This window comes from Brevibacterium album DSM 18261, from assembly GCF_000426445.1.
GTDB classification, from domain to species: Bacteria; Actinomycetota; Actinomycetes; order Actinomycetales; family Brevibacteriaceae; genus Brevibacterium; species Brevibacterium album.
This window is the reverse complement of record NZ_AUFJ01000014.1, coordinates 171,501-223,379: the sequence shown is the minus strand read 5'-3', so window position 1 is coordinate 223,379 and position 51,879 is coordinate 171,501. Positions and strand designations below refer to the sequence as shown.

Here is a 51,879-nt window from a genome sequence, read left to right as displayed (position 1 = left end):
GACCGCTGTGGCCGCCCGTGTCCGTGAGGGGGCGGAGGTGGCCGGTTGTGTGGTGCATTCGGATCGCGGAGGGCAGTTCAGGTCGAAGAAGTTCCTGCGTGCTCTGGAGTATCACGGACTACAAGGATCGATGGGCAGAGTCGGGGCTGCCGGGGATAACGCGGCGATGGAGTCGTTCTTCTCCTTGCTGCAGAACAACGTCCTCGATACCGGGCCATGGCGGACGCGGCAACAGCTGCGGGCGCGGATCGTGTCCTGGATCGAAGGCACCTATCACCGTAGGAGGAAGCAGAAGAGCCTCGGCCGACTGACACCCGTCGTGTTCGAAGAAGTGCTGCAGAGCCAGGCTGTGGCTCTGGCGGCCTGAACCAGGAAACCAAGACTGTCACCTGAATTTGCATCAGCCCCCATCGTGGGAGTCGTGCCCATCGCCGCCCTGGCCCTCGCCCTAACCGGGTGCGGCGGCGGTGGCCAGGCGGAGAGTGACGGAGGCTCGACCGCCGAGGAGGTCGGGCCGCAGGAGTACGCCCTGTCTGTCGCCGCCTTCTCGCCGTTCGTGGAGAAGTGGACCGTCGACGGAGAGTCCGTGACCTTCGAGAAGGTCAACTGCCTCGGCCAGGCCGAGGAGACGGCGGGCACCTGGGAGGACGACATCATCACCTGGGAGGGCGAGAACCCCATGTTGGGTGCGGGGATGGGGCTGACGACGCTGATGGAGCCGCTCACCGACGAGGAGCTGTGGCCGGTCGGTGCCCGTGAGGTCGCGGTGCCGAACGTCGACGGGCAGATGGAGGCACACGTCGACAAGTGCCGCGAGGCCGGCGAGACCGTCGGTGAGATCCTCCTCGGTTGAGGGCAGAGCAGAACCCCGGCCGTGTGGTCGGCCCTCCGAGGAGAGCTGCAGGGACGATTCCGGGGTGTTGACCCACGATGCTACAGGGCCGAGCCTCCAGGACCAGTGCCAGCGAACCGTCAGTAAGGGTCTACCCCGATGGACGCACGGCACGAGACCCCCGAACCTGTCGCTTGAGGTCGGATCGGGGGTTCTCCGCGCCCGCGGATCGGAGGCGACTCGGGGACAATGGGGCCGTGGCCGATTTCGACTTCTTCAGCGCCGGGTTCACCACCGTCCCGAAGGCACCGCCGAAGGTGTCGTCGCGGGCGTTCCGGACCGCGATCGAGGAGGCGCTCATCCACACCTACACGAGGCAGGACCTCGAGACGGTGCTCGGCGAGGAACTCAAGCTGCCCTGGCCGGTGGCGGACAGCGAGCCGTCCGAGAGCGAGTACACCAAGCGCGACGTCATCAAGGGCTACACGAAGGGCTGGGACCTCCCGAAGCTCGCCGCCCTCGTCCGGAGGATGGTCGCCGAGCTCGATCTCAACGAGGCGCTCCTCGCCGACCTGCACGCGCTCCTGGCAGCTCATGACCGGGGCGGCGGCGTCGGCACGCCGCCGAAGAACCTCATCTTCGCGGCGAACGGGCCGAAGCCCGAGCTGGTGCTCCGCGACGCCGTCAACAACGACATCGAGATCACGCGCAACGGCGAGTACTGCCTCGTCTTCGACCGGCCGATCCCGGCCGACGGCCTGACGTACCAGAACCTGATCGAGTGGTGGCGGAAGCGGCAGGGGTTCGCGGACGCAGTGCCGGACAGGGAGGTCGGCGTGGATCTCCACGCGCGGCTGCGGGAGTCGCTCGGCGACAACCCCGTCGAGGCCCTCGTCTTCGACACCTACGCAGCGCGGTATCGGAACAACCGGTTCGACGTGCCGGCGCTGATCCCGCAGGTCTACCTCCACTTCGACCCCGCCACGCAGCTGGCGCGGCGGGCGGCGGGACAGAGCGGCAGCCCGCTGGCGCGGCAGCGGATGGACTTCCTCATCCTCTTCTCGAGCAGGCACCGGGTCGTGCTCGAGGTCGACGGTAAGCAGCACTACGCGGACGGCGACGTCGCGAGCCCGAGGCTCTACAGCGAGATGGTCGCCGAGGACCGCCGGCTGAGGCTCGCCGGGTACGAGGTGTACAGGTTTGGCGGGGCCGAGCTCATGGCCGACGGGGCCGCCCGGATGCTCACCGACTTCTTCGACCAACTGGCGGAGCGCATGCGCTGAGCCGCATTTCAGCGTCCTGCAATCGATCAGCCAACGACCATACGGTGCCGCTCGACCCCGCGCGGCGTCACGACGTTGCCGGTTCAGCAGGCACTCGATGAGGATTGAGCGCATGGGCACCCGCTGGCCACCGCTGAATCCCATCCAGTTGAAGGCACTGGAATGGGTCGCGCGCGGATGCCCGGAGGGCGTGTGGCACGACTCCAGCTACAAGGTCTCGGTCTATGCGCTGGCGACACGCGGCCTCGTGAAAGTGGATCGGAGACGCGGCTCATGGTCGGCCGCGATGACCGACGACGGCCGCTTCTACCTCGACCACGGCCACTACCGGATCAACGAAGAGCCGCCGAGCGATAAGCACTCGGGTCCACGTGGTCGTACGACCCAGAAGGCATCGTTCAGTGTCACCGCCGAGGCGCTCATCGCTGACCTCCTCGCCCACGACGGGACGCTCACCGTTGCTGATCCCCCGCCAGAGGTACGAGCGGCGTACCGACGCGCGATGAGCATGGCCATCGCCGACGGCCTGGTGCCCGCCGGCTCCGCACTGCGTCACACCGGACGCGACCGAGGCGATCTGGTGGTCCGCCTGATCCCGAAGGACGACGCTCCGCAGCGTCCGGAACTCGCGCCCATTCCCGTGCCGGACGATCTCAGTCGCCTCCATGACGCCGTGCGGGAGCTGCGGGACAGTCGAGCCGAGCGACTCGATGTGACTCCCTCCGAGCAGCGCCGCGCCCTGCTGATCCTGCAGGCCATCGCCGACGAGTGCGAACGGCGCGGACACGAGTTCGGCCTGCCCTCAGACGACGACTCGGGGACGTTCCGGCTCACCGTCGACGGGGTGCCGACTGACTTCGACATGCTCGAGGAGCGCGTGCGCAGACCCGTCCCGAACGCGGACGAGCTCGCTGAGGCGAGGTACGAATGGCAGCGAGTGCGCTCGACTGTGCAGAAAGTCCCCTCCGGCAAGCTCTTGGTTCAGTCCGGTCCCTCCTACTCGCGCACGTCGTGGGCCGATCGCAAGCGGTGGACCCTCGACAGCCGGCTGCCGCACCTCTTCGCCTACGCCGAGAGCCAGGCCGCGGAGACCCTCGAACGCCGTGCTCGCGACGAACGGGAACGGGCCGAGCGCCAGCGCGCCTGGGAGCAGGCGAAGACCGAAGCGCGGCAGCGCTACATCGAGGATCTGAATCGTCGACGCCTGGGAGAACAGCTTGAGAGTCATCGCCGTGCCGACGAACTCCTCCGCTACGCCGAGGCCCTCGAGAAGAAGGCAGCCGCTCTCGATGATCAGGGCGAGGCGCACCAGGTCCGGGCCTGGACGGAATGGGCCCGATCCGAGGCGGAGCGAATCGACCCGCTGCTGAGCCCGGCAGATCTGCAGTACGTCGAGCCTGACGAGGTGGCCGACGCAGACCTCGACCCGTTCATGCCGCGGGGCATGACGGCACGACGCCCACCGGATGACGCACGCCGCCCCTGGAGCCGCTAGTCGGGCAGCTCGGCGCGGAGCATCTCCACCGGCGTGCCGAGCTCCCGCTCGATCTGCGCAGCCACGGCGTCGTGCCCGTGGGCTCGCAGCGCGGCGATCGCGCGCTCGGCCACCTCTCCGACCCGCTTGATCTCCTTGCGCAGCTCGACCAGCTCGTCGAACCGCTCGACGTTGTCGGCCCCGCACCATGCACGGAGCACGTCCCGGATCGGCTTGCCGTGGTCGCGATCGACTTTCGCCGAGATCTCAGGATCGATGAAGTGGCGTCCGCGACCGGAGAGGTACTCGCCGTGGATCGCGGCATGCTGCGCCTTCCGCTCCTCGGACTCGACCCGCTGGAGCACCGCCTCCGCGTTCATCTGCGCGGCGGCCCGGGCGACCAGCTCGGTCACTGGCCAGGGTGCGATGAGCTTGCCGTCCTCCCGGAAGGCCTCCGGGTATTCCGTCAGCTGCTCGATGCGAAGGCCGAGAGAGTCTGCGAGCTCGTCGGGGCGACTGATCGTGATCGAGCAGCCGTCGCTGTCGTTCATCCCGGCGAGATCGCGGTCGATGAACTCGTCGAGGATCTCGCTCGCCGCACAGTCCCTGGGGTCGTCGCGATCGGGGCCCAGGGCGCTGACACGGTCCCAGCGTTCCTCCCGTGCCCGGAACGACTCGACGTCGTCCCACCTCACCTTCAAGCGCGCGGGCGGGACCGACTCCTCCCGCCCCTCGAACTCGTCGGCCACGAAGTGCACCAGGACGCGCGCCGGCTTCTGTGACCCCTCTCGCACGAGGCGCACCTCGACGAGCGGGTCGATGCCACGCGCGCGGTACGCCCACGACTCCCCTGGCTCCATGCCTCGATTATCCCGCGCGGCTCTGGAGGTGAAAACGCGGTCGGCCCGCGTTCAGAAAACGGTCGTCTGACTGAACGCTCGGAAGCCTCGCCCGAAGGACGCTGCCCGAGTCGAACATCGTTCAGAAACCCGTTCAAGAACTGGCATCCTCGTAGTCAGAAGATGAACACGTTTGCTGAACTCGAGGAGGGGTCGTGGCGCTGGTCGGGCTGGTGCGGGTGAGCACCGCGAAGCAGGAAACGCAGAGGCAGCACGACGCTCTCGACCCGATCTGCGAGCGCGTGTTCGAGGAGAAGGTGAGCGGCAAGCTCGCCGTCGACCATCGGCCTGGGCTCAGGGCCGCGCTCAACTTCATGCGTACCGGCGATCTGCTCGCCGTCCAGGAGGTCGACCGCCTCGGCCGCAATCTCCTCGAGGGTCTCATCGTCCTCAACGACTTGTTCGAGCACGGCTACGCGGTAAAGGTGCTGGAGGGCATCGCAGCCGGAGAGCACATCGAGCGCAGCTTCGTCCTCGACATGGCGCTGGCACTGGCCGAGGACCGACGCCGCGACATCTCCCGGAAGACGAAGAACGGCCTCGAGGCGGCCCGGAGGCGCGGCCGTGTCGGCGGTCGGCCCCGGGTGATCGACGACGACAAGCGCGCGATCATCCTCGCCCGCAGCGAGAAGGGCGAGTCGATCCGGGTCATCGCGCGCGTCCTCGGCGTCTCGGTCGCACCGTCCACGGCGTGCTGGCCGAGGAGAAGGCAGGGGCGTCGTCGTGAGCACCACCGGCGCGGTCGGCCATGTCCATTGAGGTGCACCTGGGTCACGCCTCCGTCCCGATCGACGAAGTCGTGTTCACGACGCTGCTCGACCACTCGGTGGCGGGCACCTACAAGGGGTACGAGCGGGCGCTCGAAGGGGGAAGGATCAAGTTCACCGACCTGGTCAGCCTCGAACCGAGGTCGTATCCCAGATCACTCACAACGCCTTCTTCATTCCGTCGTGCTGCTCATTGCGGTCATCGACGATGACGTCGTGGGCCATGAGCGAGTGCGCCTCGAAGATCCTGTGCCTCGCGCTGCCGGGCTCCACCTCCAGAGTGTCGGGACCCCACGCGGTCGCGACCCGACCGGCGAGGACTACGAGGGTCACTTGCGTGGGGCATGGGACTCCTTAGGACCGTCTGACGGCCAGCAGGGCTACCCCGCTGGCCGTCAGACATGAGTTGCGAAAGGGGGAAGCGTTACGCGACAGCGGTGCCTTCGAGCTCGACCATCTGGCCGGGGATCGCCAGACGGGTGACGCCGAGCATCGTGGTGGTCGGGGCGACCCCTGCCACCCCGAGCTTCCCGGCGAGCACGCCGTAGTGCGGGAACAGCTCGTCCACGTCGGTGGTGTATACGTTGAGGCGGACCAGGTTCGCCAGCGACATGCCGGCCTCGGCGAGCACGGCCTCGAGGTTCGCCACGGCCAGCGCGAGCTGGGCCTCGACGTCCCCGTCGTGCTCGGGCCGACCATCTTTGCTCATCGCTGTCTGTCCCGAGATGTACAGGGTCCGCGCCTCGCCCGAGACGACCTCGCCTTGGTTGAAGCCCATCTCCTGCGACCAGGTCACCGGGTTCACTGCCGTGCGTTCCATTGCTGCTCCGTTCGTTCGTTCCGCAGCACCCGGCCGCCCTCTGGCCGCCGTCCTCGACGCTGCACTACCAGCCTCACTACGAATCACGACACCTTGTGGCGTGATTTCTGATAATGATGGACGCATGCGAGCAGACCGACTGGTCTCGCTGGTGCTGCTTCTGCGTCAGCGAGGCCGAATGACCGCCGACCAGCTGGCCGGTGAGCTCGAAGTTTCCACGCGCACCGTGCTGCGCGACATCGACGCGCTCTCGACCGCGGGCGTCCCCGTCTACGCCGACCGGGGCCGCCACGGCGGCTACTCGCTCCTTCCCGGCTTCCGCACCGAACTGACCGGGCTGAACCATGACGAGGCGCTCGCGCTGCTCACCGCCGGATCGGACCGCGGCGAGAAGGTCTTCGGCCTCAGCGCACCGCTGGCCTCGGCGATGCGCAAGGTCGTCGACGCGCTGCCCGAGGGGCACCAGACGAGTCTCGGCGATGCGGCCAAACGGTTCCTCGTGGAGCCGGAGACCGACCTACTCTCTCGCCGTGCCCCCACCGAAGACCTGGCCGACGGCGTCATCAGCGAGGTCCGAGCCGCGGTGCTCACAGGCCGCCGGCTGCGATTCAACTACGCGGCACCCGGACAGGCACCAAGTCCTCGAACTGTCGATCCGATCGGACTGGTCACCGTCCGCGGGCACACCTACCTGCTGGCGACGAGGTCCGGAGACGATCGGACTTACCGCCTATCCCGGATGACCAGCGCCGAAGCGCTCCCCGAACCGGCGCAACGCCCCGCGCAGGTCGATCTCGACCGCATCTGGGCCGAGCGCACCGCACAGTTCCTCTCCGAGAGCCACCTCCCCGTCGTGGTCCGCATCAAGAGGTCACGTCGTGAGGAACTGCTGGAGAATGCTCGAGCTGTCCGAGCCGAGGAACCGGAGCCGGACGATTGGGTCCGCCTGGATGTGACCTTCGAAGACCTGCGCCATGCGGTGTGGGCGGTGTGGCGGCTTGATACGGACGCCGAAGTACTAGCGCCAGAATCCGTCCGCGATGCGATGTACGCGCGCGCCGAAGCATTAACGACCCGCTATCGATCCTGACTACCGGTCCCAATCAACGTGCCCGGTCAGTACCTCTAGACATCACGAGCAGACGGTCAGCGGCAGCAGAGATTCGCGGGCCTTCAATGGCTCGATGCGTCGATCAGGCCTCGGAGGGCGTCACGGGTGCTGGTCAGCTCGGCGATACGCCCGTCGTAGACCTGGCGATGGTGATCGCGATGCTAGCCATGATCCTCGTTCCCAGCGCACTGCTGTTCAGCGACGCCATGCCCGCGTCAGGCCGGGACTGGCTGCTGCTGTCGGCGGCATCATCCTGCGCATGCGCACCACCCTGCCCATCGGGATCGCCACCGGCTCGATCGTCCACACCCCGCAGAAGGTGACGATGCTGGGCATCACTCCCGTGATCGCGCTGACGGCCGTCTCCGGACTGCAGCTCCCCTTCCAGCAGCTCTAGGGCGGGGTGCAGGTCCTCGCGCAGACCTTCCCCTATTTACTGGATCGGCCACCTCATGCGGTCAACCCTCCTCCCCTACGAGTTCTCGTCCGTCGAGGTCACCGAGTCCTGGCGCTTGTGGGAGTCGTTCGCCGTGCTCGGTGCCTGGACGGTCGTCGTCGGCGTGCTCATCGTGCCACCACTGCTGCGCAGGGTCTCGCGACGCCAGTCCGGAGCCAGACTCGCCGACGCCAGAGAATCCGCCGCCCAGACCGCCGTGAAGTAGACACCTGCAACGGACTCCGCCCTGCGGATCGACTGCCCGACAGACCATTCCGCGGGGCGGCAGCCCGCCACGCGGCTTCACCCGACTCGGAGCGCCTTCAGGCCGGCGATGTAGACATCGACCATCCATGCGCCCTGGTCGGGCAGGAGTGCGACCGTCAGCTCGGGGAGAGGCCGGGAGAGGACGACGATCCCCGCGATGAAGCGGTAGGGGTCGAGGTCGGCGGGCGCGAGACCGTGGCGCGCGGCCTTCTCCAGGAGCTGCTCGATGGGGCCCAGATCCCGTTCGCGCATCTGCTGCAAGAAATCCTCCATGCACCCCTCGGCCAAGGCGAACTCCGATCCGCTCGTCGCCAGCGGCGCGATGCCGGTCGCGACGAGTCGGTGGATGACGCTCCGCCATGTCACCTCGGGATCGGCGTCCCACTGTGCGAGATGCTCTTCGACGATGGCGAGGTTCTCACGGTGGAGGCGGTCGACGACGGTCGTGATCAGAGACTCGCGATCCGGAAATCGGCGGTGCAGGGTCGCCACACCGACACCGGCGTGCGCAGCGATCGACCGCATCGACACCTCGAAGTCGCCCCGGGCCCGGAACATCTCAAGCGCTGCCTCGACGATGTCGTCGCGATTGGCCCTCGCATCCGCCCTCATGTTCCCGCCTTTCCCCGATGGTGCTTACCGACCTCCATGTGGAACACTATACTCCACTTACAAATGGATCACAGTGCTCCACTTCTGAGGAGAGGAAGCCATGAAGGACACGACGCCCACAGACGAGAAGCAGACCGGTAGGGCCTGGCTCACCACGATCGCGCTGACGCTGGGGCTGCCGGTCGTCATCGCACTCATGCTCTTCGCCTTCCTCGCCCCCAGCATCAATTCGGGACCGAAGGACCTGCCTCTGGCCGTGGCGGGACCTGCCGCCGAGGTCGTCGCATTGGAGCAAGCGCTCCGCTCCGAGTCGCCCGAGGGGTTCGCGTTCGAGCGGCACCTCGACGCCGCAGGTGTGCGCGAGGCGGTCGAGAACCGGGAAGCTATCGGCGGGATCGTCGTCGAGGGCCCGGGGGACGCGACCTACTACACTGCTTCAGGCAATGGGGCCCCCTATGCCGAGCTGCTGGGCACGATCTCGGCGGGAATGCAGGCGCAGGGCCAGAGTGCGAAGGTGGTCGAACTCGCGCCGCTGACTGAGGACGATCCGGGCGGTACCGGCCTGGCCATGCTCGGCCTACCGCTAGCCTTCGGAGGCATGGCCTCCGCCGCACTGGTGATCGTGCTGCTGCGCGGAAGGACGGCGCAGTCCTTGGCCGGACTGACTCTGATCAGTGCCGTGGCAGGACTCGTGGTCGCGGCGATTCTGCAGTACGGCTACGACTCCTTCGACACCGACTACCTCGTCGCCTCCCTTGTCATCGCCGCCGGCATAGCAGCCACCTCGTTCTTCGTCGCGGGCCTCGGCGCGTTCATCGGCATCCGGGCCATCGGCATCGGCGCGATCCTCACGATCTTCATCGCCAACCCGCTTTCAGGGTTGACGACCGGGTGGTGGTGGTTGCCCGAGCCCTGGGGCGCGATCGGCCAGGGCATGCCGATCGGAGCCGCCGGGCACCTGCTGCGTTCCGAGGCCTACTTCGACGGGGAAGGCGCGGGCGGATCCTGGACCACGCTGGCGATCTGGATCTTCATGGGCGCCGCGCTGATCGTCGGCGCGGCGCTGCGCAAGCGCGGAGGGAACGAGCCCGCTCCCGAGGAGCCGACGCTCGAGGACGGAGACCAGGACGCAGGTGAGGAAACGTCGACCCGCCGAAGGCTCGCCCACACCGGTAGCGCGGAAGGCCGCGGTCGATGACGTTCCAGGGCCACACGATCGTCGTCACGGGCGGAGGGGGCGGTATCGGCCGCCACATGACCCTCGGTCTACTGGCGCGCGGTGCGCGGGTCGCCATCCTCGACGTCCGCCAGGAGGGCCTCGACGAGACGGTCGGCCTCGCCGGGGCCGGAGGCCGCCTGTCCAGCCACCTCGTCGACGTGAGTGATCGGAGCGGCGTCCTCGGGGCAGCGGATCAGGTGCTCGCCGAGCACGGCTCGATCGACGGGGTCATCCACAACGCCGGTGTCATCCAGCCGTTCGCGCGATTCCTCGACCTCGACGACGCCGCGATCGACAAGGTCGTCGCCGTCAACCTGTTCGGGACGATCCACATGGCCAGCGCGTTCCTGCCCCACCTCGTGACGAGGCCCGAGGCCCGCTTCGCCGCCGTGTCCAGCGCGGCGTCCTTCCTGCCGCTGGCCGGTCAGAGCGTCTACGGCGCAACGAAGGCCGCGGTCAAGCTGCTCATGGAAGGGCTCGCCACCGAGCTCGCGGAGACAGGGGTGCGCGTGTCGGTCGTACTCCCGGGGTCGGTGGCCACCGACATCGCGGCCAACTCCGGCGTCGACATGGGCTCGCGGTTCGAGTCCGACAGCAGCCGTTCCACGGCGATCACCGCCCAGGACGCCGCGCGGATCGCTTTGGACGGCATCGAGGCCCGACGGCCTCTGGTGCTCATCGGCCGCGACGCCCGGTTCCTCAGCGTGGCCAGCCGCGTAGCGCCCGGACTCGTCACGCGCGTCGTCTCCAAGCGGCTCACGGACATGCTGCCCTGACCCGCGGCCGACGCTACTTATGCGGGCGCGATTCAACAGAGGGCTTCGGTCGCTCAGAGCGCGGTTCTCGCCGTCACGAACGTCTCGATATCAGCCAGGAGCCGCGGATCAGCTTCCAGGTGGGGCAGGTGGGCGACGGCGGGCAGCTCAAGCAGCCGCGCCAACGGAGCCGCGGACGCTATCGGCTACGGGATCATGCAGTTTCGGCTTCCAACGCGTTGATCTGTTTCGCGACCAGGGAACGCGCATCCTCGCCGCTGATGCGTCCGAGCATCGCGGCGATGGCCAGTCCGTCAGAGGTCGCCGCGAGCAGTTTGGCCATCTCGGCTGCCGTGAGCGAGCGGCGGTCGTCGTCGATATCGAGCAGGGCGACGATGTTGTCGTGGCGGTCGCGCCAGGCGGCGGCGACCAGGTCGGCGATCGTGTCGTCCTTCGTTCCGGCGGTGACGAACTCGTACCAGACCGCGGTGCCGATCCGCTCGTCGGCGGAGCCGGGGATCCCCATCGTGAGGAGAGCCTCGAGCCGTTCCTGACGGGGCAGGTTCCCCGACTCGACGTGCTGCGCCGTCGCGCGTTGGATGAACAGCTTGCAGGCGTTCTGGATCAGCTCGACCTTGCTGCTGAAGTAGTGCTGCACCCGCCCCATCGAGACTCCGGCGGCTTGGGCCACGCTCCGCAAGCTCACGGCCGCGAAGCCCTGCTCAGCCATCACCGCGATCACCCCTAACACGATCTCTTCGCGGCGTTCGTCGTGGTCCACATGTCTAGGCATACCCCCAGCGTATCAATGCACTCGCATTGCTCTCCAGTGCCGAACTGTGTTACGGTGCGATCGCATTGGAAAAGATGGTGGAGGTAGGCATGGGTGGCAGCAAGTCGGTTCCCGGCAGGCGAGGCTTGCGTCGGGTGACTCGCAACGTCGTGATCGGGGTGAGCGCGCTGGCGCTGTTCGGCGTGGGGTTCACCGCGGTGAACATCGCACTCCTGAGCAGCGACTCACCGGTCGGTCACTGGCGCAGCGACGAGGCGCGGCAGGAGTACGAGCGCCTGTACGAACAGGCCATGACGCTGATGCCCGAGCCGGACTCCCAGCAGGACATCCAGACCGACTTCGGCACGGTGCGCGTCTACGTGTTCGCCGGGCCGGCATCTCCTTCAGGATCGAGTGATCGTGTGCCGGTGGTGCTGCTTCCCGGTTACGGTGGGCCCGCCGTGACCTGGTACGCGAGCATCGCCGACCTGGCTGCCGAGCGCCCGGTGATCGCTATCGATACCCTGGGCATGGCCGGCATGTCCGAGCAGGTCGAGCCGATCGCCTCGGCCGACGATCAGGCTCAGTGGTTGCACGAGGTGATCACCGGACTCGATATCGACCGTGCCCACGTGGCGGGGTTCTCCTTCGGTGGGCTGACGGCCGCCACGTACGCCGCCCAGCGCCCCGAGCACGTCGCCAGCCTCACCCTGCTCGACCCGGCCTATGTGTTCGCGCCCGTGAACAAGCGGTTCCTGGTGGGCGGGTTTGTCGCCAGCTTTCCCCTGATGCCCGACTCCTTCGCGCGCTGGTACACCAGTTGGATCTCCGGGGGCACGGACGCGGCCAGGAACAGCCCCCTCGCGGGTCTGCTCGACCATGGTCGGCGGCACTACGCGACCACGCTCCCCGTCCCCGAACAGCTCCCCGCCGAAACACTCGCCGGGATCGAGACGCCGACCCTCGCGGTGCTCGCCGGAGGAAGCGTGGCCCATGACCCACAAGACGCCGCTGAGACCGCGTCCACCATGCCCAATGCGCAGGTTCGGATCGAACCCGACGCCTCCCACGCCGTCCATATCGAGCACCACGACAACCTCTTCCCCATGATCTCCTCGTTCCTCGCCGACCATGATCAGGACACCCCATGAATCGGGACCGGAGACGGCAGTGGAACCTGCGAGCGAGAATCGACACCCTGGCCGGGATGGTGCTTTTACCGGTCGGCGAGCGAGTCGCCGGCGGAATCGTCACTGCGAGTCCGCCGGAGTGGGTCCGCGCCGCCGCGCCCCAGATCGAGCCTGACTACGTCGACCTCTTCACCATGACCACACCTCTTGAGGAGACTGCCGAGGGTTGGGCGCGAGCCTTCTTCGGCGATGTGCCCAGTCCGTCGGAGTGGCTGATCTGGCGAGCGGTGCTCGGGCTGGGCCTGGCGTCCGGCCCCTCGCCCGAGACGATCGCTGGCTGGCGGGTGGGTGCCCGCGAGCCGGCGTGGATCAGACTGGACACCGGTTCCCGCGCGCTGACCTGTCACCTCATCGTCCGGGTCGACGACGGTTCCGTGATGCTGGCCACCCTGCTCCGTTACGACCGCCCGCTCCGCGGCCTCCAGTGGCGGATCCTCTCCACCGTGCATCGGGCGCTGGTTCCCCGGATCTTCGCTGACGCAGAGGCCGCACTCCGCGAGAACGCTGGGCCGCCGGGCGGGAGTGATCACCGCAGCTGACGCGGCTCCGTCCTGCGCTGGCCCCGCCCTGGAAACAGATGACACGCGGACCGCACCGGACTGGCAGTCCTGGTATCCACCGATCGGTGGATACCAGGATCAACCCGAGTTCGGTCCTGATTGTGGATGTTGCAAAGGAGGAGCTCTCCTAGCGTGGCGATATGGCTGCAATTGACGTGCGAGAGATGCATAAATCCTACGGGGAACATGTCGCTGTCGACGATGTGTCCTTTACCGTCGAAGAAGGGGAGATCTTCGGAATCATCGGTTCCAACGGAGCCGGAAAGACCACGACTGTAGAAGCCGTCGCAGGGCTGGTGACCCCCGACTCGGGCTCCATCTCGGTGTGGGGTCACGATCCGGTCAAAGACCGCGCCGCGGTGCGTGAGCTGCTGGGTGTGCAACTTCAGGAGAGCAGTTTTCCGGATGCGATCAAGGTGTCCGAGGCGCTGGAACTGTACAGCTCGTTCTACAGGCACCCGGCTGACTGGCGTGAGCTGACGCGGCTGCTGAATCTCACGGACAAACACAACATGCGGTACAAGGCTCTTTCCGGCGGCCAGAAGCAACGACTTTCGATCGCACTTGCTCTGGTCGGGAATCCCAAGATCGCCATTCTTGATGAGCTCACGACAGGGCTGGACCCACAGGCAAGACGTGATACGTGGAGCCTCATCGAGCAAGTCCGTGACAGGGGTATCACGATCATTCTGGTGACCCACTTCATGGATGAAGCAGAGCGTCTCAGCGACAGGATCGCAGTCATTGATCGTGGTCGCGTCGCCGCACTGGACACCCCCGCCGGGCTGGTTGCCCAGGCCGGTGCCGCGCAACAGGTTTCTTTCCGCCTCAGCCAGCCACTAGAGAAGAGCGTCCTGGCTGAGATTCCCGAGGTGACCGAGGTCAAGGTCTCCGGGGACCAGTGGGTGGTCACCGGCAGAGGAGAGCTGCTGAGCAGCGTGGCAGGAGCACTCGCCAGAGCTGAAGTTGTGGCCACCGAGCTCCGCGGCGATCAGCGAAGCCTCGACGATGCCTTCGTGACCTTCACGGGCCGCGCTCCCGAATCGACCGAGGGGAAGGCCGACTGATGCGTGCGTTGGTGAAGATGGTCCGGATCGAGACGAAGCTTTTCCTGCGAGACTCTGCCACGCTCATTTTCGGCGTCCTGTTCCCCGCCGGCATCCTGATTGGAGTTGGGTCCATCCCCGCGATGGCGGAGTCAACGGCGGCCACCGGAGGGCTTCGGTCTATCGAGATCTGGGCACCGACGGCCCTGGTGTTCGGCATGGTGATGATCGCGGTCCAGCACGTCCCGGCGGTGATTGCGACCTACCGTGAGCGTGGCATCCTGCGCAGGCTCTCGACGACCCCGGTGCACCCACGGACCGTCCTGCTCGCGCAGATGATCGTCGCTTTCGCTTTCGTTCTCGTCTCCGCTGCGCTGACGATCGCGCTGGCATGGGCGGTGCTTGACATTGCGCCCCCTGAGCGGCCTCTCGAGTTCGCCGTCGCTTTCGTCGTCGGATATGCGGCTCTGCTGGGAATCGGGTTGGTCTCTGCAGCTCTCGTGCGCACCAGCAGCGCGGCCAATCAGATCGGTACGACTCTGTTCGTGGCACTGATGTTCTTCGGCGGTGCCTTCCTTCCTCGGGCTCTGATGCCGGATGTGCTGCGTGAGGCCGGGGAGTTCATCCCCCCGGGGCTGCAGGCGCTGACCTCGGCGTGGTCTGCAGATGCCGGTGACGTCACCGCAACTGTCAGCGGGCAGCCGTTCTGGCTGCAGATCACGATCATGGCTGGTATCGCGCTGGTGACCTGCGCAGCCGCAGCCAAGCTCTTCCGGTGGGAGTAGAACGAACCATGCAGCGACTGCAGTCAGTCCTGGTCGATGAGAAGAAGCGTTTAGCGCTATGCGCAGCAGCTACCGCCGTGGTCTCCGCGCCCGCTGTCCACCTGTGGTTCACATACGAAGGGGCACGGACCGATCACGCGTGGGCAGTCGCAGTGGTGATCATGTGGACTGCTTTCGCCGGCACCCAGGCGCTGGCGACCTTCCTCGCGCATCGGAACCTCACCTCGGAGCAGCTGCACACGTTGTTCGATGTCGACCCGGCACCGCCGCCACGGGACACGGAACTGCCGCAACCCGATGCCGTACAAGACCGGACAACGGTTGCGCGGACGACTCCGGCTGCTGTCCGGGGGCTCTTCGCTCGGCTGCGCTATGGCGTCGAACACGGAAGGCGCTTGTGGTTCCGCAGTGCGCACGAATCCCGCCAAGCCCCCTCCTGGTCGGTGCACGTCTCGATCCTGGCACTTCTGGTGGTCGGCGGCATCCTGGTGACCCCCGCACTACGAGAGTCCCAGTCCGTCCTCGTCGTGGCTCTGGCCACGGTCGTCATCTCGTGGGTGAACGTCCTGGTGGCCTACGGTGTCCACTACGCTCGGATGGACACCCGCACGCCCGTGTTCTCCTTCCCCGGGCAAGATCCTCGGACGTTCATCGACTACGTCTACCTCGCTCTGGCGGTGCAGACCACCTTCGGGACGACCGACGTATCGGTGACCACCGCAACGGCGCGGCGTGCTGTGATGGGCCACAGCGCGCTTGCCTTCGCATTCAACTCGATCCTGCTGGCCATGATCGTGTCCCTGCTGCTGAGGGACGTGAGCCCCTGAGTCGGAGGATGTTTGGGACAATTGGGGCAGTTGCCGTGAGTCTGAACGCGAGGGCAGCAGCCTGGCAGCACGCTGTCGAACCAACAGGAGTCAACAGATGCGGGACCTGAGCACCAGCGACCGTCCACACGTGGGCGTCCATGGTGTTGCCACCGCCAAAGAAGCTAGTCCTGACAATCGGTCCCGGCTGGCGCGCAAAGGCGAGCAGATGCGGATCTGGGACGTTCTCCAGCTGGTGACACCGTGGCTGCTGCTGGCCATCTCAACCGGTCTCTACCTCGCGGGGGTGTCCGCTCATGATGAGGGACACTTCGGACCCCAAGCCGGAATAGTCCTGGGATTGGTCGCCGCCTCTGGCATATGGGTGCTGTTCGGACACACCCTGCCCGTCAGGCGAGGATCGCTCAGGCCTGTTCCCGCGGGCATCTACCTGGCAGGAATGCTGGTCCTGTGCGCATACTTGATGGGCTACTCCGAGGTCTTCCTCGTCTTCACCATCGCTGGGTTCTTTCACGCCTACCTCCTCACCCCGTGGCCCATGGGTGTACTGGGGGTGTTGGCGACATCCGTGGTCCTCAACGGTTCGGCCATGGGCGTGTTGGAGAGCCCAACGCCCGCGACTCTCACGGAGTTCGCTTTGATCGTTGTCCTGCAGACAGCGGCAATCGGCGTCGGCGTCGTCCTGCTGGCGCGAACCGGACCACAAGAACGTGAGCGAGAGGAACTCGTCGAGCGCCTCGAAGCCGCACTCCACGAGAACGCCGGCCTCCATGCACAACTGCTAGCCCAAGCACGTGAAGCCGGCGTCCTCGATGAACGGCAGCGCCTCGCCCGCGAAATCCACGACACACTGGCCCAAGGTCTCACCGGCATCATCACCCAGCTCCAGGCCACAGAGCGCTCCACGACGACCGACGGCGACGAGCACGTGAGGCGTGCTCTTCTCCTAGCGCGCAGCAGCCTGACCGACGCCCGGCGCTCAGTCCGTGCCCTCGCACCTCAAGAACTCCAGCGGGCACAATTTCCCGATGCGTTGCGGAAACTGACCAAGCAGTGGGGAGCCGAGACAGGGACTGAAGTCCGATTCGAGGTCACCGGCGAACCCATAGAGCTGAGCCCTGCCATCGAAGTTTCTCTGTTCCGAGTCGCACAGGAAGCCCTGGCCAATATCGCCAAGCACGCCGAGGCGAGGCGTGCCGTGGTGACGCTGTCGTACGCGGGCCCAGAAGTGCTGCTAGACGTGCGTGACGATGGGCGCGGACTCGTGACAAGCCGCGGAGAAGGCTTTGGGCTGACCAGCATGCGGCAGCGCATCAGAGGTATCGGAGGACACGTCGACGTCCATGGTGCGGAGAACGAAGGGACGTCGGTCAGCGCCCGAGTGCCCGCCATCGCACCCCCAGGGACGAGGATGGAGGAGACCAGTTGATGATTCGGCTCGTGATTGTCGATGACCATCCCATCGTCAGGGGCGGTCTTCGTGACACCTTCGCAAGCATCGAGGACATCGTCGTCGTGGGTGAAGCTAGCAACGGGGCCCAGGGCGTGGAACAGGCCACGGCGCTCGGAGCCGACGTCGTTCTGATGGACCTTCGGATGCCGGGAATGGACGGTGTAGCGGCCACCGAGGCACTGAACGAACAGGCTCCGAACTGCCACGTCCTGGTGCTGACCACCTTCGACGGCGAAAATGACGTCCTGCCAGCGATAGAGGCTGGTGCTGTTGGCTACCTGCTCAAAGACGCCCTCCCCGACGAACTCGTGCAAGCTGTGCGTGCAGCTTCCCGAGGAGAGTCGATCCTTGCCCCTTCGGTCACACAACACCTCCTGGGGCATGTGCGTCGCCCCAATCCCGGAGGCCTGACAGAGAGAGAAAAGGAGGTCCTTGAACTGGTCGCGAGCGGCAACTCGAACCGGGAAGCCGCAGCAGCGCTTTTCATCGGCGAAGCGAGCATCAAGACTCACTTGCAGCACATCTTCGACAAGCTCGGCGTCCGGGATCGTGCCTCTGCGGTCGCTGAAGGCTACCGTCGCCGCCTGCTCTCGTGACACTCCGGCCCGAAGCTACCGATGGGACACCATGAACTTGACCTCCGACCTCTCTATCGTCGATCTTCGCCATCGCCGTGCACGGATGTCGGCGTGTGCCGCCGATCGAGGAAACCGATGAGCCAGGGCAGGAGGCCGCAGTGGAATCTGCGGGCGAGAGTCGGTGCCCTGGTCTGGATGGTGCTGTTCGCGGCGATACACGTCTATTGGGAACTCGGTGGAACCGTCGGCTTCGGCGACGCCGAGAAGACCATCCCCGAGGTCGACTCGATCGCGGCTGTGGCGTTTACCGCCGCGATCCTGTTGGCGTTCACGGCAGGGTTCGTCCTGATCGCACTGAGCATGCGGCCCGTTGAGCACAGGCCACCCGGATGGGTGATTGCCACCTATTCGGCAATAGCGGGCATCGTGCTGTGCGCCAGAGGAATCAGCGGTCTCATCGACACGTGGCTCCGAGAAACCGGGCTCGCCGACGGTGGACTCTCTGGCCTGGCTTACCAGCAGATCTACGGGGTGGCGGATCCGAACACGGCGACACTCTGGGCCTCTTGCCTCATGGACATCAACTTCGTCGCTGGAGGAATCCTTTTCGGTCTCGTATTCATGACACGTGAACGCGCGCGGACCTACCCGGGATGGCAGGAGCAGCTGATACCACACGGTGAAGCGGGACCATGGCACCCCGGGCCGCGCCGGTGGTAGTGAACCAGTGCCGGGGCGGCGCACCTGGTCACCGGGATTGAGCCGAGAATCGCCTCGATTGACTCGCCCTGGGTTGCGTTCCTATCGGTTTCCCTATCCGACGGTTGTACGAGGTCGGCGATCCGATCGCACCTGTGGACCGGATGTCACCCGTGTGGGGACCAGAGATCACCCGAGTGGGTGAAGCGATGACGACCGACGATCGAGAGGCTGGAGCCATGAGAACATCGACAGGGACTACCGACGCGACGCTGACCCAGACCGCCACTACCGGTGACGCCCTGTCGGTTGCCAGGCATCCCGGCTGGGCCCGACTCATCATCGGCTACCTCGCCGTAGCAGCGGTGGTGCCGTACCTGACCCTCAAGCTGCTGTGGATCCTCGGCTCGACAGCAGGCATCCTCGCACCGTCTCCACTCGACCCCGCGGTCGTCCAGAGCGGCAATATCGTGACCGCGGTCATGGAACTGGTCGCAGTCGCGATCATCCTCACGTTCACCCACTCGTGGGGCCTGAAGGTTCCCGCGTGGCTGGTGCTCATTCCGGCTTGGATCGGGATCGGGTTGCTCGCGCCGTTCATCGTGAACGGGCCGGCGGTCGCCGGATCGGTCCTGACCGGACTCTCGCCGGCCGGCGATGGGTCGCTCGCGCCCTGGGTGGGGCCGCTGGTTTACCTCGGGTTCGGCGCGCAGGCGATCGGCATCGCGGCGTCGTTCGTTCTTTACGCGCGCGACCGGTGGAACCGCGTGCTGACCGGACGCCTCGCGGAGCGCTGCGCCAATCCCTCGAAGCGCGCCCTGCTCTTTCTCGGGTGGGGCGTGGGACTCCTGCTTGCCGTGGTGTCGACGGTCCGGCTGTGCTGGAGCCTCGGTGCGACGTGGGGACTCTCAGCACACATGATTCAGAGTCGAGGCCTGCCGGAGCGGCTCGCAGACGGCACGTCGGCGCTTTTCGCTGCCGCGGCGCTTGCGGGTCTGCTCATGCTGACGCTCAAGGTGCCAGGTCGTTGGCGCGTCTGGGTGCCTCTGTCTCTCGCCTGGGTCGGCGGCGGGGCCACACTGACGGGCGGCCTGTACTCGCTGGCGCTGCTCACCATCAGGCTCATGAGTTCCACAACGCCGGTCCATCAGACGGGAGTGGACCCCCTCGTCGACCTCATCCAGGTCGTAGCCGGGACGGCGATCGGCACTGCCGGTGCGGTCCTTCTGTCCGAGCTGCACCAGACGGTGAGCACGGACAGAGGATGACAGCAGCACTCCGATGTCCGCGCCGACCCGACGGCGGCTCTGAAAGCACTCGGCGATAGGCTGGACCGAGGCGAAGAGAGAAGAAGGGGATCCTATTGCCAACGATGACGAACGCAGAACGAAGGGGGCCGCGTCCGCGCCTCAAGCTGGCCCCGCTGGCCGCCCTGCTGGCGGTGGGGCTGGCCGCCTGCGGTGGCGGGAATGCGGGCAAGCCTGAGCAGGCAGACGCGGGTGCGGAGGAGTCGGCACAGGCCCCCTCGGACCCGGAGGTGCTCGCAGTCGAGGACTGGCGTGCAGCGGCCACGGCGGTGCCGGCGCTCGATGACTAAGACGCGATGTGTGCCGATCTCTTCCCCGATGAGGCTGTCGAGCAGATCGCCGGCTTCACCGGGCCGGGCCTGACCCGTACGGAGAGCATGGCTCCGGTCAACCACGAGATCTTCGAATGCGGCTTCCATGCCTATGCGGAGACCGAGGACCCGCAGGAGTTCACGATCATCGTCGACCGGGACGCCGGGCACTACTGCGAGGACATGCCCGGAAAGGACGGCTACGACGCTGCCCGCGATCTGCTCCTCATCGGGCAGGGGGGCTGGCAGTCGGCAATCGCCTGCATCGACGGCACGGTCACGATCGAGACGATCGCGGCAGCGATGGGCTCCTCACCGAGTATCGGCATGCTCAGCGTCGAGGTCCTCGTTGCCTCCGTCGCTGAGGACCTGCGCGAGAACTGGCCGGACTGGGAAGCCGCGGCCGAGGAGACTCGCGTGGCGACTCTCGAGCAGCGCTGAGAATTTCAGTCCTGCTTCGGACAGTCCACCATCGAGTCGGGCGCTCCAGGTAGGTCCGACAGCGATGCCGCCCGTCGGTTCAGGCAACCGGCACGTCCGCTGCGATCGTCGTGAACAGTCGCCGAGCCAGCAGGGCATGGCCCTCGGCGGTCGGGTGCAGACCGACGGATAAGAGATCGCTTCGGTCCCTCAGTACATCGCGCACGCAGATGTAGTCGCGGTACGTACGCGTGCTCCACGCCATGAGTTCACGGTCTATGCCGATCACAGAACTGCTCGGAAGATCAATGCCGAGCTCTGCCCGGACGCGCTGCTCGTCGTGCCAGTGCGGTCCGATAACGACAGGCCGTGCTCCGCTGGATTCGATCGTGTCTGCCACCTGGTTGACCAGTGAGATGGTCTCCGTGACGCTGGTCGGCGTCGACGCGGCAGACCAAGAGAGGCCGTTGAACCCGGTCGTGACGATCACCGTGTCCGGGGAACGGCGAAAAGCGTCCGCGAGCTGTGAGTCGACGACATTGCCGATCGTGGCTCCTGGGACCGTGAGATCGAAGAACCGGTGATGCGTTTCGTCGCGTCGGATATGCGCCCCAGCGAGGAGAGAGAACCAGCCGGTGTTGGGGTCCGTGAGTCCAGACGCGAGCGAATCGCCCACGACCGCAATGCGCTCTGCCGATGCGAGCGGTCTCGCGTCCACGTATGCCCAGGCAGCCCCGCCACGCGATGTCTGCACACGACGTCGGGTGTAGTCCGACACCTCGTATGCATCGGCTCGCGCAAGCTCTGCGTCGGTGAGCTCGAGGACTCCACCGTCAACTGCGCCGCCGAGTCGCCGCGTCAGCCCACGGTGGACGTCCAGCCCACTGGCCGCGATCACCGCTGCATCCTCAATGACGACTTCAGTGAGCTCATAGCCGGAAAGCGAATCCGGTGACGGGACCACAGTCCGGCTGAAGAGGTGCTGCTGCACCTTCTCATCCAGGAGGGTGCCGAAGGAGAAGACCCGATGAGAACCGTGCGACGAAGCGGACACGTGTATACCTCCGAACACTTTGGATGTGGGCTCCGGCGATCACCACCGGGTCCCGATGGTGAAGAAGCCACGGTCGGTGGATGACGCTGCATTTACCACGATGGGCACTGATTCGGCGACGGGCGACCGGCCAGGTACAGGATATCCGACTGCCCGGCATGCCGATGGCGGTCGCTGCCTGCATCAACCGCGCAGCCCCGCCCGGGAAACCGGCCTCACGAGCATACAGCAGCATGCGTCGAAGAGCGGATCCGCGCCCCTTGCGGTGGCCACGTCGGTCAGATCCGACACCACTTGTCGGTCTGCTCTGACACCGCTTGGGCCTGATCTCGGTCGTCTCTGTCGATGAGCTTCGACACCGCTCCTTGGACTCAGCCGCGCTGGACTGCCTGCCTGGTGTGGGCGAGGCGGTAGGAGTCGGTGCCGGTCTCGATGATGGTGCCGCCGAAGGTGAGGCGGTCAACGATGGCGGCGCAGAGTCGCGGATCGGTGAAGGTCTTGGTCCAGCCGGAGAACGACTCGTTGGAGGCGATCGCGACGGAGGCCTTCTCTTCGCGTTCGGTAAGAACCTGAAACAACAGCTCTGCGCCGCGACGGTCTAGTTGCGGCAAACAGCTCGACTCGGCTCTGGTCCATGGCTTCCGCTACGCGCCCTCGTCCTAGCGGGCGTACTCGACCTGACCCCGTGCTCTTCGTTCACTCCTGCTTCGTCGCCCGTCAACGACGGTCATCAGCGTGGCGAGCAGCGCTATGGCGGCCGCGGGAATGCCGAGCAGCGTGATGGCGAACCACTCCTGAGATACGCCGCCGAGGACACCTCCTATCGCGACGCCGACATAGATGGCTGAGGAGTTGAGCCCGAACAGCAGTGGTGCGGATGCGGGCGCGATCGCCACCAAGCGGTGTTGCTGCACCACCGAGGCCATCCCGTCAGTTGCTCCCCAGACGACCGCCCAGACGATCACGATCGCCAGGTGGCCAACGGTGAGCGGGCTGACCGCGAGCAGCACGGTGCCGCTGCCGAGTGCGGCCACTGCGACTCCTAGGCCTGAGCGCTTGTCCGCCCAGAGCCCGGCGAGGAAGTTGCCGCCCAGGACGCCAAGGCCCCAGGCAAAGAGGATCAGGATGAGCGCTTGGTGAAACGTATCGGTCGTGGCGTCCGCGGTGATCGCGCCAATGTAGGTGTAGAGGGTGTAGTGCCCGGCCATGACCAGCGTCGTCGCTATCAGGATCGTGAGCACGTTGACCTGGCGCAGCGGCGCAAGACGGGCGGTCAAGCTGACGGCTGGGAGCGACACCCTCGGCAACCACACCGAGATCCCCAAGGCGGCGAGCACCCCCAGTCCCGCAACGGCCCACAACGTGAGTCGCCAGTCGACGCCGCCGATCAGGTTACCGAGCGGCATGCCCAGCGCGGTCGACAGCGTCAGGCCACCGATGACCAACGCCATCGCCCGGCCGCGGCGTGCTTCGGGAGCGATCGCGACAGCCGCACTTGATGCCGAGGCTGTGATTGACGCGGCACCGAGAGCGGTGAGGACCCGAGCCGACATCATGATCGGATAGTTCGGACTCAACGCGGTCGCGATGTTCCCAACAACGAACACGGCTAGCGCGAGTTGGAGCGCCTTCCGTCGATCTAGCGAGCTCAGCAGCCAACTCAGCACCGGGGCCGCGACCGCCAGTGTCAACGCGAACACCGTCACCAGTTGCCCGGCAGCACGACGCGCTCGATCCGATCTGCGTGCGGGTCTTCGAGGAGAAAGTCAGCGGGAGGCTCGCCCTGGCCGACCGGCCGGACCTCCAGGCGGCGCTGGACTACATGCGCGACGGCGACATGCTCGCGGTGCAGGAGGTCGACCGGCTCGGCCGCAGTCTCCTGGAGGGTCTCATCGTCCTCAACGACCTGTTCGAGCAGGGGTACGCCGTCAAGGTGCTCGAGGGCATCGCCGCCGGCGAGCACACCGAGCGCAGTCTCATCCTCGACCTGGCGCTGGCGCTGGCCGAGGACCGTCGCCGCGACATCGCCCGCAAGACGAAGAACGGACTCGAGGCGGCGCGGAAGCGCGGCCGGGTCGGCGGGCGTCCTCGGAAGGTCACCGACGACCTCCGGCGGATCATCATCGCCCGGCGCGACGAGGACGAGCAGTCGATCCGCGAGATCGCCCGGGCGACCGGGGTGTCCGTGGGCGCGGTGCACAGCGTGCTGGCGGAGCGCGCAGCGACTGGGGAGCCGGTCAGTCCCTGACCGTCAGCGGCAGGCTGTCGGCGACGATCTCGGCCTCGTCCTCGAGCCGTTGCAGGAGGTCGACAGCCGTCATGCCGGGCTCCTCGTCCAGCAGCGCCCGTGCTTTGTCGGCGGCGTACCTGGCGCAGGCGTAGATCAAGCCGTCGGCGACGGCGCTGGGCAGGTCGACGTTGGGAGCGGGATCGTCAGTCATCACAACAGTGTCTCAGTCGGTCCTTGACCGGACGCCTCCTGCCCGTCCTAGCATGGGGCCGTGGCCAAGGTCTCCGAGTTGACGCCTCACGCTCAGATCAGCCGTCAGCGCTATGCGGTAGACCCGGCCTACGCGGCCGGGGCGGACCGGCTCGAGCCGGCCGGTGCCGTCAGCGCCGCCGTGGTCCGGCACTGCGCCGAGCACGGCCTGAGCCAGACCGGGCTCGCCGCGCAGCTCGGCTGGGCGCAGCCCCGGGTCGCCCGCCTCGAGCGGGGCGACGTTGCCCCCTCCGTGCGGACGCTGGAGCACCTGGCGCGGGCCCGTGTCCTCGAAGTCCACCTCACCCGCGACGCCGCGACGCGGCGGGGTCGCGGTCAGCGGCGCTTGGATACGCCGTCCAGGCCCGAGAAGAGTCCGTCGTAGGCGGGGTTGGTGACCGATCCGCGGTCGGAGCCCGCGCCGGTGGGATGCCCCTGCGGCACCTCGGACTTCAGTGTGAGCTTCACGTACCCTCGAGTCGGCCGCGACTCGATGACGTAGACAATCTCGCGGGTGATCGTCACCTTGCTGTGGGTGCTGTCCCTGTCGGTCTCGTGGGTGAGGACGCGGAGGCCCCGCGCATGGCCCACGTCGTCGCGGAACCTCCGCAGCATCTGCGCGTCGAGCTCCTCGATCCGATGCGCGGGCCCGCGGACGACGAGCCGCTGGATGTGCGTGCAGTCGAGATCGAGTGTCGGCCGCCCGCCGTCCCCGAAGTCCAGGTCGAGCATCTGCCGCGCACGGCGAAGCTGCTCCCGGCTCGGGTAGGCGACCCGTCCCTCGTAGTACCAGATCGGCGCGATGCGGGTCACGCGTGCGCCGCCGTGTAGGCCCTGTAGATCTTCTTCGGCACCATGCCGTAATCGGCAACGGCGTAGCCCTGCTCCTTCGCCCAGGCGCGGATCTCCTCGCGCTCGTCGGGCGTCGTCTCCGGCACGAACCGGTTCGACGGCTTCCGCACGGGCTTGCGGCCGACCTGGATGTAGGGCGTGAGCATCTGCTCGAGCTCGGTCCGCTCCGACGCGGTCAGGTCAACGTCGTACCAGTTGCTGCGCAGGCCGATCGTCACCGTCTCCGCGTCCGGCTCGCCGCTGATGTCCGAGATGACGAGCGTCTTCGTGGCCATGATGAGTCTCCTCCCAGTGAGTTCGCTCCGGGGTCAGTCCTCTTCCGGAGATCTCCAGTCACCCGCGGGCGTCAGCTCAGCCTCGGTGTCGCCGATGAGGAACAACGTGGCTCCGGCGCTCCCGCTCTGGGTTCCGCCGACGACCGCGATGTCGACGTCGGCGAAGCTCTCGAGCTCGTCGCCGTCCTCGCCCGGGTAGAGGAAGTCGAGCGGCAGGAAGCGGTCGGTGGCGTTCTCACTGCACCGGTCGACGAACGTCATCCGCGTGAAATCATCGGTGATGTACTCGCCGTCGTCCTCGAGGTCCTCGTCGCTCGGCGGCGCGTCGACCACGATGGCATCGGAATATTTTCGATCCTTCGTCAGGGCCGACATCACGAACTCGTGGGGGTTGTCCCCTCCCCGCTCACGTGTCGCGGAGAGAGTGTCCTGGCCGCCGTTGGCGAACACGGTCTCGACATCGAGTCGGCACATGCCGGTCTCGAAGGCCTTCGCGCTGATCGTGTACTGACCGACCGTCATCTGCGCCCCGGTCGGCAGAGCGCTCTCCAGCTCGTCGGAGAGCTCGATCGTGACCGGCGAGTCGGACGTGAACGGGTTGCCGTCATCGGTCTTGACCTCGTCGACCTGATACACGACCGCAGAACTCTGTTCTACGTCGCCATCGCCCGAGGCGTCTCCGCCGCTATCAGGAGCCTCACCAGTCCCGCCTGAGCACCCGGCGAGCAGGAGCACCGCGGCGGCGAGCGACGATGTGGCGACGGCGATCTTGCGGGCTGCGGTCGCGGTCAAGAGCTTCCCCCATCTCTCCAGACACTCGCGCGACGACTCAGTGGACCAGTCGACCTGCGCGAGTGGCGTCTCGATTCCTCGGCCATGTGACTCATAGTCCGTGGACTGGTAATCATCTTACAGATTCTGTTGAATCATGAGGATTCCCGATCATCGCCGGGCGTTCGGCGACCGGGTTCGGGAGCTGCGCCGAGCGCAGGGCTGGGCGCAGGAGGCGTTCGCCCATCACATCGAGATGGACCGCACATACGTCTCCGGGGTCGAGCGGGGCGTTCGGAACCCGACGCTGGACGTCATCGTCCGGCTGGCGCACGGCCTCGGCGTGACCCCCTCGGATCTGATGGCCGGAATCCAGTTGCAGTCCTCTACTTCGGCGTGACCTTCACCGTCTCTGGGTCGAAGGTCTTCTTCCCGCGCGGGTGCGGGTAGAGCCGGACGGTGCAGAGGAAGTCGATAACGCGGCGCTTGATCATCAGGTCGGCGTCTTCGAACGCCTTCACGGGGTCCTTGGCGTCGAGGACGCCACCAAGGTCCGTCGTGGCGGTGAGAGATCGCCGCTCGGTCTCCAGCGCGGCGATGGCTGTGCTCTCCCTCTCTCGAATGCGCCTCACAAGGTGCCCTTCGATGTCGCCCGCTTCATAGTCGTGCTCAGCACGCTTGATCTTCGCCTGGTGCGCACCGATCTGCGCCTGGATCGCCTGCAGGCGCGGCTCGTCGGCGACCGGGACCGAGTCGGCGAGGTCGGGACGAGCAAGGCGAGCACGGACGAGCTTGAGCACCCAGTCGTCGACGTGCCCCCGAGTCCGATTGATGCCGCAGGCGGCGCAGCGGTACCGGGCGGAACCGGTGCGCACGGGCCTATCGCACAACCCGCAGAGGTACAGCCCGGCACCGAGGTGCTTGCGGGCGGTCGACCCGGTCCTGTTCGTAATCCTGGACGGCTCGTTGAGGCGCTCCTGGACCCGCCACCAGGTTAGCTCGTCAACGATCGGATCCCACTGGCCGTGGACCGGCTCGCCGTCGTCGTCCTCGACGATCTGGTTGTACCAGGTCCGCCTCTTGTTCTGCGTCCGATCCATCCGATTGGTGTACACGGAGTAGCCGGCGTAGCGGGGGTTGCGCAGGATGTCAAGAACGCTCGAGCTGTGCCACCGACCGTCGTCCGGGACGGGCTTGGTCGCGAGGCCCTCGGCCGCGCGGCGCTCGTTGCGCTCGATCATCGCCGTCCGACTGTGCCGGGTCATCTGCGGCAGGGACTTCGGGACCTCCGGGCCGTCAATGCCCGACAGAGCGCGGGCGATCGCGGCGATGGTCGTGCCGTCCTTGATCGCGAAGAGGCGGAACATCTCGCGAACGGCGGCGGCCTCGTGCTCGATGACGTCGCCGCTCGTCGCGTAGCCGACCGGCCGCTGCCCCTTCGGCGCTCGACCCTGCCTCGCCCGCTGCTTGTGGGCGAGGGACTGGCGTTCGGCCTTGCGCTCGACCTCGGCACGCGCCACGGCCGCCTTGATCCGGGCGTACATGCGCCCGCCGTCGGTGGTGAGGTCCGCCTCGCCGTTGGCGGTCACCAGCTTGAGGCCGCGCTCCTCGGCCGCTTCGATCCAGTCCTCGAGCTGGCGCGGCTGCCGGGTGAGGCGATCGAGGTCCCAGCAGAGGATCGCGTCGATCCTGCCGGCGGCGTAGTCGGCGACCATGCGGTCGTAGGCCGGCCGGACCTTGGACTTGTCCGTCGCCGAGATCGACTGGTCAACATACTCCTCGGTGATCTTCCAGCCCCGCTCGTCGGCGATTCTCAGGCACACCTCGCGGTGCCGGTCGATCGCGAGCCCGTCCATCTCGCGATCCTCGCTGACGCGGAGGTAGAGGACGGCGCGGACGGGCGATGCGGACATGCCTCCAGTCTACGCGCCAAATAGCTCTACGTACCGGAACTCGCTCATGCTTATACTGCATTCTGCGCACGACGTCGCTTCGACGCGAGGTCAGCGTCTCTTCTTGGCTTTGCTGGCGTTATGGGCGTTGTACCTCGTCACTGCGGCGTCGACGTCCAACCCGTCGGCCAGAGCCTTCCGCGCCCGTTCCAGCGCCCGATTACTCAGCCCCTGCCAAGCGATGTTGCCCTTGGACGTCGTCTTGCACCTGTAGCACGCCGGATCCGACTTGAGATCGAGGTGGTGGATCACGGCGTAGCCCTGGTGACGTGTCAACTCGAGCTTCTCCCCCAGCCTGCTCAGCTTGAGGGAGTATCTGTCGAAGGTGTCGATCTCGCGGTACGCGGCGGCGTCCTCGCCTTCGCGAGCCAAACGGACGGGCAGCTCTCCGCGCTTCGGATCGATCTTGAGGCTGATCTCCTGGACCTGGTCCGAGGGGCGCGGCGAGCCGACAAGCTGGAGGCCGACGACCCCGGGGAACGCGGTTGCCCAGTCCGTGCCGTCCTTCACCGCCTGCAGGGTCCGAACGATCTCGCCTTCGGTCGGAGGCGCGGTCTCCCCGCGCGCCGCCCGGTCGAGGGACATGAGCGGCAGCAACCGCGCCCTCGCCTCGGCGCTTCGCCTCTTGCCCGGTCGCAGCAGCTCCGAGATCTGTTCAAACTCCTTGCCGACGACGAGGCCGACCTCCGTCGGCGGAGTGGCAGAAACTGGGAGCACCCGGCCGGGCATCACATCGGTGAGATCCTGACCAGTGAGACCGATCAGGACCTTTCGGAAGATTGTGACTGCCGAGCGCAGGTGCAGCCACAGCACGTCGTCGTTCATCACGATGACGTCGTGAGTGGCCGCATCGCGGTCCTCCTTGAGCGCGAGCAGCACGACACGATCGCCCTCGTCGATGATGCCGAGGGAGGTCTCCGCTACGGCCACGCACTTGCCGAGGTCGAAGGAGCGGTCGCTGCCGGAGAACTTGACCTTATTCCGATCCTCATAGATCGCAGCCTTCAACAGCATCTCGAAGGAATGAGCCGCCATCATCACCGTGGCATGTTCACGCCCTGTCGGACTCGGGCGGTTGAACAGCTCGATGGCGAGCGTCAAGGACTCCACCGCTGCCGCGACGTATTGCCTGGTTTTGCGCGCGACCATCGGTCATTCACCCGGCGAGTTCAGATGATCTGCCGCAGCTTCGCGGCCTCTTCAAGGTCATCGCGGAACTGGTCAAGCGTCGCAAGTGTGTACATCCCGTCGATCTGTTGGGTTTCCCAGAGCTCGTGAATGCGCTTCAGATCCGCCTTGCGAGATTTCCAGCCGATCCCGTCGATCACAGCAATGACGAACTGCCGCGGCAGGCGGATCTCTGCCATCTCCTGAATCTCACGCACCGAGTCGGTGAGCTTGCTCCCGGTGGAGTCGAATCCTTTGGCAGCGACGACGATCTGGGCAGCACCTGAGTCCGGCACGACCAGGTCGCAGGGCGCAGTCTGGCCGTTCCTGCCTGTGAACCGCGTACGGGTCTCGTAAGGGAGGCCGAGGTCCGAGGCGATCGCCTCGATCTCGTCCTCGACCTTCCGGCCGGACTTGCCTGCCTGGGTGGCAGTCACCCGACTACCAGCGCGTGCGACGAGCACATCCCCGAAGGAGTAATCGCGTTCTCGCTGCACGTTGAGCATCCGAACAAGGTCGAAGTGCTCGTCGAGCCATGCGACCAGCTCGCCTGGCCGCTCTCTGGCGAGCGTCACCCAGCCCGTCGTATCGAATTTGTCCCGTAGCGCATTCTTCAGCTTCTCCTGGCCGAGTCCGACGACGAGACCGAGCACTGGCACGCTTTTCGGGTTGGCCCTCGCCCATTCTGCCAGCTTGTTCACGTCAATCATGCTGAGCGCTTCAAGCTCCGATGCCGCATCCTTGATGTCATCGGCTTCAGGAGTCGACGCAGTCGGGTCGATGTGGGCGGTAAGTCGACCCAACTTGCTCAGGTATTCCTCGAAGGGGACGGCGGCGCTCACTCGTCACGTCCAATGAAGAGGAACTCGCTGACGTCCCTGCGGGTCGCCGCTGCGTGAGTGCCGAAGTGGTACTTGTGATCGATCGAGACTACTTCGACCAAGGATTTGAACTGGCCCAGCAACTCAACGATCCTCTCCTCACCGGGGATCGCGTTCGAGGAGTACGACAGCACGATCGCACCGGCGTCCTTGAAGTGCTCGAAGGTACCCGATAGCGCATTCTCGATCGTCCGCTTATAGGCAAAGGGGGTGTAGCGCTTCTCAAGCTTCTTTGTCTTCGTGTTTTCCATGATCTTGACGTCGCGCCAGTAGACACTGAGCCCTTCGAGGAAGTGGTAGCGCTTGATGTAGTCGTTGTCGTCCCGCGGGGGCGCATACGGTGGGTCGAGATAGGCGATATCGGGAGCCCTGGTGGGAATGTCGAGAACGTCGCCCCGCAACGACTGGCTGCGCAGCTTGTTGCTGAACACCACGGCGTTGTAGGCGGCCACCCGTTCGCGGAAGTGCTCACGCAGGGAGAGCTGCAAGTCACGGCGTCCGTCGGCGTACCTAGTGGAGTCAGTGAAGGTAAAGACACCGCGGGGCTGCTTGCGTGCCGCCGAGAGCACCAATGCAGCGATCGCGATGTCCTTCTTGTATCCGGTGATTCTGTCAATGTGCGACCAAGCCGAGTCGAGAAACTTCCGATCCTCGGTCGTGAAGTAGAGACCGTCGAAGGTCGACTGGATGAAGTCTCGGTCGTCGGCGGGCGGCCCGAGGATCGTCTCCACAGTCTCGTCGTCGAGCCTGACTGAGGAGTTCTGCACCGTCGCGCGAGCAATGACCGAGGGGAAGTTCAAGAAGTCGTTGCTGGTGACCTGGAACCCCTGGGCCTTGAGCAGGTAGGAGACCACCCCGGAACCGGAAAAAGCGTCGACAGCCGTCGTGCCGCCGACCTGGGCAAAAACACGCTCGAGGTGGGGCAGCAGGCGGTACTTGGAGCCCATGTACCGCAGGCGAGGGAAACGCTGGGCCCGCTCAAGCACCTCAGCGGAGGTCAGCACCTCTCTCCGTGCAGCACCCGAGTTGCCCGGCAGTACGCGCAGTTCTCGAGACATTTTGACTGTATTCGCGTCGATGTCGTCGCCAGACTGCAGATGCACGGCTGTCCCAGCACTCATTTCTTCCCGCTCCCAGACTGCCCTCCGTGCCTAAACTCCACCACATCCCCATCCGCCATCACGTAGTCCTTGCCCTCCATGCGGACGCGGCCGGCTGCCTTCGCATCGGCCATGGAGCCTGCGGCCATGAGGTCGTCGAAGCTCACCACCTCGGCCTTGATGAAGCCGCGCTCGAAGTCCGTGTGGATGACTCCGGCGGCCTGCGGTGCGGTCGCTCCCTTGGGGATCGTCCACGCCCGGGACTCCTTGGGCCCTGCGGTGAGATACGTCTGCAGGCCGAGGGTGTCGAAACCCACCCGCGCCAGCTGGTCCAGACCAGACTCCTCCTGACCGGTGGACTCCAGCATCTCCAGCGCTTCGGCCTCGTCGAGCTCGATCAGCTCGGACTCGAACTTCGCGTCGAGGAAGATCGCCTCGGCCGGAGCCACGAGCTCCCGCAGCTGCTGCTGCATCGCGGCGTCGGCCAGTCCCTCCTCATCCGTGTTGAACACGTAGATGAACGGCTTGGCTGTCATGAGCTGCAGCTCGCGCAGCTCGGAGACGTCGATGCCCGCGGCCTCGGCGCCGTGGAACAGCGTGGTCCCCTCTTCGAGCAGGGCCTTGGCCTTCTGCACGTTCTCGAGCACGCTCGGCTCGAGGGTCTTCCGCTTGGTCTCCTTCTCCAGCCGCGGCAGCGCGTTCTCGATCGTCTGGAGATCAGCGAGGATGAGCTCGGTGGAGATCGTGTCCATATCGCCGGCCGGCGTCTCGGAGCCCTCCACCCGCGTCACGTCCGGATCCGCGAAGGCCCGCGTCACCTGGCAGATCGCATCCGCCTCACGGATGTTCGCCAGGAACTTGTTGCCCAGCCCCTCCCCCTCGCTCGCGCCCTTGACGATGCCCGCGATGTCCACGAAGGAGACCGTCGCCGGCAGGATGCGCTCGCTGCCGAACACCTTCGCCAGCTCACCCAGCCGCGGATCCGGCAGGGGGACCATGCCCACGTTCGGGTCGATGGTCGCGAACGGGTAGTTCGCGGCGAGCGCCTCGGCGCGGGTCAGAGCATTGAACAGGGTGGACTTGCCGACATTGGGCAGCCCGACGATTCCGATAGTAAGAGCCACATCGTCTGATCCTACCGGTCACCGCAGACACGACACACCCGCACTCACTCCAGCCCGAACCGCCGCACCACCTCCGCGGTCCACAGCTCCAGCATCTCCTCGCCGTGTTCAGCGAGGTCAGCACCCAGCTGCCGGAAGACCTCGGCGCTGATCAGGCCCAGCAATCCCGTCCACACCTCCGCCGAGGCCGCGGCCGTCCGCACAGGCACCTCCACACCCAGCTCCTCGCTACCGGCGGCCAGCGCCTTCCCATAGCGCTCGCTCGGCTCCGGCTCGGTCTCCCCCGCACCGCTCCCCTCGGCCAGGATCGCCATGAATCGCCCCAGCACCGCCGTCCCCGGCCCCACCGTGCGCTCCGGCGGCGCGGCATAGCCCGGCACGGGCGAGCCGTACACCAGCGCCCACTTCTCCGGGTTCTCGCACGCCCAGCCGCGCATCGCCCGCACCAGCACAGCCAATCGCACCGCCGCCGAGGCCGCCCGCCCCTCGCGCCCAGCCCCCTCCTCGGGAATCGCCCTGGTGGGCGGCGGCCCCGATTCCGCGACACCCTCCTCGGCGCCCGAATCCGCTCCCGTCGGCGCCTCCGCTCCCATGAGCGCGGCCTCCACCCGCCCCGCGAGCTCAGAATAGGCCTCCACGAGCAGCAGCGTCAGGAGCTCGTCACGACTGGACACATGCCGGTACAGCGCCGAGGAAGCCACCCCCAGCTCGCGTGCGATCGCCCGCACCGACAGCCCCGCCGCCCCGTTCTGCGCGAGCAGCGCGTTCCCCACCCTGATGATCCCCTCACGCATCTCCGCGCGCGCCTGCGCATGCGTCCTCCGCGGTCCCGCCATGCCGGTCAGTCTCGCACGGAGCGCTGCGCCCTAAGCGCAGCCACGCCCATTCAGCGAGCACTGCTCTTGAAATTCACGCCCCTCGGGTCTAGGGTTTCAGGAAAATAGAGAACACTGCTCACTGAATTGAGGAAGCATGCGCTGTGTGATCACGGGAGCGGGACAGATCGGCACCCAGCTCGCCCACGACCTGACCGCCGCAGGCCACGATGTCACCGTGATCCGCCGCGGCGGACACGCACCGGAAGGGACCGCGCTCGTCCGCGGCGACGCCGGCGACCGGGAAGTCCTCCAACAGGCCGTGCGCGGCGCCTCGGCGATCTTCCACTGCATCCATTCGAGCTACAGCGCGGCGGCGTGGGAGCGCGACCTGCCCCACCGGGAGCAGGCGGTCATGGACGTCGCGGCCCGGGCCGATGTGCCCGTGGTCTTCCCCGAGTCCGTCTATGCCTTCGGCCTCGCCGCCCGTGATCTGCGCGAACAGGATGTACGCGAACGGGTCCCGTACGAGCACGGGCGTCACGAGTCGGACCCGCAGGCGCAGGAGGCTGCGGACAGCGGCCTCACCGCGGCCTCGGCTCCAAGCATGGCCTCCGCGAAGGACAGTCCCATCGCCTCCCCTGTTCCCGCCTCCCCGCTCGGACACGTGCGCGCACGCCTTTTGGCAGCGCGGGCCGCTCATCCCGCACGGACGCTCTCCGTCGTCGCGGCCGACCTGCTCGGTCCCACTGCCGCCCCCGGCACCTCCGTGTTCCTCTCCCTCGTCCTGGAGCCTGCCGCGCGGGGGCGGCGCGCCTGGGTCATGGGCGATCCCGACTCCCCACGCTCGGCCACCTATATCCCCGACCTCACGCGGGCCATGATCGTCGCGGCGCAGAACGCGCAGGAGCTCGCACCCTACGGCGATGCGGTCCTCCTGACCCCCTCCCTGCCGCCGCTCTCCCAGCGCAGGATGGCCGCCGAGGCCGTACGGGCCGCCCAGGCCGTACGGGCCGCCCAGGCCGCCTCCGCGCACGAGGCCGCCGCGCACGGAGAGGCCGCCGCGCGCGGGGAGGCCGCCGTCCACGAAGCAGCCTCCGCTGCCGAGGCGGCGAACAGGAACTCGATCTCGGTCGGCGCCGCAGCCGGCGCGCCTGCCGTTACGGGCATCCCCCGCTGGGTGTTCCGCGCCGCCGGAATCGCTTCCCCGATGGCCCGCGAACTGGGCAGACAGCACTACCTCTGGGCCGACCGCGCAGTCATCCACCCCGGTCGCCTCACCGCGGAGTACGGCCTCGAACCGGCGTCCTGGGAACACGTCCTGCGCGAGTGGGCCTGCATGCGTGCAGCACGATGACCTCCGCCTCGCGCGTGCGTGCGCGCAGCGAAGCCACCGGCTCGGCGCCCACTCCGGACTGCGACCTCCCTCTGCTGCGTCCGTGCCTCGTGCTTGCATAGGGGCATGAACACCGCACTGCTCGCATTCGCTCTCCTCCTCGCGCTCGTCGTCGGGCTCGCCCTCGGCTGGCTGGCGGGCGCGGCGCGGGCACGCGCCTCCCTGCAGGAGCGCCTCGTCCGCGCTGAGACGACGGCGCGCCTGCTGCAGGACCGGTCGGAGACGCTCGAGGCGGATGCGCAGGTCGCGGGTGAGCTCACGGCCGCCGTCGGTCCGCTCTCCGCCGATCTGCGCACGCTCAGCCAGCACGTCAGCGGACAGGACCGCCAGCAGGCCGCACGGCTGGCCGGCCTCGACGAACAGCTGCGCCAGCTCGCGCTGCAGAACGAGCGGCTGCGCATCTCCGCCGCAGAGCTGCACTCCGCGCTCTCCGCCACCAGCGCACGCGGAGACTGGGGCGAGGTCCAGCTCCGCCGCATCGTGGAGCTCGCAGGCATGCTCGAACACGTCGACTTCGACGTCCAGGTGTCGGTCCGCACCGACGCCGGCGCGGGGCGGCCGGACATGGTGGTGCGCCTGCCGGGTGAGGCGAGCATCGTCATCGACGCGAAGGCGCCGCTGAGCGGGCTGGATCCGGAGCGCTCGGGAGAGGGCGCGCAGGCACGGGCGGTGCGCAGACACGTGAGCGCGCTGTCCAAGAAGGCGTACTGGCAGTCCTTCTCTCCCGCACCGCGCTTCGTCGTATGCTTCCTTCCCTCCGACGGGCTGCTCGCGGCCGCCGGACAGGAGGATCCTGCCCTCATCGACGATGCGCTCACCGCGGGGGTGATCCTCGCCTCACCCTCGACCCTCCTGGGCCTGCTCAAGACAGTGGCACTCAACTGGCAGCAGGTCGATCTGAGCCGGAGCGCCCACCGCATCCTCGACCTCGGCCGCGAGCTCCACGCGCGCGTGAGCACCCTGACGGAGCACCTCGTACGAATGGGAACCAGCCTCGACCGCACCGTCGAGGACTACAACCGGCTCATCGGCTCCTTCGAATCGCGCTTCCTGCCCACCGCACGGAAGCTCTCCGCCACAGGAGTCGCCGAGGCCGATCTGCCCGAGCCGCAGGAGCTGCCCTCCCGCAGCCGCGGGCTCACGGCCGCGGAGTTCGCAGCGGAAGCGCAGGAGGTGATGGGCAGCTGAGAACCGCACAGCGCACCGGCACGGGAGCTGCGGGGGTCGGGGAGCGAACCAGCGTCGAGGCCGCCCAGTGAGCCGGAACCACCACACCCCGGAACGGCGCACCGCGCACTTACCGTAAGTCTCCATGCTGATATGGTGCGATTTCGGCCGTCACCAGAGCCGGGCAGCTGCCCCGCCGCGTCCTGACGGGCGACAGCTCAGCACCCCAGCGATGGAAGCCTCATGACCCAGGATCCCCACAGCCAGCCGCAGCCCCAGAACCCGTATGCCGCCCGGCCGCCGCAGAACCCGTATGAGGCCCAGCCGCCTCAGCGTCCGCAGGGTCCGCAGGGTCCGCAGCAGCCGCAGAATCCATCACAGCCGCAGGGGGCGCCTCCGCAGTGGGCCCAGCAACCGCATTACGGGGTCCAGCCGCCGCACGGAGCTCAGCACGGCAGCGGCTCCGGCATGCCAGCCCACGGCTCACCCGCGCAGAGCACCGGCTACCAGTTCCGCTTCCCCGCGGAGTGGCCGCGGAGCGCCGCCGCGCTCAGGCCCAGGTTCGAGCGCGGCTTCTCCAGCATCTTCTCGACCGCGCACATGCCCACGGATGCGAAGATCGGCTACTGGGTGTGGCTCGTGCTGGGCACACTCACGGTCCTGAGCATGATCGGCACCTACCTCTTCGTATTCATCAGCGCACTCGTCAACCCCGTGGTGCTCTGGGGCACGGGGATGGTGAGCCTCTTCGGCACGGTGCGCTGGGGACTGATCCTCGCCTTCATCGCCACCGGGATCATCGGCCTCGCGATGCAGATCGTCCAGCTCTACCTCACGTTGCGCCTGCGCGAGGCTGCGGAATGGGCGCGCATGGCGCTCACGCTCCTCACTCTCGCCGCGGTGGTCTACCAGATCATCATCGCCGCGGTCATCCCCGGACCGGGCACGACGGGCGCCGTCGTCACGGCGGTCCTCTCCGTGGCCCTCCTCGTCCCGTTCTGGCTCCCCCGGGCCAATGCCTGGTTCCTCGCACAGCCTCGGCTCTGATCCCCTGCGAACCCGCACGGCGCCGGTGGGTGCACAGCTCACCGGCCCCGTGCCCTGTGCTCACCGCAGCTCGTGGTCGCGGTCCGCGCCGTCCTTCTTGTTCGAGGTCGCCTGCCCTGCGGCCTTGAGGTCCTTGCGCAGCTCGCGCGGCAGGGAGAACATGAGGTCCTCCTCCGCCGTGCGCACCTCCTCCACCTCGCCGTAGCCGTACTCCGCCAGCAGCCCGAGGAGCTCCTGCACGAGGGTGTCGGGCACGCTCGCCCCGCTCGTCACCCCCACGGTCGCGACGTCGTGGAACCACGCCTCGTCGACCTCCCGCGCGAAGTCCACCCGGTGCGCGGCTTTCGCCCCGTGCTCCAGCGCGACCTCGACCAGGCGCACGGAGTTCGACGAGTTGGCCGAGCCCACGACGAGGACCAGATCGGCCGCGGGCGCGACCTTCTTCACCGCCACCTGGCGGTTCTGCGTCGCATAGCAGATGTCGTCGCTCGGCGGATCCTCGAGCGAGGGGAAGCGCTCCCGCAGAATCCCCACCGTCTCCATGGTCTCGTCGACGCTGAGCGTGGTCTGCGAGATCCACACCAGCTTCTCCGTGCTCTCCAGCTCGACCGTGCGCGCCTCGTCCGGGTTCTGCACGAGGGTGATCGCCTCCGGCGCCTCCCCCATCGTGCCCTCGACCTCCTCGTGCCCGGCATGGCCCACCAGCAGGATCGAGTACCCCTGCTTCGCGAACCGGACAGCCTCCCTGTGCACCTTCGTCACGAGCGGGCAGGTCGCGTCGATGGTGCTCAGCTCCAGCTCCGCGGCCTCGGCGTGGACCTGCGGTGAGACCCCGTGGGCGGAGAACACCACGCGCTCACCGCGCGGCACCTCCGTCGTCTCGTCGACGAACACCGCGCCCCGGGCGGACAGCGTCTCGACCACGTGCCTGTTGTGCACGATCTCCTTGCGCACGTACACGGGCGCGCCGTAGTGCTCGAGCGCCCGCTCCACCGCGATCACCGCGCGATCCACGCCCGCGCAGTACCCCCGCGGAGCGGCCAGCAGCACCCGCTTCTCCCGCCCTTCGGGCTCACGGATCTCGGAGCGGTCTCTACGGCGGCGCGGCATGGCCGGAACAGGGACGGTCACAGCAGTCATGCCCCCGATTCTACGGATCCATCATCAGCGCGGCCTGGACGGCGCCGCGCAGCGACCGCACAGGTCGGCACGGCGCCCCGGAACGGCACCCCCAGCAGCCCTGAAGCTGCGGCCGGGGCTCTCCGGACGCACTCCCCGATCGTCCGTGTCCGTGCTCTCGTCTAGGATCGGAACCCAGTTCGGCCGACGTCAGCGAACCCGCGAGGAGGACGAGATGGCAGAACGGATCACCGGCACCCCCGGCACTCTCGGCGAGCAGCCCGAGCAGGCCCCGCTCGCGGCCACGGCGGCGGAGACCACGCCGGAGAACCCGTGGCCCGTCAGCCTCCTGGCCCACAAGATGAAGGCCTATATCGACCGCATGTCCACCGTGTGGGTCGAGGGCCAGGTGATCGAGCTCAGCAACCGGGCCAAGGCCAGCTACCTCACCCTCCACGACACGACGGAGGACATCTCCCTGCCCGTGCAGATCTGGGGCAATGTCCGCGACCGCCTCGACACCCCGCTGTCCGAGGGCTCCCGTGTGGTCGTTCGCGCCAAGGCCAACTACTGGCTGGCCAAGGGCCGGCTGACGATGCAGGCCTACGACATCCGGGCCGTGGGCCTCGGCGAACTCCTGGCCCGCCTCGAGCAGCTGCGCCAGATGCTCGCCGCCGAGGGGCTCTTCGATCCCGCGCACAAGCAGCGGCTGCCCTTCCTCCCCCACCGCATCGGCCTCATCACGGGACATGACTCGGACGCGCAGAAGGACGTCATCAGGAACGCCTCGCTGCGCTGGCCCGCGGTCGAGTTCGCCGTCCGCAATGCCGCGACGCAGGGCACTCAGGCCGTCCCCCAGGTCATCGAGGCTCTCCGCACCCTCGATGCGGACCCCGAGGTGGACCTCATCGTCATCGCCCGGGGCGGGGGCAGCCTCGAGGACCTCCTCCCCTTCTCCAATGAGGCGCTGGTGCGGGCCGTCTACGCCGCGTCCACCCCTGTCGTCTCCGCGATCGGGCACGAGGCGGACCGGCCGCTCCTCGACGAGGTCGCGGATCTGCGGGCCTCGACCCCCACGGACGCCGCCAAGCGGATCGTGCCGGACGTCGCGGAGGAGCAGATGGGCATCCTGCAGGCCCGCGCCTCTCTCGACGGGATCCTCGACCGCATGCTCACCGCCGAGGCCCGCGCACTGGCGGACGTGCGGGGCCGGCCTGTCCTCGCGAACCCGGAGACGATGCTCACGAGCCGGAAACAGGACGTCGGAGCCCTGCGCGGTCGCGCATGGCAGGCGCAGTCCGGTCTCGTCACCCGAGCGGCGGCGGAGATCGAGCACCTCCGCACACAGGTGCGCAGTCTGTCTCCGCTCAACACGCTCGCCCGCGGCTACGCGGTGGTGCAGACGGAGGACGGCACGGCAGTCCGCAGCCATGAGCAGGTGGCACCTGGGGACGCCGTGACGATCCGGGTCGCCGCCGGCCGCCTCCGCGCCACCGTCGAGGAGTCCGCACCCGCGCGCTGAGGCTCCCGCGCCGCAGTCCTGCCACCCCATCCGAGGAGCCGGCCCGGACCGGCCGGGCCGAGGCCTCCGGCCCGCGCGACGGCCACCTGACCGCACACGAGAACCATGACCGCACAGGAGAACGGAGACGCCGCCATGTCAGAAGCCCCCGAGACCGCACAGCCCGTCGAACAGCTCAGCTACGAGCAGGCGCGCGAGGAGCTGGTCACCACCGTGCGCACCCTGGAGGCGGGCAATCTCAGCCTCGAGGACTCACTCCGGCTCTGGGAGCGGGGCGAGGCACTTGCCGACCGCTGCCAGGCGTGGCTCGAAGGTGCGAAGGACCGCCTCGAGAAGGCGCGCGCGGCCCGGGAGAGCGCGGAGGACTGACCGCACCGGCCTCCTGCGCGCTCCGCTCTCAGCCCGCTGCGTCGCCCTGGCTGGTGAGGGCCTCCTCGGCGATCGCCTCGACCTGCTCCCACGGAGCGCTGCCCATGATGAGGAGGTTCGTCCCCTCGGCGGAGCCGACCAGGGCATGACCGGAGCCGCCCGTGCGCTCGTATCGCGTGAACTGCACGCCCCCGAGCTCGGACTCGCCCGTGGTGGCGTACTCCTCGAGGTGCGCCGCGCTCCAGGACTCGGGCGCATCGGCGGCCACCTGGCGCAGCGAGAGCCACCGCTCCTGCTCCTCATTGACCCAGGAGACGTACCACGTGGGCACTGCGGCAGGCCCCGATTCGCCGAACGTCGCGGAATTCGCGTGCCAGCCCTCCGGGATGTCCGGCACCGCGAGCGGGAAGGCGGCCATCGGCTGCGCGCTCTGTGCGACCTGTGTGTAGTCGACCTCGCGCGTCGGATCCCCCTCGGGCCGCGGCGCGAGCATGAGCGCGACGGCCACGAGGGCGCCGCAGGCCAGCAGGGCGATGACCATGTTCACCCAGTTGTAGTGGCGGCGGATGACGCGCATCTCCTCGCGCGAGCCCGCCCGCGTCCGGGCGAGCGCACGCTCGCCCGGGAACAGCTCGGGCTGCTCCGGGGGCGCGGAGGAGCCGTCGAGCCTCCCGTAGCGCGCCGTGGAGGTGGGCAGGGGCGTGCGCGGTGCGTCTGGCTGGTCGGTCACGGGTCCATTGTCGCCGCTCCCGCGCGCGGTCTCCAATTCCGCAGGTGCCCGCACCGCGGGCACCTGGGCGACGCCGCCGCGGGCACCGGGAGCGCCGCAGCATCTCCCGGATCGCCGTCGCGGGATCCCCAGCGCCCTGCCGCAGCCTCGCGGACGAGACGCGCACCGGATGCGTATGGCGTGGACGTCCCGGCCAGGTGGCACAATGAGGGGTATGCCTGAGAACTCCGAGAGCTCCGCGTCGACGGACGCGCCCGAAATCAAGCAGCACCACGGCGGCGGTCGTCCGGACCCCGACGCGCCTCCGGTCGCGGTCACGGATTCCTGGTCGCAGCGGCTGCGGACGATCGAAGGGGAACCCGACCGCAATCTCGCCCTCGAACTGGTGCGCGTGACCGAGGCCGCTGCGATCGCCGCGGGCCCGTGGGTGGGCCGCGGTGACAAGCTCGCCGCCGACGGCGCAGCAGTCGCCGCGATGCGCAATGTGCTCTCGAGCGTGAGCATGAACGGCACTGTCGTGATCGGCGAGGGCGAGAAGGACGAGGCTCCCATGCTGTTCAACGGCGAGCACGTGGGCGACGGCTCCGGTGCCCGCGTCGACGTGGCGGTCGACCCGGTCGAGGGCACCACCCTCACGGCGCGCGGCATGCCCGGCGCGATCTCCGTCATGGCCGTCTCCGAGGCCGGCGCCATGCTCGATCCCTCGGCTGTGTTCTACATGGAGAAGATCGCAGCCGGCCCGGAGGCGGCGGACTCCGTCGACCTGCGCCTGCCCGTCGCCGAGAACATCCGCCGCGTCGCCAAGGCGAAGGGGACCGATCCCTCGAACGTCACGGTCATCATCCTCGACCGCCCGCGCCACGAGAAGACGATCGCCGAGGTCAGGGAGGCCGGCGCCCGCATCCGGCTCATCACGGACGGCGATGTCGCCGCCGCGATCGCCGCCGCGCGCCCCGGCACCGGCATCGACCTGCTGCTGGGCATCGGCGGCACCCCGGAGGCGATCATCACCGCGTGCGCGATCAAGGCGCTCGGCGGCGTCATCCAGGGCAGGCTCCACCCGCAGGACGAGGCGGAGCGGCAGGCCGCGATCGATCAGGGCCTCGACGTCGATGCGGTCCTCACGACCGACGAGCTGGTGGGCGGCGACAACACCTACTTCGTCGCGACCGGCATCAGCTCCGGCGATCTGCTCGACGGCGTGCGCTACGAGGGCGACAGGGTGCACACGCACTCGCTCGTCATGCGCTCGAAGTCCGGCACCGTCCGCAACGTCTACGCCGAGCATCGCCTCGACAAGACCCATTCCTATGAGGCGGCCGCACGCGAGGCAGCCCTGCGAGGTCTGGTCTGATGCCGGACAGCGCAGCGGACTCCCTCTCCCCGGCACGGCGGTTCACCACCCCGGGCGAGGCGTACGAGGCCCTCATGGAGGGCAACGCGCGCTATGTGGCCGGCACCCCGTCTCACCCCAACCAGGACGTCTCGCGCCGTTCCGCGCTCGCGAACACGCAGGAGCCGTTCGTCTCCCTCTTCGGCTGCTCCGATTCGCGCGTGGCCGCGGAGATGATCTTCGACGTGGGCCTCGGCGACATGTTCGTGGTCCGCACTGCCGGCCAGGTCAGCGACTCCGCCTCGATCGGCACCCTCGAGTACGGCGTCGAGGTCCTCGGCACCCCCCTGCTCGTGGTGCTGGGCCATGACTCCTGCGGCGCCGTCACCGCGGCCGTCGACTCCTACACCACCGGCGAGACCCCCGGCGGCTTCATCGAGGATCTGGTCACGCGCATCCTGCCGTCGGTCGTCCACGCACGAGGAGAGGGGTTCACGGACGTGCAGGGAGCGGTCGTCCAGAACACCATCGACACCGTCATGCGCCTGCCCCGCAGATCCACGCTGATCCGTCGGGCGCTTCGACGCGGATCGCTCGAGATCGTGGGTCTCACCTACCACCTCGCGGACGGTCGCGTGAACCTCGTCTCCCGTCTGGGAGCCGCAGTGAACGACAACGGCAACCCCGTGGATCTCGTCCGCGACCGCTGATCCGCTCTACCCCGTCCACGGGCGGCGCACCCCCGCCGCGGAGTGCCCGCCCACCGTCCCCCAACGCCACCGACCAGGAGCGAAGAAGAGAATGACTCAGGAATACCGCATCGAGCACGACACCATGGGCGAGGTCAGGGTTCCCGCCGACGCGCTCTACCGCGCGCAGACCCAGCGCGCAGTGGAGAACTTCCCCATCTCCGGCAAGACCCTGGAGCGCGAGCACATCGCGGCCCTCGGCCAGGTGAAGAAGGCCGCGGCACGTGCGAATGCCGAGCTCGGCGTCCTGGATTCCCAGCGCGCCGAGGCCATCGCCTCGGCCGCCGACACCGTCATCGCCGGCGAGGTCGATGCGCACTTCCCCATCGACGTCTTCCAGACCGGCTCCGGCACCTCCTCGAACATGAACACCAATGAGGTGCTCGCCACGCTCGCCAACCGCGAGCTCGAGGGCACCGAGGTCGAGGTCCACCCCAACGACCATGTCAACGCCTCGCAGTCCTCCAACGACGTGTTCCCCACCTCAGTACACGTCGCGGTCGCGAACGCGCTCGTGAATGACCTCAAGCCCGCCCTCGAGGTCCTCGCGTCCTCGCTGGAGCGCAAGGCCGCCGAGTTCTCCGACATCGTGAAGTCCGGCCGCACCCACCTCATGGACGCCACCCCGGTCACGCTCGGCCAGGAGTTCGGCGGGTACGCCGCACAGGTGCGCTACGGCATCGAGCGCGTCGACGCCGCCCTCCCCCGGGTGGCCGAGGTGCCCCTCGGCGGCACGGCCGTGGGCACGGGCATCAACACCCCGACCGGTTTCGCGGCGCGGGTCATCGAGCTCCTCGCCGAGCAGACCGGCCTGCCCATCACCGAGGCGCGCAACCACTTCGAGGCGCAGGCCAACCGCGACGGCCTGGTCGAGGTCTCCGGCCAGCTGCGGACGATCGCCTACGGCTTCATGAAGATCAACAACGATCTGCGCTGGATGGGCTCGGGCCCCAACACCGGTCTGGGCGAGCTGCACATCCCCGATCTCCAGCCCGGCTCCTCGATCATGCCCGGCAAGGTCAACCCGGTCATCTGCGAGGCCGCGATCCAGGTGGCGGCACAGGTCATCGGCAACGACACGACGGTGTCTCTGTCGTCCACGAACGGCGCGTTCGAGCTCAACGTGGGCATCCCGGTCATGGCCGCGAACCTGCTCGAGTCCATCCGCCTGCTCGCCAACACCTCGCGCGTCATGGCGGAGAAGATGGTCGACGGCCTCACCGCCAACGAGGAGCGGGCGCGCTTCCTCGCCGAGGCCTCCCCCTCGATCGTCACGCCGCTGAACAAGGTGATCGGCTACGAGTCGGCCGCGAAGATCGCCAAGCACGCCGTGGCGAACAAGATGACCGTCAAGGAGGCCACGATCGCGCTGGGCTTCGTGGAGGACGGCTCCATCACCGAGGCCGACCTGGACAAGGCACTCGATGTCACCACGATGATCGGCGACTACCGCTGATCTGACCCCACGCGCGGGGGCGCCGGAGCCGCGAGCTCCGGCGCCCCTCGTCTGCTCTGCGCACTCGTGTCTCAGTCTGCGTCGAGAATCCGGCACGATCTCGACGCAGACTGAGACATGAGCAAGAACTGAGACATCAGCGGGAACTGATGCCTGAACGCACCCTCACACCAGCTCGTACTCCTCCAGCACCTCGGTCACGAGGGCCGCGATCGCGGAGCGCTCCGAGCGCATGAGCGTCACGTGCGCGAACAGCGGATGCCCCTTGAGCCGGTCCACCACCGCAGTGATCCCGTCGTGCCGGCCCACCCGCAGGTTGTCGCGCTGGGCCACATCGTGGGTGAGCACGACCCGGGAGTTCGCCCCCAGCCGGGAGAGCACCGTGAGCAGCACCGCCCGCTCCAGCGACTGCGCTTCGTCGACGATGACGAAGGAATCGTGCAGCGAGCGCCCGCGGATGTGCGTGAGCGGAAGCACCTCCAGCAGGCCCCGGTGCAGCACCTCGTCGATGACGTTCTGGCTCACGAGCGCTCCCAGGGTGTCGAACACCGCCTCCGCCCAGGGATTCATCTTCTCGCCCTCGCTGCCGGGCAGGTAGCCGAGGTTCTGCCCGCCCACCGCATAGAGCGGCCGGAACACCTTGACCGAGGAGTGCGTCCGGTCCTCGAGCACCGCCTGCAGACCCGCCATGAGCGCGAGCGCGGACTTCCCCGTGCCCGCCCTGCCGCCGAGGCTCACGATCCCCACGCTCTCATCGCTGAGGATGTCGATCGCCACGCGCTGCTCGGCAGACCGCCCCTGCACGCCGAACACGTTCTGGTCCCCGCGCACCAGCTTGATCGTACGGGGACCCGTCACCCGGCCCAGCGCCGAGCCGCGCGGACCCGAGAGCACCAGGCCGCTGCCCACGACCTCGGCGGCGGCCTTCTCCGTCACGAGCCGGCCGGCCTCGAACAGCCGCTCCATCGCCTCCTCGTCGAGGTCCAGGGCGGACATCCCGGTGTACTCCGCGTCCGTCGTCTGCTCGTTCCGGTACTCCTCGGCCGCAAGCCCGAGCGCAGCGGCCTTCACCCGCATCGGCACGTCCTTCGTCACCACCACGACATGGGCGCCCTCGGCCTGCAGGTTCCGCGCGACCGCGATGATCCGGGTGTCGTTCTCGCTCCGGTCGAAGGCCACGGGCAGCGCCGAGGCGTCGATGTGGTTGAGCTCGACCCTGACCGTCCCGCCCTCGCCGCCCACCGGCACGGGGGCATCGAGCCGGCCGTGCTCCTGCCGCATCTCGTCGAGCAGGCCCAGCGCCCGTCTCGCCGTGAAGCCGAGCTCCGGGTGGTGCCGCTTGCCCTCCAGTTCGGAGACCACGACCAGCGGGATGACCACCTCGTGCTCGGCGAATCTGAGCATCGCCCGAGGGTCCGCGAGCAGCACCGAGGTGTCGAGAACGTATGTGACGGATGTGCGCACCAGGAGTTCCCCTTTGCGTCATCGGATCGGGGCCGCACGCCGCGGTCGGGTGCGCCCCGTCTTCGACTCAGGCGCTGCCCACCGCTGAGGTGTGGACCCGAGCCGGCTTCCTGCCGACGCCTCTCACGCTAGCCCCGGGCAGGCCTGCGACCGTGGGGAACGGGAGTGCGTCACGTGACGATTGCGTGAATGCGGACTGAACCCGCCGCCGAGGCGGTGCCCCGTTCGCGTCTCAATCCACGTCGAGAATCGAGCCCGGCACCGAAGCAGACCGAGACACCAGCGCAGACTGAGACACCGCTACTTCCCGTAGCGCCGGCCCCGCTCCGCGTAGTCCCGCAGCGCCCGCAGGAAGTCCGTCCGCCGGAACGCGGGCCAGTACACCTCGCAGAAGTAGAACTCCGTGTACGCGCTCTGCCAGATGAGGAAGCCCGAGAGGCGCTGCTCGCCGGAGGAGCGGATGATGAGGTCCGGATCCGGCTGCCCCTTGGTATAGAGGTGCTCGGAGATGCCCTCCTCCGTCACGGCCTCGATCGCCTGCTCCAGGCTCTCGCCGGCCTCGGCGCGCTCGGTGAGCAGCTCGCGCACAGCGTTGACGATCTCCTGCCGGCCGCCGTAGCCGGCCGCCACATTCACCCTCACCCGGGCCGCGCCGGCGCCACCGGGCCCCGCCGTCGAGGCCTCGGCGGCGGCCGTGAGCCGGCCCCGCAGGTCCTCCGGGAGCATGCCCAGATCCCCCACCAGGCGCACCTCGCACGCATCGCGGGCGGCGATGTCGTCGACCAGGTCCCCGATGATCCCGCCGAGGGCGGAGACCTCCTCCGCGCTGCGCTGCAGGTTCTCCTTCGACAGGACGTAGAGGGTCACGACCTCGATGCCCAGCTCCTCGCACCAGCCGATGAACTGGAGGATCTTCTGCGCTCCCGCGCGGTGGCCGTCCACCGTCGTCTGCCCGAACTCCCTCGCCCAGCGCCGGTTGCCGTCCGTGATGACCCCCACGTGCCGGGGCAGCCTGCCCGTGGGCTCGAGCCCCGCCGCGATCCTCCGGTTGTAGAGCCGATAGAGCCATTTGGGCGGCTGGGGCTGCATGTGGGGTTCTCCTGGAACGTGCGTGAGTCGTCGGCCGAGACGGTGTGTCAAGGCCGTTCTCAGGCCCTCACTCTACTATCTGAGGATGGAGCACCTCATCGCAGCAGACGGACGCCACGAGGCCACGGCCTCGCGCGGCAGCCCCGACGACTCCGCCGCCCGGCCCGAGGCGCCCGCCCGCACCCCGCGTGCGCTCGGTCCCCAGCGCCGCGCCGCACTCCGCACGGAGCTCAGCCGGCTCGCCGGTCAGATCCGGCCCAGCTGGCGCGGCTGGATCCATGCAGGGGCGTTCCCTCTGGCGGTCCTGGGCGGTCTCGCGCTCGTCATCATCTCGCCCACCGTCGCCTCGCGCCTGGCCGCGGCCGTCTTCGCGATCACGGGCATGCTGCTGTTCGGCACCTCCGCGGTCTACCACGCCGGGCACTGGCGCACCCGCGTGAAGCTCCTGCTGCGCCGCATCGACCATGCGAACATCTTCCTCATCATCGCCGGCACCTATTCGCCGCTCGCGGTCCTCTGCCTGCCTCCGCGGCAGGCGCTCACGCTGCTGGCGGTCATGTGGTCAGGCGCGCTGCTGGGAGTTGCGTTCCGCCTCCTGTGGACGACGGCGCCGCGCTGGCTGTTCGTGCCCGTCTACGTGGCGATCGGCCTCGCCGGCGTCGGCTATGTGCCGGGCATCTGGACCGAGAGCCTGCCGGTGGGCATCCTCGTGGTGACGGGCGGTGCGCTCTACATCGCCGGAGCTGTGGTCTACGGCCTCAAACGGCCGGATCCGGTGCCGGCGGTGTTCGGCTTCCACGAGATCTTCCACACGCTCACGGTGCTCGGCTACGGATGCCACCTCGCCGCGCTCATCGTCGCCGCCGCGCACCACTACTGAGCGCGCGGACCGCCGCTCGCCCCGGACTCGGGTGCTGCCTCCGCAGGGCCCTCCGCAGAACCGGAAGTCCCGGGCTCGGAGGCGCCGGCCGCGCCTCCGACCTCCGACTCGGCCGCGATGCGCCGGCGGGGCTCCCGCTCCACCGGGATCGCGTGGTGGCGGACCACGCCGGCGCGGGCCCGCATCCGCCGCTGACGCGCAATGAGGTTGCGCGCGAGGAGGACCACTGCGACCGCGACGAAGAACGTCGCGAGGAAGCCGAGGGTCCCCGGCGTCACCACCTCGGCATCCGGATAGGCGCCCTCCTGGGGTACGGGGGTCTCGCCTCCTGCGAGCATGCTGAAGGCCGCGCCGGCGATGGCGGCGGGGCTCACCGCGCCCCCTCGGCCTGCAGCACCTCGGCGGCGGTGATGAGACCCGCGGGCACCCGCTCCCCGGAGTCGCGGAGCACGCCCTCGAAGAGGTCGCTCTCGACGAAGTCCTCGTGCGGCAGCGCCTCGCGCCCCGTGAGGTCGAGTGCGAGCTCGAACTCCTCGAAGGGCCAGTGCTTCTTCGCCATCTCCCGATGGCCGGAGAAGAAGCCGCCGTTCGGGTCGATCTGCGTGGCGTGGGAGAGCAGGGCGCGGTCGCGGGCGTCGATGAACTCCGCGCAGGGGACGCTGGCCGTCAGCCAGGTGTCCCGGTCGCGGTCCCGCTCCCGGAGCCACTCGAGGCGCTCGGCGAAGGGCGACTCCTCACCGGCGGCGAGCATCCGCTCGTGCAGCGTGAGGAACTTCTTCCCGGAGAGGTCCTGGTTGTAGTAGACCTTCTGCACCTGCCAGGGCTCACCCAGCTCCGGATTGGCCTCGGGGTCCGCTGCCCGCTCCACCGCGAGCATCGTGACGAGGTGCGTCTTGATGTGGTCCGGGTGAGGGTAGCCGCCCCGCTCGTCGTAGGTCGTCACGACCTGCGGGCGGAACCGGCGGATGAGCTCGACGAGCGGGCGGGCCGCGACCTCGTCCGGCACGCGGTAGAAGACCCCCTTGGGGAGCAGCTCGTCGAAGTCCCCGTCCGGCAGGCCGGAGTCCACGTAGCCCACCCAGGCGTGCTCGACGCCCAGCTCGCGGGCGGCGGCGGCCATCTCGTCCCGGCGGAGCCCTGCGATGTCGCGGATCGCCGCGGGAGAGCCCTCCAGCGCCGGGTTGAGGATGTCCCCGGCCTCGCCGCCGGTCATCGTCGCGACCATCACACGCGCTCCCAGCGCCGCGTACTTCGCCGTCGTGGCTGCGCCCTTCGACGATTCATCGTCCGGGTGCGCGTGCACGGCGAGCAGCCGCAGACCCGAGTAGGGGCCGGACTGGCGCTCGTCCCGCTTGTGCATGAGTCCTCCGTGTCGACTTCCCTGCGCGCACGTGCGCGCAGGCCCCTACAGGGTAGTCGGTGCACCTGACGACCGCACGTCGGAGCGGCTGACGGCATCTGAGAGAATGGGCACGTGACTGCACCGCCCGATCTCTCCTCCCGCTACGGCAAGCGCATGCCCGCAGCCCTGTCCGGTGCGCCGGCGCACGGCGGCACGGCGGGCGCCTCCGCCTCGGGCAGGCCGCGGCGCAGGCGCACCGCGGCGATCGCGACCGCTGCCGCCCTCGCCATCGGCTGTGCGGCGATCGGCTGGATCGCCTTCTCCCCCGCGGACTCCCCGCAGGGCGGCAAGAACCTCAGCTACGAGGTCGTCGACTCGACGCTCACCCGCGCCACCGTCTCCGTCGTCCCGGACGCGCAGCGCGACATCACGTGCGGGATCCGGGCGATCAACGAGCACGATGCCGTGGTGGGCTACGTCGAGAGGGACGTCCCGGCCGATCCCGCCGCGGACGCCTCGGACCCGGTCGTGCTCCACGCGGAGATCGCCACGACGCAGCTCGCCGCCAGCGGTCACATCGACGCGTGCTGGTTCGCGGACTCCCCTCCGGGCTGAGGAGCGCCTGTTCCGGACGGGGCCCGGAAGGGGCACAGCAGAGCCGGCCTCCGACTGCGGTTGAGATGCACCGCCCTTGCCGATATGATTCGTGTCTCAGGAACGATCCCGGATGGCAGACGTTGCCTCCGGGATCAATCACTGCCGGGAACGCGGGTCCGACCGACCGCATCCCCGAGGCCCGCAGACATGCGGGCCTTTCGCACACGAGGAGGCGCAATGACCGAAGAAGTCACCGGCGAGGAGACCTGGCTGAGCCAGGAGGCCTTCGATCGGCTCTCGGAGGAGCTCGAACACCTCTCGGGGCAGGGCCGCGCGGAGATCGCGGAGAAGATCGACGCCGCCCGCGAGGAGGGCGATCTCAAGGAGAACGGCGGCTACCACGCAGCCCGCGAGGAGCAGGGCAAGATCGAGGCGCGCATCCGCCAGCTCGAGCACCTGCTGCGCCATGCCACGGTGGGCGGGGCGAGCACGGACTTCAGCACGGCCTCACCGGGCACCGTCATCACCGCGAAGGTGGCGAGCCGTGAGATGCGGTTCCTGCTGGGCTCGCGCGAGATCGTCGGCTCCGATTCGGATATCGACGTCGTCTCCGAGGCCTCCCCGCTGGGAGCGGCGGTCAACGGCGCCAAGGTCGGAGACTCGACCTCCTACGAGGCGCCCAACGGCAAGTCGATCTCCGTCACGGTCGAGAAGGTCGAGCCCTTCGCCTGAGCGGAGCACGCTCACGGATCCGCTGATCCGCCCGCACATCACGGCGCCCGGCACAGGACGAGTCCCTGTGCCGGGCGCTGACGTTCCCGGCCGCTGACGGCCCGCCGGCCGGCCGACTGCAGAGCGCCGCCCGCGGGGAGCGCTCCCCGCGGGCGGCGAGGCCCGGCCCTCCGGCCGGCGTCCGCTCAGCCCTCTTCGGGCGGGCGCGGCGTGCGGGGCCCTCCGCCCTCGCCTGTCACCGGATCCGCGGCAGTGCCGTCCTCGGCGGCGGCACGCGGGCCCGGATCGGTGCGCAGCGAATACTCGCCCCGGCGTCCCGCCTCGGCTCCGGACTGCGAGGCGGGCGAATCCGCCGCACGGTCCTGCGACGCCGTTCCCGCGTCCGGCCCGGAGGAGACGGGCACCCCATCGGCACCGGCCTGCCCGGCGGCCGCCGTCCCGGCGGGATCGGCCTCGGCACCGTGCCTCCGGGCGAGCTCCCGCTCCAGCTTCGGCGGATCGTCCCCGCCGCCGTCGGCGTCCGAGGCGAAGATGTCGTGGCCGGCCAGGAACCGCACGATCGTGTTCGCCACTGCGATGACCGGGACTGCGAAGAGCGCACCGACGATCCCGAACAGGAAGCCTCCCGCCGCCACCGCGAGCAGCACCGCGAGCGGGTGCACCGAGACCGCCTTGCCCATGATGAACGGCTGGAGCACATTGCTCTCGATCTGCTGCACGGCCAGCACGATCGCCAGCATGATGAGCGCGGAGACGAAGCCCTGTGACACGAGCGCCACGAGCACCGCGATGATGCCGGTGAGCACGGCTCCGACGACGGGCACGAACGAGGCCATGAACACGAGCAGGGTGAGCGGGATGACGAGCGGCAGCCCCAGGAAGAACGCGCCGATGCCGATCCCCACGGCGTCCACGGCCGCGACGATGATCTGCACCCGCACGTACTGCACGAGCGTCTGCCAGCCGCGCAGCAGCGCGCCCTCAGTCTTGGCCCGCGCAGGCCGCGGCAGGAGGCCGATGCCCCAGGAGAACATGCGCCGGCCGTCGAGCAGGAAGAAGAACGCCGTGAACAGCGCGAGCACGAGTCCGGTGAGGAACGTGCCCACCGAGGTCACCGCGCCCGCGGCGCCGCCGGCCAGGTTCGAGGCGTTGTCCTCGAGGTACTGCACGCCCTGGTCGATCGCGGCATCGACCTGCTCGGAGATGAGCGAGGAGTCGATGCCGAAGGGATTGGAGTTCAGCCAGTCGGAGATCGCGAGGAAGCCCGCCACGACCTGATCCGAGAGGTCCTGGAAGCCCACCACGATCTGCTGCCCCACCAGCGTGAGGATGCCGACCACGAGCACGATGAATCCCAGGAAGACCGCGGCGGTCGACAGCCCCCGGGGCCAGCGGTGCTTCTGCAGGAAGCTGTTGAGCGGAGTGAGGAGCGCGGCGATGAGGAGCGCGACGAGCGCCGGGATGAGCACCATCGTGATCTGCGAGAGCAGCCACAGGGCCACCCCCACCGCCGCCAGCACCACGAGCCCGCGCCAGCTCCACGCAGCCGCCAGCCGGAACGGCGGCGACACATAGGGCTCATAGGCCCCGCGGCCCAGTTCGTCCTCGGTGGGCTCGGTGAACTCCATCGGACCGGCCTCCGGCGCTCCCAGGATCGAGCCGCCCGGCTGCTGTGTGACACCCTCGCCGAAGCTCCGCAACCCCCGCCATGCGTTCTGCAGGCGCTGCGAGACGCCCGGTCTCTGCTGTTCAGACATGCCTCCAAGACTAGTACGGCTGTAGGCTCTTCGCGGCGGCGAAAAGCCGCCGGGTGCGCACTCCCCGCGCATCCGCAGGAACAGTACGGACGGCGAGGTGCCCGGACATGCGACGCAGGACGGCAGCGGGTCTGGCGGTCTCCGTGCTCGCGCCCGTGCTCCTCGCGAGCGCCGGCAGCACCCTGCTCCGCCTCCAGGCGAGCCGCCTGCGCGAGGAGTTCGATGCGGCCGCCCCCG

Annotated in this window: 59 protein-coding genes and 2 pseudogenes (1 of these 61 cut by a window edge); 36 read left to right on the top strand and 25 right to left on the bottom strand. The window is 68.2% G+C overall.

The window, feature by feature from the left end; translation table 11 throughout:
- From K318_RS0112320 to K318_RS0112305, 4 genes are all read left to right on the top strand, one after another.
- Positions 1–367, top strand: a 367-nt coding sequence (locus K318_RS0112320; protein WP_035281872.1) for an integrase core domain-containing protein, incomplete at its 5' end; no start/stop codon positions are given.
- A 54-nt stretch (positions 368–421) separates the two neighbouring features.
- Positions 422–853: a hypothetical protein gene (locus K318_RS0112315; RefSeq protein WP_156913987.1), complete on the top strand. Its 432-nt coding sequence runs from the start codon at positions 422–424 to the stop codon at positions 851–853.
- Positions 854–1,089: 236 nt separating this feature from the next.
- Positions 1,090–2,115: a hypothetical protein gene (locus K318_RS23840; RefSeq protein WP_051297949.1), complete on the top strand. Its 1,026-nt coding sequence runs from the start codon at positions 1,090–1,092 to the stop codon at positions 2,113–2,115.
- A 112-nt stretch (positions 2,116–2,227) separates the two neighbouring features.
- Positions 2,228–3,610: a hypothetical protein gene (locus K318_RS0112305; protein WP_029089701.1), complete on the top strand. Its 1,383-nt coding sequence runs from the start codon at positions 2,228–2,230 to the stop codon at positions 3,608–3,610.
- Here the strand turns inward: K318_RS0112305 and K318_RS0112300 are convergent.
- Positions 3,607–4,449 (bottom strand): hypothetical protein, encoded by an 843-nt coding sequence (locus K318_RS0112300; protein WP_029089700.1) that lies wholly within the window; start codon positions 4,447–4,449, stop codon positions 3,607–3,609. The two genes, K318_RS0112305 and K318_RS0112300, sit on opposite strands and share 4 nt — an antisense overlap.
- A gap of 194 nt (positions 4,450–4,643) precedes the next feature.
- On the opposite strand from K318_RS0112300, the pseudogene K318_RS25905 reads away from it, so the two are divergent.
- Positions 4,644–4,994, top strand: a pseudogene (locus tag K318_RS25905) (recombinase family protein); the annotation flags it as partial.
- Positions 4,995–5,414: 420 nt separating this feature from the next.
- On the opposite strand, the gene K318_RS25615 reads toward K318_RS25905, so the two are convergent.
- Both K318_RS25615 and K318_RS0112280 read right to left on the bottom strand, forming a co-directional pair.
- Positions 5,415–5,588 carry a hypothetical protein gene (locus tag K318_RS25615; protein WP_245579887.1) on the bottom strand — a complete coding sequence of 58 codons (174 nt, stop codon included), beginning with the start codon at positions 5,586–5,588 and terminating at the stop codon, positions 5,415–5,417.
- A gap of 91 nt (positions 5,589–5,679) precedes the next feature.
- On the bottom strand, positions 5,680–6,075 hold the full coding sequence (locus K318_RS0112280) for a RidA family protein (protein WP_029089697.1): 396 nt from the start codon (positions 6,073–6,075) through the stop codon (positions 5,680–5,682).
- Positions 6,076–6,253: 178 nt separating this feature from the next.
- On the opposite strand from K318_RS0112280, the gene K318_RS0112275 reads away from it, so the two are divergent.
- From K318_RS0112275 to K318_RS23835, 3 genes are all read left to right on the top strand, one after another.
- The gene (locus tag K318_RS0112275; RefSeq protein WP_245579886.1) at positions 6,254–7,165 is read left to right on the top strand and encodes a helix-turn-helix transcriptional regulator; all 912 of its coding nucleotides are present in this window, start codon (positions 6,254–6,256) and stop codon (positions 7,163–7,165) included.
- A gap of 280 nt (positions 7,166–7,445) precedes the next feature.
- The gene (locus tag K318_RS24765; protein ID WP_156913983.1) at positions 7,446–7,583 is read left to right on the top strand and encodes a hypothetical protein; all 138 of its coding nucleotides are present in this window, start codon (positions 7,446–7,448) and stop codon (positions 7,581–7,583) included.
- Positions 7,584–7,638: 55 nt separating this feature from the next.
- Entirely contained in the window at positions 7,639–7,848 is a 210-nt protein-coding gene (locus K318_RS23835; protein ID WP_029089695.1) for a hypothetical protein, read from the top strand.
- Between the two features lie 77 nt (positions 7,849–7,925).
- Here the strand turns inward: K318_RS23835 and K318_RS23830 are convergent, their stop codons facing one another.
- Entirely contained in the window at positions 7,926–8,501 is a 576-nt protein-coding gene (locus tag K318_RS23830) for a TetR/AcrR family transcriptional regulator (RefSeq protein WP_029089694.1), read from the bottom strand.
- A 100-nt stretch (positions 8,502–8,601) separates the two neighbouring features.
- Here K318_RS23830 and K318_RS21595 point away from each other — a divergent pair, with 100 nt between their 5' ends.
- Both K318_RS21595 and K318_RS0112250 read left to right on the top strand, forming a co-directional pair.
- Entirely contained in the window at positions 8,602–9,699 is a 1,098-nt protein-coding gene (locus tag K318_RS21595; RefSeq protein ID WP_051297948.1) for an ABC transporter permease, read from the top strand.
- Entirely contained in the window at positions 9,696–10,496 is an 801-nt protein-coding gene (locus tag K318_RS0112250; protein ID WP_029089693.1) for an SDR family NAD(P)-dependent oxidoreductase, read from the top strand. The genes K318_RS21595 and K318_RS0112250 overlap by 4 nt, the downstream gene beginning before the upstream one ends.
- Before the next feature lie 193 nt (positions 10,497–10,689).
- Here K318_RS0112250 and K318_RS0112240 read toward each other — a convergent pair whose 3' ends face one another.
- A complete protein-coding gene (locus tag K318_RS0112240; RefSeq protein WP_169721466.1) occupies positions 10,690–11,256 on the bottom strand; it encodes a TetR/AcrR family transcriptional regulator in 567 nt (188 codons plus the stop codon).
- A 101-nt stretch (positions 11,257–11,357) separates the two neighbouring features.
- Here K318_RS0112240 and K318_RS21590 point away from each other — a divergent pair, with 101 nt between their 5' ends.
- From K318_RS21590 to K318_RS0112185, 11 genes are all read left to right on the top strand, one after another.
- A complete protein-coding gene (locus K318_RS21590) occupies positions 11,358–12,398 on the top strand; it encodes an alpha/beta fold hydrolase (RefSeq protein ID WP_051297947.1) in 1,041 nt (346 codons plus the stop codon).
- A gap of 56 nt (positions 12,399–12,454) precedes the next feature.
- The gene (locus tag K318_RS21585; protein ID WP_211233327.1) at positions 12,455–12,976 is read left to right on the top strand and encodes a hypothetical protein; all 522 of its coding nucleotides are present in this window, start codon (positions 12,455–12,457) and stop codon (positions 12,974–12,976) included.
- A gap of 161 nt (positions 12,977–13,137) precedes the next feature.
- Complete coding sequence (locus K318_RS0112225; RefSeq protein WP_029089691.1) at positions 13,138–14,064, top strand: ABC transporter ATP-binding protein; 927 nt, start codon at positions 13,138–13,140, stop codon at positions 14,062–14,064.
- Entirely contained in the window at positions 14,064–14,828 is a 765-nt protein-coding gene (locus K318_RS0112220) for an ABC transporter permease (protein WP_029089690.1), read from the top strand. The genes K318_RS0112225 and K318_RS0112220 overlap by 1 nt, the downstream gene beginning before the upstream one ends.
- 8 nt (positions 14,829–14,836) lie before the next feature.
- Positions 14,837–15,655 carry a DUF1345 domain-containing protein gene (locus K318_RS23825; protein WP_084500141.1) on the top strand — a complete coding sequence of 273 codons (819 nt, stop codon included), beginning with the start codon at positions 14,837–14,839 and terminating at the stop codon, positions 15,653–15,655.
- 208 nt (positions 15,656–15,863) lie between these two features.
- A complete protein-coding gene (locus K318_RS21575) occupies positions 15,864–17,084 on the top strand; it encodes a sensor histidine kinase (protein WP_051297945.1) in 1,221 nt (406 codons plus the stop codon).
- Entirely contained in the window at positions 17,084–17,704 is a 621-nt protein-coding gene (locus K318_RS0112205) for a response regulator (protein ID WP_029089689.1), read from the top strand. Before K318_RS21575 ends, K318_RS0112205 begins: the two co-directional genes overlap by 1 nt.
- Positions 17,705–17,821: 117 nt before the next feature.
- Positions 17,822–18,406 carry a DUF3995 domain-containing protein gene (locus tag K318_RS0112200; protein ID WP_029089688.1) on the top strand — a complete coding sequence of 195 codons (585 nt, stop codon included), beginning with the start codon at positions 17,822–17,824 and terminating at the stop codon, positions 18,404–18,406.
- 218 nt (positions 18,407–18,624) lie between these two features.
- Positions 18,625–19,653, top strand: coding sequence for a hypothetical protein (locus K318_RS0112195; protein WP_029089687.1), 1,029 nt, complete (start codon positions 18,625–18,627; stop codon positions 19,651–19,653).
- Between the two features lie 104 nt (positions 19,654–19,757).
- Positions 19,758–19,982 carry a hypothetical protein gene (locus K318_RS24760; protein ID WP_029089686.1) on the top strand — a complete coding sequence of 75 codons (225 nt, stop codon included), beginning with the start codon at positions 19,758–19,760 and terminating at the stop codon, positions 19,980–19,982.
- A gap of 6 nt (positions 19,983–19,988) precedes the next feature.
- Positions 19,989–20,444, top strand: a complete 456-nt coding sequence (locus K318_RS0112185) for a hypothetical protein (RefSeq protein ID WP_029089685.1) — start codon at positions 19,989–19,991, stop codon at positions 20,442–20,444.
- A 79-nt stretch (positions 20,445–20,523) separates the two neighbouring features.
- On the opposite strand, the gene K318_RS25050 is transcribed toward K318_RS0112185, so the two are convergent.
- From K318_RS25050 to K318_RS21565, 3 genes and pseudogenes are all read right to left on the bottom strand, one after another.
- Positions 20,524–21,477, bottom strand: a complete 954-nt coding sequence (locus K318_RS25050; RefSeq protein WP_051297944.1) for a GDSL-type esterase/lipase family protein — start codon at positions 21,475–21,477, stop codon at positions 20,524–20,526.
- A 371-nt stretch (positions 21,478–21,848) separates the two neighbouring features.
- A pseudogene (locus K318_RS0112175) lies at positions 21,849–22,082 on the bottom strand (ATP-binding protein); the annotation flags it as partial.
- A gap of 54 nt (positions 22,083–22,136) precedes the next feature.
- Positions 22,137–23,183, bottom strand: a complete 1,047-nt coding sequence (locus tag K318_RS21565; RefSeq protein ID WP_051297943.1) for an MFS transporter — start codon at positions 23,181–23,183, stop codon at positions 22,137–22,139.
- A gap of 38 nt (positions 23,184–23,221) precedes the next feature.
- On the opposite strand from K318_RS21565, the gene K318_RS0112165 reads away from it, so the two are divergent.
- Positions 23,222–23,725: a recombinase family protein gene (locus tag K318_RS0112165; RefSeq protein WP_245579885.1), complete on the top strand. Its 504-nt coding sequence runs from the start codon at positions 23,222–23,224 to the stop codon at positions 23,723–23,725.
- Here K318_RS0112165 and K318_RS0112160 read toward each other — a convergent pair.
- Positions 23,715–23,918: a hypothetical protein gene (locus K318_RS0112160; RefSeq protein ID WP_156913981.1), complete on the bottom strand. Its 204-nt coding sequence runs from the start codon at positions 23,916–23,918 to the stop codon at positions 23,715–23,717. The two genes, K318_RS0112165 and K318_RS0112160, sit on opposite strands and share 11 nt — an antisense overlap.
- A gap of 60 nt (positions 23,919–23,978) precedes the next feature.
- On the opposite strand from K318_RS0112160, the gene K318_RS21560 reads away from it, so the two are divergent.
- Positions 23,979–24,341 (top strand): helix-turn-helix domain-containing protein, encoded by a 363-nt coding sequence (locus tag K318_RS21560; RefSeq protein ID WP_035281761.1) that lies wholly within the window; start codon positions 23,979–23,981, stop codon positions 24,339–24,341.
- On the opposite strand, the gene K318_RS0112150 is transcribed toward K318_RS21560, so the two are convergent.
- The 3 genes from K318_RS0112150 to K318_RS21555 are packed head-to-tail and all read right to left on the bottom strand — an operon-like array spanning position 24,293 to position 25,875.
- A complete protein-coding gene (locus K318_RS0112150; protein WP_029089681.1) occupies positions 24,293–24,769 on the bottom strand; it encodes a hypothetical protein in 477 nt (158 codons plus the stop codon). The two genes, K318_RS21560 and K318_RS0112150, sit on opposite strands and share 49 nt — an antisense overlap.
- Complete coding sequence (locus K318_RS0112145; protein ID WP_029089680.1) at positions 24,766–25,083, bottom strand: histone-like nucleoid-structuring protein Lsr2; 318 nt, start codon at positions 25,081–25,083, stop codon at positions 24,766–24,768. Before K318_RS0112145 ends, K318_RS0112150 begins: the two co-directional genes overlap by 4 nt.
- A 33-nt stretch (positions 25,084–25,116) precedes the next feature.
- Positions 25,117–25,875, bottom strand: a complete 759-nt coding sequence (locus tag K318_RS21555) for a hypothetical protein (protein WP_035281759.1) — start codon at positions 25,873–25,875, stop codon at positions 25,117–25,119.
- 136 nt (positions 25,876–26,011) lie between these two features.
- Here K318_RS21555 and K318_RS0112135 point away from each other — a divergent pair, with 136 nt between their 5' ends.
- Positions 26,012–26,254 (top strand): helix-turn-helix domain-containing protein, encoded by a 243-nt coding sequence (locus K318_RS0112135; RefSeq protein ID WP_029089679.1) that lies wholly within the window; start codon positions 26,012–26,014, stop codon positions 26,252–26,254.
- Here the strand turns inward: K318_RS0112135 and K318_RS0112130 are convergent.
- The 6 genes from K318_RS0112130 to K318_RS25045 all read right to left on the bottom strand — a co-directional run bounded on the left by K318_RS0112130 (position 26,241) and on the right by K318_RS25045 (position 32,914).
- A complete protein-coding gene (locus K318_RS0112130) occupies positions 26,241–27,767 on the bottom strand; it encodes a recombinase family protein (protein ID WP_029089678.1) in 1,527 nt (508 codons plus the stop codon). The two genes, K318_RS0112135 and K318_RS0112130, sit on opposite strands and share 14 nt — an antisense overlap.
- Before the next feature lie 90 nt (positions 27,768–27,857).
- A complete protein-coding gene (locus K318_RS0112125) occupies positions 27,858–28,955 on the bottom strand; it encodes a DUF3644 domain-containing protein (RefSeq protein WP_029089677.1) in 1,098 nt (365 codons plus the stop codon).
- A 20-nt stretch (positions 28,956–28,975) separates the two neighbouring features.
- The gene (locus tag K318_RS0112120; RefSeq protein WP_029089676.1) at positions 28,976–29,815 is read right to left on the bottom strand and encodes a hypothetical protein; all 840 of its coding nucleotides are present in this window, start codon (positions 29,813–29,815) and stop codon (positions 28,976–28,978) included.
- Positions 29,812–30,957, bottom strand: a complete 1,146-nt coding sequence (locus K318_RS0112115; RefSeq protein ID WP_245579884.1) for a DNA adenine methylase — start codon at positions 30,955–30,957, stop codon at positions 29,812–29,814. Before K318_RS0112115 ends, K318_RS0112120 begins: the two co-directional genes overlap by 4 nt.
- A 14-nt stretch (positions 30,958–30,971) precedes the next feature.
- Positions 30,972–32,078, bottom strand: coding sequence for a redox-regulated ATPase YchF (gene ychF, locus K318_RS0112110; protein WP_029089674.1), 1,107 nt, complete (start codon positions 32,076–32,078; stop codon positions 30,972–30,974).
- Between the two features lie 44 nt (positions 32,079–32,122).
- On the bottom strand, positions 32,123–32,914 hold the full coding sequence (locus K318_RS25045; protein ID WP_051297942.1) for a TetR/AcrR family transcriptional regulator: 792 nt from the start codon (positions 32,912–32,914) through the stop codon (positions 32,123–32,125).
- A gap of 136 nt (positions 32,915–33,050) precedes the next feature.
- On the opposite strand from K318_RS25045, the gene K318_RS0112100 reads away from it, so the two are divergent.
- From K318_RS0112100 to K318_RS0112090, 3 genes are all read left to right on the top strand, one after another.
- Complete coding sequence (locus K318_RS0112100) at positions 33,051–34,250, top strand: NAD-dependent epimerase/dehydratase family protein (protein ID WP_084500137.1); 1,200 nt, start codon at positions 33,051–33,053, stop codon at positions 34,248–34,250.
- A gap of 105 nt (positions 34,251–34,355) precedes the next feature.
- The gene (locus K318_RS21545; protein WP_035281757.1) at positions 34,356–35,477 is read left to right on the top strand and encodes a DNA recombination protein RmuC; all 1,122 of its coding nucleotides are present in this window, start codon (positions 34,356–34,358) and stop codon (positions 35,475–35,477) included.
- Between the two features lie 447 nt (positions 35,478–35,924).
- Positions 35,925–36,503: a hypothetical protein gene (locus K318_RS0112090; protein ID WP_029089672.1), complete on the top strand. Its 579-nt coding sequence runs from the start codon at positions 35,925–35,927 to the stop codon at positions 36,501–36,503.
- 60 nt (positions 36,504–36,563) lie between these two features.
- On the opposite strand, the gene K318_RS21540 is transcribed toward K318_RS0112090, so the two are convergent.
- On the bottom strand, positions 36,564–37,643 hold the full coding sequence (locus K318_RS21540; RefSeq protein WP_035281755.1) for a 4-hydroxy-3-methylbut-2-enyl diphosphate reductase: 1,080 nt from the start codon (positions 37,641–37,643) through the stop codon (positions 36,564–36,566).
- Between the two features lie 214 nt (positions 37,644–37,857).
- Between K318_RS21540 and xseA the strand changes: the two genes are divergently transcribed.
- Positions 37,858–39,144, top strand: coding sequence for an exodeoxyribonuclease VII large subunit (gene xseA, locus K318_RS0112080; protein ID WP_029089671.1), 1,287 nt, complete (start codon positions 37,858–37,860; stop codon positions 39,142–39,144).
- Between the two features lie 135 nt (positions 39,145–39,279).
- Positions 39,280–39,513 (top strand): exodeoxyribonuclease VII small subunit, encoded by a 234-nt coding sequence (locus tag K318_RS0112075; protein ID WP_029089670.1) that lies wholly within the window; start codon positions 39,280–39,282, stop codon positions 39,511–39,513.
- Positions 39,514–39,541: 28 nt separating this feature from the next.
- Here K318_RS0112075 and K318_RS23815 read toward each other — a convergent pair whose 3' ends face one another.
- Positions 39,542–40,243, bottom strand: coding sequence for a DUF4245 domain-containing protein (locus tag K318_RS23815; protein ID WP_051297940.1), 702 nt, complete (start codon positions 40,241–40,243; stop codon positions 39,542–39,544).
- Positions 40,244–40,457: 214 nt separating this feature from the next.
- Between K318_RS23815 and glpX the strand changes: the two genes are divergently transcribed.
- The 3 genes from glpX (at position 40,458) to K318_RS0112055 (ending at position 43,781) form a co-directional block, all read left to right on the top strand.
- Positions 40,458–41,597 (top strand): class II fructose-bisphosphatase, encoded by a 1,140-nt coding sequence (glpX, locus tag K318_RS0112065; RefSeq protein WP_029089669.1) that lies wholly within the window; start codon positions 40,458–40,460, stop codon positions 41,595–41,597.
- A complete protein-coding gene (locus K318_RS21530; protein ID WP_051297939.1) occupies positions 41,597–42,286 on the top strand; it encodes a carbonic anhydrase in 690 nt (229 codons plus the stop codon). Before glpX ends, K318_RS21530 begins: the two co-directional genes overlap by 1 nt.
- 91 nt (positions 42,287–42,377) lie before the next feature.
- Complete coding sequence (locus K318_RS0112055) at positions 42,378–43,781, top strand: class II fumarate hydratase (RefSeq protein WP_029089668.1); 1,404 nt, start codon at positions 42,378–42,380, stop codon at positions 43,779–43,781.
- Between the two features lie 165 nt (positions 43,782–43,946).
- Here the strand turns inward: K318_RS0112055 and phoH2 are convergent, their stop codons facing one another.
- Together phoH2 and K318_RS0112045 are read right to left on the bottom strand one after the other, a co-directional pair.
- Positions 43,947–45,185: an RNA 5'-3' helicase PhoH2 gene (gene phoH2, locus K318_RS0112050; protein ID WP_084500156.1), complete on the bottom strand. Its 1,239-nt coding sequence runs from the start codon at positions 45,183–45,185 to the stop codon at positions 43,947–43,949.
- 360 nt (positions 45,186–45,545) lie between these two features.
- Positions 45,546–46,334: an isoprenyl transferase gene (locus tag K318_RS0112045; protein ID WP_029089666.1), complete on the bottom strand. Its 789-nt coding sequence runs from the start codon at positions 46,332–46,334 to the stop codon at positions 45,546–45,548.
- An 85-nt stretch (positions 46,335–46,419) separates the two neighbouring features.
- Between K318_RS0112045 and trhA the strand changes: the two genes are divergently transcribed.
- Positions 46,420–47,214, top strand: coding sequence for a PAQR family membrane homeostasis protein TrhA (trhA, locus tag K318_RS21525; protein ID WP_035281751.1), 795 nt, complete (start codon positions 46,420–46,422; stop codon positions 47,212–47,214).
- On the opposite strand, the gene K318_RS21520 is transcribed toward trhA, so the two are convergent.
- Both K318_RS21520 and mca read right to left on the bottom strand, forming a co-directional pair.
- Positions 47,208–47,588, bottom strand: a complete 381-nt coding sequence (locus K318_RS21520; RefSeq protein WP_035281749.1) for a hypothetical protein — start codon at positions 47,586–47,588, stop codon at positions 47,208–47,210. The two genes, trhA and K318_RS21520, sit on opposite strands and share 7 nt — an antisense overlap.
- Positions 47,585–48,574: a mycothiol conjugate amidase Mca gene (gene mca, locus K318_RS21515; protein ID WP_051297938.1), complete on the bottom strand. Its 990-nt coding sequence runs from the start codon at positions 48,572–48,574 to the stop codon at positions 47,585–47,587. The genes K318_RS21520 and mca overlap by 4 nt, the downstream gene beginning before the upstream one ends.
- Before the next feature lie 114 nt (positions 48,575–48,688).
- Between mca and K318_RS0112025 the strand changes: the two genes are divergently transcribed.
- Entirely contained in the window at positions 48,689–49,171 is a 483-nt protein-coding gene (locus K318_RS0112025) for a DUF4307 domain-containing protein (RefSeq protein WP_051297937.1), read from the top strand.
- A 219-nt stretch (positions 49,172–49,390) separates the two neighbouring features.
- On the top strand, positions 49,391–49,885 hold the full coding sequence (greA, locus tag K318_RS0112020) for a transcription elongation factor GreA (RefSeq protein WP_029089664.1): 495 nt from the start codon (positions 49,391–49,393) through the stop codon (positions 49,883–49,885).
- A gap of 185 nt (positions 49,886–50,070) precedes the next feature.
- On the opposite strand, the gene K318_RS21510 is transcribed toward greA, so the two are convergent.
- On the bottom strand, positions 50,071–51,642 hold the full coding sequence (locus tag K318_RS21510) for an AI-2E family transporter (protein WP_051297936.1): 1,572 nt from the start codon (positions 51,640–51,642) through the stop codon (positions 50,071–50,073).
- Between the two features lie 107 nt (positions 51,643–51,749).
- Between K318_RS21510 and K318_RS21505 the strand changes: the two genes are divergently transcribed.
- Positions 51,750–51,879 carry the start of an SGNH/GDSL hydrolase family protein gene (locus K318_RS21505; RefSeq protein ID WP_051297935.1) on the top strand. It continues 764 nt past the right edge of the window, so the window shows 130 of its 894 coding nt (coding positions 1–130); it begins with the start codon at positions 51,750–51,752; its stop codon lies off the right edge, out of view.

Coding starts and splice junctions, on each gene's coding strand:
- K318_RS0112090 (WP_029089672.1), top strand. CDS start 35,925: ATGCCAGCCCACGGCTCACCCGCGCAGAGCACCGGCTACCAGTTCCGC.
- K318_RS0112275 (WP_245579886.1), top strand. CDS start 6,254: ATGACCGCCGACCAGCTGGCCGGTGAGCTCGAAGTTTCCACGCGCACC.
- K318_RS21590 (WP_051297947.1), top strand. CDS start 11,358: ATGGGTGGCAGCAAGTCGGTTCCCGGCAGGCGAGGCTTGCGTCGGGTG.
- trhA (WP_035281751.1), top strand. CDS start 46,420: ATGGAGCACCTCATCGCAGCAGACGGACGCCACGAGGCCACGGCCTCG.
- K318_RS23835 (WP_029089695.1), top strand. CDS start 7,639: ATGCGGTCAACCCTCCTCCCCTACGAGTTCTCGTCCGTCGAGGTCACC.
- K318_RS0112195 (WP_029089687.1), top strand. CDS start 18,625: ATGAGAACATCGACAGGGACTACCGACGCGACGCTGACCCAGACCGCC.
- K318_RS0112100 (WP_084500137.1), top strand. CDS start 33,051: ATGCGCTGTGTGATCACGGGAGCGGGACAGATCGGCACCCAGCTCGCC.
- K318_RS0112075 (WP_029089670.1), top strand. CDS start 39,280: ATGTCAGAAGCCCCCGAGACCGCACAGCCCGTCGAACAGCTCAGCTAC.
- K318_RS24765 (WP_156913983.1), top strand. CDS start 7,446: ATGCGCACCACCCTGCCCATCGGGATCGCCACCGGCTCGATCGTCCAC.
- K318_RS0112205 (WP_029089689.1), top strand. CDS start 17,084: ATGATTCGGCTCGTGATTGTCGATGACCATCCCATCGTCAGGGGCGGT.
- K318_RS0112045 (WP_029089666.1), bottom strand. CDS start 46,334: ATGCAGCCCCAGCCGCCCAAATGGCTCTATCGGCTCTACAACCGGAGG.
- K318_RS0112135 (WP_029089679.1), top strand. CDS start 26,012: ATGAGGATTCCCGATCATCGCCGGGCGTTCGGCGACCGGGTTCGGGAG.
- K318_RS0112250 (WP_029089693.1), top strand. CDS start 9,696: ATGACGTTCCAGGGCCACACGATCGTCGTCACGGGCGGAGGGGGCGGT.
- K318_RS23830 (WP_029089694.1), bottom strand. CDS start 8,501: ATGAGGGCGGATGCGAGGGCCAATCGCGACGACATCGTCGAGGCAGCG.
- K318_RS0112185 (WP_029089685.1), top strand. CDS start 19,989: ATGTGTGCCGATCTCTTCCCCGATGAGGCTGTCGAGCAGATCGCCGGC.
- mca (WP_051297938.1), bottom strand. CDS start 48,574: ATGCACAAGCGGGACGAGCGCCAGTCCGGCCCCTACTCGGGTCTGCGG.
- phoH2 (WP_084500156.1), bottom strand. CDS start 45,185: ATGCTCAGATTCGCCGAGCACGAGGTGGTCATCCCGCTGGTCGTGGTC.
- K318_RS21595 (WP_051297948.1), top strand. CDS start 8,602: ATGAAGGACACGACGCCCACAGACGAGAAGCAGACCGGTAGGGCCTGG.
- K318_RS0112225 (WP_029089691.1), top strand. CDS start 13,138: ATGGCTGCAATTGACGTGCGAGAGATGCATAAATCCTACGGGGAACAT.
- K318_RS25045 (WP_051297942.1), bottom strand. CDS start 32,914: ATGGCGGGACCGCGGAGGACGCATGCGCAGGCGCGCGCGGAGATGCGT.
- K318_RS0112145 (WP_029089680.1), bottom strand. CDS start 25,083: ATGGCCACGAAGACGCTCGTCATCTCGGACATCAGCGGCGAGCCGGAC.
- K318_RS0112125 (WP_029089677.1), bottom strand. CDS start 28,955: ATGGTCGCGCGCAAAACCAGGCAATACGTCGCGGCAGCGGTGGAGTCC.
- K318_RS21530 (WP_051297939.1), top strand. CDS start 41,597: ATGCCGGACAGCGCAGCGGACTCCCTCTCCCCGGCACGGCGGTTCACC.
- K318_RS0112130 (WP_029089678.1), bottom strand. CDS start 27,767: ATGTCCGCATCGCCCGTCCGCGCCGTCCTCTACCTCCGCGTCAGCGAG.
- greA (WP_029089664.1), top strand. CDS start 49,391: ATGACCGAAGAAGTCACCGGCGAGGAGACCTGGCTGAGCCAGGAGGCC.
- glpX (WP_029089669.1), top strand. CDS start 40,458: ATGCCTGAGAACTCCGAGAGCTCCGCGTCGACGGACGCGCCCGAAATC.
- K318_RS21545 (WP_035281757.1), top strand. CDS start 34,356: ATGAACACCGCACTGCTCGCATTCGCTCTCCTCCTCGCGCTCGTCGTC.
- K318_RS21510 (WP_051297936.1), bottom strand. CDS start 51,642: ATGTCTGAACAGCAGAGACCGGGCGTCTCGCAGCGCCTGCAGAACGCA.
- K318_RS23825 (WP_084500141.1), top strand. CDS start 14,837: ATGCAGCGACTGCAGTCAGTCCTGGTCGATGAGAAGAAGCGTTTAGCG.
- K318_RS21575 (WP_051297945.1), top strand. CDS start 15,864: ATGCGGATCTGGGACGTTCTCCAGCTGGTGACACCGTGGCTGCTGCTG.
- K318_RS0112160 (WP_156913981.1), bottom strand. CDS start 23,918: ATGACTGACGATCCCGCTCCCAACGTCGACCTGCCCAGCGCCGTCGCC.
- K318_RS0112280 (WP_029089697.1), bottom strand. CDS start 6,075: ATGGAACGCACGGCAGTGAACCCGGTGACCTGGTCGCAGGAGATGGGC.
- K318_RS0112300 (WP_029089700.1), bottom strand. CDS start 4,449: ATGGAGCCAGGGGAGTCGTGGGCGTACCGCGCGCGTGGCATCGACCCG.
- K318_RS21540 (WP_035281755.1), bottom strand. CDS start 37,643: ATGACTGCTGTGACCGTCCCTGTTCCGGCCATGCCGCGCCGCCGTAGA.
- K318_RS0112200 (WP_029089688.1), top strand. CDS start 17,822: ATGAGCCAGGGCAGGAGGCCGCAGTGGAATCTGCGGGCGAGAGTCGGT.
- K318_RS0112220 (WP_029089690.1), top strand. CDS start 14,064: ATGCGTGCGTTGGTGAAGATGGTCCGGATCGAGACGAAGCTTTTCCTG.
- K318_RS21585 (WP_211233327.1), top strand. CDS start 12,455: ATGGTGCTTTTACCGGTCGGCGAGCGAGTCGCCGGCGGAATCGTCACT.
- K318_RS0112055 (WP_029089668.1), top strand. CDS start 42,378: ATGACTCAGGAATACCGCATCGAGCACGACACCATGGGCGAGGTCAGG.
- K318_RS24760 (WP_029089686.1), top strand. CDS start 19,758: ATGACGAACGCAGAACGAAGGGGGCCGCGTCCGCGCCTCAAGCTGGCC.
- K318_RS0112305 (WP_029089701.1), top strand. CDS start 2,228: ATGGGCACCCGCTGGCCACCGCTGAATCCCATCCAGTTGAAGGCACTG.
- xseA (WP_029089671.1), top strand. CDS start 37,858: ATGGCAGAACGGATCACCGGCACCCCCGGCACTCTCGGCGAGCAGCCC.